The 57,671-nt window shown below is 69.3% G+C and carries 51 protein-coding genes (1 of these 51 running past the window's edge); 34 read left to right on the top strand and 17 right to left on the bottom strand.

The genetic code is table 11. From position 1 onward, the window contains the following. The 3 genes in view from P0084_RS01910 to P0084_RS01900 are tightly spaced (at most 55 nt apart) and all read left to right on the top strand, a layout consistent with a single transcriptional unit that may run on beyond the window. On the top strand, window positions 1–647 hold the 3' portion of the coding sequence (locus P0084_RS01910; RefSeq protein WP_308915108.1) for a metallophosphoesterase. 289 nt of this gene lie to the left of the window's left edge; only the last 647 of its 936 coding nucleotides appear in the window; its start codon lies beyond the left edge, outside the window; its stop codon occupies window positions 645–647. Between the two features lie 55 nt (window positions 648–702). Beyond that, on the top strand, window positions 703–939 hold the full coding sequence (locus P0084_RS01905; protein WP_308915107.1) for a hypothetical protein: 237 nt from the start codon (window positions 703–705) through the stop codon (window positions 937–939). Beyond that, on the top strand, window positions 936–1,406 hold the full coding sequence (locus tag P0084_RS01900; RefSeq protein ID WP_308915106.1) for a host attachment family protein: 471 nt from the start codon (window positions 936–938) through the stop codon (window positions 1,404–1,406). Before P0084_RS01905 ends, P0084_RS01900 begins: the two co-directional genes overlap by 4 nt. Here the strand turns inward: P0084_RS01900 and P0084_RS01895 are convergent. After that, on the bottom strand, window positions 1,403–1,945 hold the full coding sequence (locus P0084_RS01895; protein ID WP_308915105.1) for an LOG family protein: 543 nt from the start codon (window positions 1,943–1,945) through the stop codon (window positions 1,403–1,405). The genes P0084_RS01900 and P0084_RS01895 overlap by 4 nt on opposite strands. Window positions 1,946–2,039: 94 nt before the next feature. On the opposite strand from P0084_RS01895, the gene P0084_RS01890 reads away from it, so the two are divergent. Continuing rightward, window positions 2,040–4,034, top strand: a complete 1,995-nt coding sequence (locus tag P0084_RS01890; protein WP_308915104.1) for a LysM peptidoglycan-binding domain-containing protein — start codon at window positions 2,040–2,042, stop codon at window positions 4,032–4,034. 37 nt (window positions 4,035–4,071) lie between these two features. Further along, entirely contained in the window at window positions 4,072–5,898 is a 1,827-nt protein-coding gene (locus tag P0084_RS01885) for an ABCB family ABC transporter ATP-binding protein/permease (protein WP_308915103.1), read from the top strand. Window positions 5,899–5,914: 16 nt separating this feature from the next. Here P0084_RS01885 and P0084_RS01880 read toward each other — a convergent pair whose 3' ends face one another. From P0084_RS01880 to P0084_RS01840, 9 genes are all read right to left on the bottom strand, one after another. Further along, window positions 5,915–6,280, bottom strand: coding sequence for a hypothetical protein (locus tag P0084_RS01880; RefSeq protein ID WP_308915102.1), 366 nt, complete (start codon window positions 6,278–6,280; stop codon window positions 5,915–5,917). Continuing rightward, window positions 6,277–6,663: a response regulator gene (locus tag P0084_RS01875; protein ID WP_308915101.1), complete on the bottom strand. Its 387-nt coding sequence runs from the start codon at window positions 6,661–6,663 to the stop codon at window positions 6,277–6,279. The genes P0084_RS01880 and P0084_RS01875 overlap by 4 nt, the downstream gene beginning before the upstream one ends. Next, window positions 6,654–7,502 (bottom strand): CheR family methyltransferase, encoded by an 849-nt coding sequence (locus tag P0084_RS01870; protein ID WP_308915100.1) that lies wholly within the window; start codon window positions 7,500–7,502, stop codon window positions 6,654–6,656. Before P0084_RS01870 ends, P0084_RS01875 begins: the two co-directional genes overlap by 10 nt. Further along, a complete protein-coding gene (locus P0084_RS01865) occupies window positions 7,499–8,035 on the bottom strand; it encodes a chemotaxis protein CheW (protein WP_308915099.1) in 537 nt (178 codons plus the stop codon). The genes P0084_RS01870 and P0084_RS01865 overlap by 4 nt, the downstream gene beginning before the upstream one ends. Continuing rightward, window positions 8,032–10,293 (bottom strand): chemotaxis protein CheA, encoded by a 2,262-nt coding sequence (locus P0084_RS01860; RefSeq protein ID WP_308915098.1) that lies wholly within the window; start codon window positions 10,291–10,293, stop codon window positions 8,032–8,034. Before P0084_RS01860 ends, P0084_RS01865 begins: the two co-directional genes overlap by 4 nt. Continuing rightward, window positions 10,290–10,661: a response regulator gene (locus tag P0084_RS01855; RefSeq protein ID WP_308915097.1), complete on the bottom strand. Its 372-nt coding sequence runs from the start codon at window positions 10,659–10,661 to the stop codon at window positions 10,290–10,292. Before P0084_RS01855 ends, P0084_RS01860 begins: the two co-directional genes overlap by 4 nt. After that, the gene (locus tag P0084_RS01850) at window positions 10,658–10,963 is read right to left on the bottom strand and encodes an STAS domain-containing protein (RefSeq protein ID WP_308915096.1); all 306 of its coding nucleotides are present in this window, start codon (window positions 10,961–10,963) and stop codon (window positions 10,658–10,660) included. Before P0084_RS01850 ends, P0084_RS01855 begins: the two co-directional genes overlap by 4 nt. Before the next feature lie 79 nt (window positions 10,964–11,042). Then, complete coding sequence (locus P0084_RS01845) at window positions 11,043–12,014, bottom strand: glucokinase (protein WP_308915095.1); 972 nt, start codon at window positions 12,012–12,014, stop codon at window positions 11,043–11,045. A 54-nt stretch (window positions 12,015–12,068) separates the two neighbouring features. Continuing rightward, window positions 12,069–13,382 (bottom strand): GH1 family beta-glucosidase, encoded by a 1,314-nt coding sequence (locus tag P0084_RS01840; RefSeq protein WP_308915303.1) that lies wholly within the window; start codon window positions 13,380–13,382, stop codon window positions 12,069–12,071. Between the two features lie 252 nt (window positions 13,383–13,634). On the opposite strand from P0084_RS01840, the gene P0084_RS01835 reads away from it, so the two are divergent. From P0084_RS01835 to P0084_RS01805, 7 genes are all read left to right on the top strand, one after another. After that, window positions 13,635–14,996, top strand: a complete 1,362-nt coding sequence (locus P0084_RS01835; protein WP_374213576.1) for an ABC transporter substrate-binding protein — start codon at window positions 13,635–13,637, stop codon at window positions 14,994–14,996. A gap of 104 nt (window positions 14,997–15,100) precedes the next feature. Further along, on the top strand, window positions 15,101–16,078 hold the full coding sequence (locus P0084_RS01830) for a carbohydrate ABC transporter permease (protein WP_308915094.1): 978 nt from the start codon (window positions 15,101–15,103) through the stop codon (window positions 16,076–16,078). Further along, window positions 16,078–17,226, top strand: coding sequence for a carbohydrate ABC transporter permease (locus tag P0084_RS01825; protein WP_308915093.1), 1,149 nt, complete (start codon window positions 16,078–16,080; stop codon window positions 17,224–17,226). The genes P0084_RS01830 and P0084_RS01825 overlap by 1 nt, the downstream gene beginning before the upstream one ends. 16 nt (window positions 17,227–17,242) lie before the next feature. Next, window positions 17,243–18,901 (top strand): alpha-glucosidase, encoded by a 1,659-nt coding sequence (locus tag P0084_RS01820; RefSeq protein WP_308915092.1) that lies wholly within the window; start codon window positions 17,243–17,245, stop codon window positions 18,899–18,901. A gap of 42 nt (window positions 18,902–18,943) precedes the next feature. Beyond that, a complete protein-coding gene (locus tag P0084_RS01815; RefSeq protein ID WP_308915091.1) occupies window positions 18,944–20,062 on the top strand; it encodes an ABC transporter ATP-binding protein in 1,119 nt (372 codons plus the stop codon). A 62-nt stretch (window positions 20,063–20,124) separates the two neighbouring features. Next, window positions 20,125–21,069, top strand: coding sequence for a hypothetical protein (locus tag P0084_RS01810; protein WP_308915090.1), 945 nt, complete (start codon window positions 20,125–20,127; stop codon window positions 21,067–21,069). Between the two features lie 73 nt (window positions 21,070–21,142). After that, window positions 21,143–21,625, top strand: coding sequence for a type II toxin-antitoxin system RatA family toxin (locus tag P0084_RS01805; RefSeq protein WP_308915089.1), 483 nt, complete (start codon window positions 21,143–21,145; stop codon window positions 21,623–21,625). Here P0084_RS01805 and P0084_RS01800 read toward each other — a convergent pair. The 3 genes from P0084_RS01800 to P0084_RS01790 are packed head-to-tail and all read right to left on the bottom strand — an operon-like array spanning window position 21,580 to window position 23,640. Then, window positions 21,580–22,056 carry a CinA family protein gene (locus tag P0084_RS01800; RefSeq protein WP_308915088.1) on the bottom strand — a complete coding sequence of 159 codons (477 nt, stop codon included), beginning with the start codon at window positions 22,054–22,056 and terminating at the stop codon, window positions 21,580–21,582. The genes P0084_RS01805 and P0084_RS01800 overlap by 46 nt on opposite strands. Beyond that, window positions 22,049–22,528, bottom strand: a complete 480-nt coding sequence (locus P0084_RS01795) for a phosphatidylglycerophosphatase A family protein (RefSeq protein ID WP_308915087.1) — start codon at window positions 22,526–22,528, stop codon at window positions 22,049–22,051. The genes P0084_RS01800 and P0084_RS01795 overlap by 8 nt, the downstream gene beginning before the upstream one ends. Then, the gene (locus P0084_RS01790) at window positions 22,522–23,640 is read right to left on the bottom strand and encodes a bifunctional 2-C-methyl-D-erythritol 4-phosphate cytidylyltransferase/2-C-methyl-D-erythritol 2,4-cyclodiphosphate synthase (protein ID WP_308915086.1); all 1,119 of its coding nucleotides are present in this window, start codon (window positions 23,638–23,640) and stop codon (window positions 22,522–22,524) included. The genes P0084_RS01795 and P0084_RS01790 overlap by 7 nt, the downstream gene beginning before the upstream one ends. 193 nt (window positions 23,641–23,833) lie before the next feature. On the opposite strand from P0084_RS01790, the gene dusB reads away from it, so the two are divergent. From dusB to prfB, 14 genes are all read left to right on the top strand, one after another. Beyond that, the gene (gene dusB / locus P0084_RS01785; protein WP_308915085.1) at window positions 23,834–24,829 is read left to right on the top strand and encodes a tRNA dihydrouridine synthase DusB; all 996 of its coding nucleotides are present in this window, start codon (window positions 23,834–23,836) and stop codon (window positions 24,827–24,829) included. Then, window positions 24,826–25,881, top strand: a complete 1,056-nt coding sequence (locus tag P0084_RS01780; RefSeq protein ID WP_308915084.1) for a two-component system sensor histidine kinase NtrB — start codon at window positions 24,826–24,828, stop codon at window positions 25,879–25,881. Before dusB ends, P0084_RS01780 begins: the two co-directional genes overlap by 4 nt. 27 nt (window positions 25,882–25,908) lie before the next feature. Then, window positions 25,909–27,285, top strand: a complete 1,377-nt coding sequence (locus P0084_RS01775) for a response regulator (RefSeq protein WP_308915083.1) — start codon at window positions 25,909–25,911, stop codon at window positions 27,283–27,285. A gap of 126 nt (window positions 27,286–27,411) precedes the next feature. Further along, the gene (locus P0084_RS01770; RefSeq protein WP_374213584.1) at window positions 27,412–29,586 is read left to right on the top strand and encodes a sensor histidine kinase NtrY-like; all 2,175 of its coding nucleotides are present in this window, start codon (window positions 27,412–27,414) and stop codon (window positions 29,584–29,586) included. Then, window positions 29,583–30,986, top strand: coding sequence for a nitrogen assimilation response regulator NtrX (gene ntrX / locus P0084_RS01765; RefSeq protein ID WP_308915082.1), 1,404 nt, complete (start codon window positions 29,583–29,585; stop codon window positions 30,984–30,986). Before P0084_RS01770 ends, ntrX begins: the two co-directional genes overlap by 4 nt. Window positions 30,987–31,058: 72 nt before the next feature. Beyond that, window positions 31,059–31,382 (top strand): hypothetical protein, encoded by a 324-nt coding sequence (locus tag P0084_RS01760; protein ID WP_308915081.1) that lies wholly within the window; start codon window positions 31,059–31,061, stop codon window positions 31,380–31,382. Window positions 31,383–31,480: 98 nt separating this feature from the next. Beyond that, window positions 31,481–31,972 carry a pantetheine-phosphate adenylyltransferase gene (gene coaD, locus P0084_RS01755; RefSeq protein WP_308915080.1) on the top strand — a complete coding sequence of 164 codons (492 nt, stop codon included), beginning with the start codon at window positions 31,481–31,483 and terminating at the stop codon, window positions 31,970–31,972. Between the two features lie 74 nt (window positions 31,973–32,046). After that, the gene (gene guaB, locus P0084_RS01750) at window positions 32,047–33,495 is read left to right on the top strand and encodes an IMP dehydrogenase (protein ID WP_308915079.1); all 1,449 of its coding nucleotides are present in this window, start codon (window positions 32,047–32,049) and stop codon (window positions 33,493–33,495) included. 69 nt (window positions 33,496–33,564) lie between these two features. After that, window positions 33,565–34,107, top strand: coding sequence for a CBS domain-containing protein (locus P0084_RS01745; RefSeq protein ID WP_308915078.1), 543 nt, complete (start codon window positions 33,565–33,567; stop codon window positions 34,105–34,107). A 16-nt stretch (window positions 34,108–34,123) separates the two neighbouring features. Next, complete coding sequence (locus P0084_RS01740; RefSeq protein ID WP_308915077.1) at window positions 34,124–35,296, top strand: RsmB/NOP family class I SAM-dependent RNA methyltransferase; 1,173 nt, start codon at window positions 34,124–34,126, stop codon at window positions 35,294–35,296. A gap of 94 nt (window positions 35,297–35,390) precedes the next feature. Then, window positions 35,391–37,751: an ATP-binding protein gene (locus P0084_RS01735; RefSeq protein ID WP_308915076.1), complete on the top strand. Its 2,361-nt coding sequence runs from the start codon at window positions 35,391–35,393 to the stop codon at window positions 37,749–37,751. Between the two features lie 217 nt (window positions 37,752–37,968). Then, complete coding sequence (gene recA, locus P0084_RS01730; RefSeq protein WP_308915075.1) at window positions 37,969–39,039, top strand: recombinase RecA; 1,071 nt, start codon at window positions 37,969–37,971, stop codon at window positions 39,037–39,039. A gap of 283 nt (window positions 39,040–39,322) precedes the next feature. Further along, entirely contained in the window at window positions 39,323–41,971 is a 2,649-nt protein-coding gene (alaS, locus tag P0084_RS01725; RefSeq protein ID WP_308915074.1) for an alanine--tRNA ligase, read from the top strand. A 58-nt stretch (window positions 41,972–42,029) separates the two neighbouring features. Beyond that, entirely contained in the window at window positions 42,030–43,145 is a 1,116-nt protein-coding gene (prfB, locus tag P0084_RS01720; RefSeq protein ID WP_308915073.1) for a peptide chain release factor 2, read from the top strand. 53 nt (window positions 43,146–43,198) lie between these two features. On the opposite strand, the gene P0084_RS01715 is transcribed toward prfB, so the two are convergent. The 4 genes from P0084_RS01715 to bcp all read right to left on the bottom strand — a co-directional run bounded on the left by P0084_RS01715 (window position 43,199) and on the right by bcp (window position 47,108). Then, on the bottom strand, window positions 43,199–44,464 hold the full coding sequence (locus P0084_RS01715; RefSeq protein WP_308915072.1) for a glycosyltransferase: 1,266 nt from the start codon (window positions 44,462–44,464) through the stop codon (window positions 43,199–43,201). 139 nt (window positions 44,465–44,603) lie between these two features. After that, window positions 44,604–45,119, bottom strand: a complete 516-nt coding sequence (locus P0084_RS01710; protein ID WP_308915071.1) for a bactofilin family protein — start codon at window positions 45,117–45,119, stop codon at window positions 44,604–44,606. Next, window positions 45,109–46,434, bottom strand: coding sequence for a DUF5930 domain-containing protein (locus P0084_RS01705; RefSeq protein WP_308915070.1), 1,326 nt, complete (start codon window positions 46,432–46,434; stop codon window positions 45,109–45,111). Before P0084_RS01705 ends, P0084_RS01710 begins: the two co-directional genes overlap by 11 nt. Window positions 46,435–46,637: 203 nt before the next feature. Then, the gene (gene bcp / locus P0084_RS01700) at window positions 46,638–47,108 is read right to left on the bottom strand and encodes a thioredoxin-dependent thiol peroxidase (RefSeq protein ID WP_308915069.1); all 471 of its coding nucleotides are present in this window, start codon (window positions 47,106–47,108) and stop codon (window positions 46,638–46,640) included. Between the two features lie 69 nt (window positions 47,109–47,177). Between bcp and P0084_RS01695 the strand changes: the two genes are divergently transcribed. From P0084_RS01695 to P0084_RS01660, 8 genes are all read left to right on the top strand, one after another. After that, window positions 47,178–50,438, top strand: coding sequence for a DUF748 domain-containing protein (locus P0084_RS01695; RefSeq protein WP_308915068.1), 3,261 nt, complete (start codon window positions 47,178–47,180; stop codon window positions 50,436–50,438). A gap of 10 nt (window positions 50,439–50,448) precedes the next feature. After that, entirely contained in the window at window positions 50,449–51,498 is a 1,050-nt protein-coding gene (queA, locus tag P0084_RS01690) for a tRNA preQ1(34) S-adenosylmethionine ribosyltransferase-isomerase QueA (protein WP_308915067.1), read from the top strand. A 113-nt stretch (window positions 51,499–51,611) separates the two neighbouring features. After that, window positions 51,612–52,898 carry an MFS transporter gene (locus P0084_RS01685; protein WP_308915066.1) on the top strand — a complete coding sequence of 429 codons (1,287 nt, stop codon included), beginning with the start codon at window positions 51,612–51,614 and terminating at the stop codon, window positions 52,896–52,898. Between the two features lie 68 nt (window positions 52,899–52,966). Further along, a complete protein-coding gene (locus tag P0084_RS01680; protein ID WP_308915300.1) occupies window positions 52,967–53,539 on the top strand; it encodes a DUF924 family protein in 573 nt (190 codons plus the stop codon). Between the two features lie 105 nt (window positions 53,540–53,644). After that, complete coding sequence (gene lpdA / locus P0084_RS01675) at window positions 53,645–55,039, top strand: dihydrolipoyl dehydrogenase (RefSeq protein ID WP_308915065.1); 1,395 nt, start codon at window positions 53,645–53,647, stop codon at window positions 55,037–55,039. Window positions 55,040–55,202: 163 nt separating this feature from the next. Continuing rightward, entirely contained in the window at window positions 55,203–55,901 is a 699-nt protein-coding gene (locus P0084_RS01670; RefSeq protein WP_308915064.1) for an outer membrane protein, read from the top strand. Between the two features lie 94 nt (window positions 55,902–55,995). Beyond that, a complete protein-coding gene (locus P0084_RS01665; protein ID WP_308915299.1) occupies window positions 55,996–56,433 on the top strand; it encodes a 2OG-Fe(II) oxygenase in 438 nt (145 codons plus the stop codon). A 79-nt stretch (window positions 56,434–56,512) separates the two neighbouring features. Next, a complete protein-coding gene (locus P0084_RS01660; RefSeq protein WP_308915063.1) occupies window positions 56,513–57,652 on the top strand; it encodes an MFS transporter in 1,140 nt (379 codons plus the stop codon). The last annotated feature ends 19 nt before the right edge of the window (window positions 57,653–57,671 follow it).

The raw sequence follows: 57,671 nt of genomic DNA, 5'->3' as shown, positions 1-57,671 counted from the left end.
TGGGCGACTATCGGGCGGATCACGTCGGCACGTGGCCCCGCCTTTGGACGGACCGGATCGCCTCGCTCCTGTCCGGCCTGTCGGCACCGGGGGGCGTCGTTGCCGTGCTGGGCGACCACGACTGGACGCAGGACCCGGCGGCGCAAGCCCGGGGGGCTCCACCCGTGCGCATGGGCGCGATGCTGGAACGGCACGGCATCCGCGTTCTGCACAACGACGCCGCCCGCCTTTCCGTGAGGAACAGGGCCTTGTGGGTGGCGGGGCTTGGGGATCAGCGCGCCCTCCACCGTCCGGAGGGACGCATTGGACTGGACGACCTCGACGCCACCCTGGGTGGCGTCCCCGACGACGGAACCCCCGTGATCCTGTGCGCCCACCAACCGGATGTCTTTCCGCGCGTGCCGCTGCGGGTGGACCTGACGGTCAGCGGCCACACCCATGGAGGGCAGATCCGGTTCGGGCCATGGGTGCCGTTCGTGCCGTCCCGCCACGGTGCGCGATACGCGCGAGGTCATGTCAGCGAGGGCGATCGCGACCTCGTCGTGTCGAGCGGGCTGGGCTGTTCCGGACTGCCGGTGCGGTTCGGCGTCGTGCCCGAGGTCGTGACGATCGACATCGCTGGCGGTGCGACCGATGGATCGTCCTAGGAACCGGGACGTATGCCGGGCGTTCGGATCCCGAACCTGCAAACGGAGAGATCCCATGGCCGAGCGCTACCGCTCCCAAGACGGAACCCGCGACACCGACGCCTTCATCGAAGGCATGCCCGAGACGCCCAGCCACCAGGGCCGGGCGGGGGGCGAGGTCGCCCGGGACGTCGGCACGGAGGACGCGCTGATGCGCGCGACCACGCAGGGCGCCCGCGGCGTGACCCGCGTGACCAAGAAGCACGACGAGGAGAACGAGGACGTCAACGACGCCGGGGGGCCGAAGCGATGACCAAGCTGCGCAACGGCACGCTGGTGGTCGTGGCCGACAGCGAGAAGGCCCTGTTCCTGGTGAATCGGACCGACGACGAGGATCCCCATCTGCAGGTCGTCGACAAGGAAACGGAGGACAACCCGCCCGACCGCGAGCAGACCGCGAACCGCCGCGGTCGCCAGTCGGAAAGCACGGGCCCCCGGACCTACGCCTACGACGAGACGGACTTCCACGAGTTGCAGAAGGAGCGGTTCGCGTCCGATCTGGCGGATCGCCTCTACAAGATGGCGCATGCCGGGAAGTACGATCACCTCGTGCTGGTCGCCTCGCCCCAGGTGCTGGGCGTGGTGCGCGACGAGATGCACAAGGAGGTCGCGGAGAAGCTGATCGCCACGATCGACAAGACGCTGACCAACCACCAGCTTCACGAGATCGAGGAGATCGTGAAGAACGATCTCGACGACGGATCTCCGGCGGCCGCCTAACCCTTCAGCAGCGACAGCGCGGCCCCCGCATCGGGGGCCGTCGCATACAGGGACGTCAACGATGGCTCGGCGAAGCGCCGGGCGACGATCCCTTCCAGGACCGCGGTCAAGCCGTCCCAGTAACCGGCGACGTTCAGCAGCACGATGGGCTTGTCGTGCAGTCCCAACTGGCGCCACGTCAGCACTTCGAAGAACTCGTCCAACGTGCCGGCGCCGCCGGGCAGCACGACGACCGCATCGGCGTTCATCAGCATCACCTTCTTGCGTTCGTGCATCGTCTCGGTGACCACGAAGCGCGCGAGATCGCGCTTTCCGACCTCGCGGTTCAGCAGATGCTGGGGGATCACGCCGAACGTATCGCCACCCGCCGCCTGCACACGGCGGGCCACCCGGCCCATCAGCCCTACGTCCCCTGCACCATAGACCAGCCGCCAGCCCCGAGCGGCGATGCCTTCTCCTAGGTCGTTCGCGGCAGAGGCGAAGGCCGGATCGGCCCCGTCGCGGGACCCGCAATAGACGCATACGGATCGGAATGTCATCGGGTCCTCCGGGGACGATAGGAGCGTCTTTTGACGCTAACGGTAGTGACGGTTATTCCTTGCACCAAAGCTCAGGGCCGCGCAGGGAGCGGGAATGACGCAGGGCAACAACATAGCGCTCGGCGCGGCGGCGGCCTTCGCGGTCGCGCTCGTGGTGCTCGCGGTTCTGTCGAACGACGAGGCGGGGTCGGTGGACGCGGTCGCCGTGGTCCCGGCCGATCGCCTGGACCGCGTGTCCGGCGATCGGGAGCCGATCGCCGCGGCCTCCGGGGATGCGACCGCAGCGCACGACGATGAGGACGGACCGGAGACGTCGGACGCGGTGAACCGGCCGGACGGGAGGGTCGACCCGCCCGCGACGCCCGCGATCCCCACCGCCGCGCCGAGCTTCGATCTGGTCCGGGTGGAAGGCGACGGGGCCGGGGTCGTCGCGGGGCGCGCCCCCGGAGGGCAGTCGGTCACGCTGCGCGTCGATGGCCAGGCGGTCGCGCGCGCCACCGCGGACGGACAGGGCAACTTCGTCGCGTTTCTCGACGTACCGGATACCGGCGTGCCCATGCTGCTGACAGTCGAGGCCGAGGATCGGGCCGGCGCGGTGACGCCGTCGCGCGGAGGCATCATCGTCGCTCCGCGACAGTCGCGCGCCGACCGTGACGGCGAGGCGGACGATGACGGCACGACGCGCATGGCCGATGCCGTCGAAGCGTGGGATCGAGCAAAGGGAGGAGAGCTACCGCCGTCCGACCCCGCAACCGGTGCCGTCGAGGGGGCGACGGGTGATGGACAGCCGGTGGGTCCCCCCCGGGTCACGGAACCAGGGGATGCTGTCGACGTCCCGAACCCTGTCCGTGGATCGGTGGACATCGCGAGTGGACGTGACGGCATAGCCACGTCCGACGCTTCACGCTCCGTCCCGGGAACGAAGTCGGACGACGCGACGGGACAACCAACCCTGTCCGGTTCCCGCCTGGCAGCGGCCATCGCATCCGTCGCGGGCGACGGGACGAATGGCGCTTCGGTCGCGAACGGCCCATTGATCGATAACTCGGACGATGACGCGGCTGATCCCGACGTGGGAACGCCGAACGCACGTGATCGGCCCGCTGACGGGTCCACCCTGGCGGGAGACGAGGTCGTGATCGCTGCGCTGGAACGCAACCCGGGGGAAGCGTCGGACGCGGCGCCGACGGTGCGGGATGGTGAAACCGATCCAAGCGGACCGTCCGTCGGGCCGTCGGGGGACGAGGCGAACGAGACCTCGCAGGCTCCGCCCGTCGTGGGCATCGCGTCCCCCCCCGTCGGCGTGCTCCATCAGCGCGTTTCCCCAGGCGAAGTGCCCTCCCGTGATCGTGGTGTCGCGAAGGTACCCGGGGCCGGGCCCGCCGCACCGATCGCTGCCCGGCCGGGCGGCCTGCCGGGCCGGCCGCCGCGCCCGGTCGGTGATGCCGATGCACCCATCGCAGCGGATGCGCCGCCGATCACCACCGCGCCTGCATCTCTGCCCGATGGTGATGCGCAACTGGCCGCCCGTGCCGATCCGCCCGCGCCGCGCCTGTTCCGGACGGGCCCCGATGGGGTCACGCTGCTGACGCGCGCGGACCGCCCCCCGCAGGTGGCCGAAACGTTGGGCCTCGACGCGATCAGCTACGATGCGACGGGCGACGTCCGGTTGACCGGGACCGCATCGCCCGACAGCGAGTTGCGCGTCTATCTTGACAATCGATCCGTGGGAACGATTCGAGTACCGGACGACGGCGTGTGGTCCTCGCCCCTGCCGGGGGTGGCGGAAGGGGTGTACACGCTGCGCATCGATGCGGTCGACGCGAGCGGGGGAGTCGCGTCCCGCCTGGAAACGCCGTTCCAGCGAAGCGCCCCCGACCTCGCGCGCGCCGCCCGGGCGGCGGGGATCAGCGCGATCACAGTGCAGCCGGGCTTCACCCTGTGGGCCATATCGGAAGGCTGGTTCGGAGACGGCCTCCAATACGTTCAGATATTCGAAGCGAACCGCGATCTGATCCGGGATCCGGACCTGATCTATCCGGGCCAGGTCTTCGCGCTTCCACGCAGCCCCGGTTCGCGCATCGAGTGAGGTGGCGGAACCGGCCGCCACCCCCTAGGTGTCGCGGATGAGCCCCCCCATCACCTATGATCGGCCCGACGGCGAAGCATCGGGCGTGTCCATCGTACGGCGTGTCGCCCCCTATGTCTGGCCCGATGGGCAGGGATGGGTGAAGCGCCGGGTCGTCCTCGCTTTCGCGGCGCTGTTCCTGGCGAAGATCATCGCGGTCGCCACGCCGTTCCTGTACAAGGCCGCGGTCGATGGCCTGACGCCGCAGACGGCGACCCCGGCCTGGGCGCTCGGCGCGGGGGCCGTCGCCCTGACGGTCGCCTATGGCCTGGCGCGGGCCATGACCATCGGGTTCCAGCAGTTGCGAGACGTCGTCTTCGCACCCGTCGGCCAGCGGGCGCTGCGCCGTCTCGCGTCCGAGACGTTCACGCACATGCACCGGCTGTCCATGCGGTATCACGTGACGCGCAAGACCGGCGGCCTGTCGCGGATCATCGAGCGCGGCGTGAAGGGGGTCGACTTCCTCCTTCGGTTCCTGTTGTTCAGCATCGGGCCGCTGATGCTGGAACTCGTCATGATCGCGGTCGTGCTGCTGCTCGCCTTCGACTGGCGCTATACTGCCGTCGTGGTCGTCACGATCGTCGTCTACGTGGCGTTCACGTTCCGGGTGACCGAATGGCGGGTGGCGATCCGGCGGGCCATGAACGAGCAGGACACCGATGCGAACCAGAAGGCCATCGACAGCCTGCTGAACTTCGAGACCGTGAAGTACTTCGGTGCGGAAGCGCGGGAGGCAGCGCGCTACGACTCCGCGATGGAGGGATACGAAAGGGCAGCCCTGCGAACGGCCTATTCCCTCGGGTTTCTGAACGTCGGGCAGTCGATCATCATCACGACCGGCTTGGTGACGGTGATGGTCATGGCCGCGATGGGCGTGCAGGCGGGCGACCTGACGGTCGGCGACTTCGTGATGGTCAACGCGTACATGATCCAGATCACCATGCCGCTGAACTTCCTGGGCACGGTGTACCGCGAGATCCGCCAGGCCCTGGTCGATATGGGCGAGATGTTCGGCCTGTTGGAGCAGCCCACGGAGATCGCCGACCGGCCGGGGGCGGCACCTCTGCGCGTCACGGGTGGCCGCATCGAGTTGCGCGACGTCCATTTCGGGTACAACCCGGAGCGTCCGATCCTGCAGGGGGTCGATCTGGTCGTCGAGGCCGGGCAGACGGTCGCCGTGGTGGGACCGTCGGGGTCCGGCAAGTCAACGATCGGGCGCCTTCTATTCCGCTTCTACGACGTGACGGACGGGGCGATCCTGATCGACGGCCAGGACGTGCGCGACGTGACGCAGGACAGCCTGCATGCCAGGATCGGCGTCGTGCCGCAGGACACCGTCCTGTTCAACGACACGCTGCGCTACAACATCGCGTACGGACGACCGAACGCGTCCTTCGCGGAGGTGGAGGCCGCGGCCCGCGCAGCCAAGGTGGACGGGTTCATCCGGTCCCTGCCGCAGGGTTACGAGACGGCCGTAGGCGAGCGCGGACTGAAGCTGTCCGGCGGCGAAAAGCAGCGGGTGGGGATCGCGCGGACCCTTCTGAAGGACCCGCCGATCCTGGTGCTCGACGAGGCCACGAGTGCGCTGGACACCGAGACGGAGCGCGACATCCAGAACGAGCTCCGCCTGATGTCCCGCGGTCGCAGCGTCATCACCATCGCGCACCGCCTGTCCACGGTGGTCGATGCCGATCGCATCGTCGTCTTGGAAGGCGGAGTGATCGTCGAGGAAGGCACGCATGACACCTTGCTGACTCGGGACGGCCGCTATGCGGCGATGTGGCATCGCCAGGCTGCCGAGGCGGAGGAGGGCGAGGCGGCCTAGGGCCGCGTAGCGACGATCAGAACAGTTCCACGGCGCCCGTGTCCAACGCGCCGCTGCGCTCCATCGGCGACAGGAGGCGATGGCGCAGCGTTTCCTGGCTGGCGACGGCGACCGCATCGGCCAGCGGCGGGGCGTGGGCCAGCCGCGCGAAGATCGCGCTCATGTCCTCCAAGGTCTGACACACCCGGTCCAGGGCCTGAGCGGTCTGCACCATGTGGTCGGGGATCATCGTGCCGGGGATCTCCGAAAGGTCGTCCTGGAGGGATCGCAGCTGGGAGGTCAGGTCCAGCGCCTCGTCGGACAGGGCAATGCAGAAGGAGGCGTCCCATTCGGGATCGCCCGGCCCGCCGCCCGCCGTCGCGGTGCCCCCGTTGCGCGTCATAGCCGACCGACGACCGATTCCACGGCGGCGCGCAGGTCGCTGGGCTGGAAGGGCTTGGTCAGGAAGTTGTTCATGCGAAGCTTCTTGCCGGCTTCCAGCAGGGCGTCATCGGCCCGGCCCGAGATCAGCAGGAAGCCCGTCTTCGCGGTCGCGGCGTTGCTGCGCACCGCATGGAGCAGGCGCAGCCCATCCATGTTCGGCATGTTATAGTCCGAGATGATCAGGTGGACCGGGCGCCGGCCGAGGCTCTCGAGCGCCTTCTCGCCGTCCTCCGCGTATTCGACGTGGCGCACGCCGAACCCGTCGAGCGCCTGCAGGATCAGCCCCCTGCTCGTCGAGGTGTCGTCCACCACGAGGACGCGCAGCTTGTCCCTCACTGACATCGCAGGCTTCTCCCCGAATCGTCGCGGCGGTAACAGGTCGTCCCGATCCGCTGCATGTCCCGTTCCCCCGGCTCGCCCTTCAGCAGCCGCTCGCTGTGACCGAGGCAGAGCATGCCGCCGGGCCGGACGGCGCGGATCAGGTCGCGCTGCACGCGGGCCTTCGTCGCATCGTCGAAGTAGATCATCACGTTACGGCACAGGACGACGTCGAACTGGGCCTGCACCGGCCGGTCGCCCACCAGGTTGTGGCGACGCAATTCGATGCACGGGCGCAGGCGCGCGGCGAGGCCGAACGTGCCATCGGTGTGCTGGTCGAGCGCCCCGGCATGGCGGACCGTCCGATCCGGCGGCAGGGCCGTCCCCGGGTACCGGCCCCGCGCGACGGCGGCCATGGCCTCGTCGTCGATGTCGGTGGCCAGGACACGTAGCCGCTTCGGGTCGAGGGTCGGAACCGCTTCCGCGATGGCCAGCACCGCGGATACGGCTTCCGAACCGTCGGACGACCCGGCCGACCAGAGGCCGTAGGGACGTTCGATCTGGTGATGCATCCGCGCGCGGGCATCGGCCGCGATCGCGTCGAAATGGTGGGGCTCGCGAAAAAAGCCGGTCACGTTCGTCGTCAGCGCGTTCACCAACTCCCGGCGTTCCGATGATCCGGCGGTGCCGGCGGCATCGAGCAGGTCACAGTAGTCCGCATAGTCCGTCAGGCCCAGCATCCGCAGGCGCCGCCGCAAGCGGGCGCGGATCATCGCCGCCTTCGACGGTTGAAGGTGGATGCCGGCCTCGTCGTGCAGGACGGTGGCGATGCGGCGGAACGTGGGCTCGTCCAGCGCGATCAATTCGCCTCCTCGACGCGGGTCTTGGCCGCGTCCCCCATCTCGTGCCGGGTCGGCTGAAGCGCGGAGAGTTGCAGGACCTGGATCATGCCCTCGTCCGCTAGGATCAACCCCGCGATGAGGTCCGACACCTCCGCGCTCGATTCGGGCAGGGGTTGGTGGTCGTCGGGTCCGGGAGCGACGATGTCGGCCACCGCTTCCACCAGCAGGCCGACCGGACGGTCGTCGACTTCGACCACGACGAAGACGTTCCGAGGGGCCGGCTCCGTGGGACCCATGCCAAGGCGCATCGCCAGATCGACGACGGGCAGCACGGTGCCCCGCAGGTTGACGACCCCCAGCAGGTGGGACTGGGCATGGGGCAGGGAAGTCGGATTTGACCAGTTCCGAATCTCGCGAACCTCCGTGATGGGCGCGGCGAACCGCTTTCCATGCGTCAGGAAGGTCAGGTACTCGACCCGTCCCTGTATGTCCGCATTGCCCGCGGCCGACGGCGCGGGGACGGAATCGATTGCGGCGGCGGCGCTGGCGTTCATGAGGCGAGCCTTTCGGGTTTTGCGTGCGATCGACGGGCGAGCATCTGCAGGCCCACGCCGTCGAGGATGAGGGCGACCTGACCGTCGCCGAGGATCGTCGCCGCCGACACGCCGGGAATGCGGCCGACGCTCTCGCCCAGGCCCTTCACGACGACTTGGCGCTGCGATTCGATGCCGTCGACCACGAGGGCGAAGGGCGCGCCGTCGCCGGGCTCGATCAGCAGGACGGTACGCTCCTCCTCCACGACACCGACATAGGGGCGGCCCAGCAACAGGCCCAGGTCGAACATCGGGACCATGTGGTCCTGCATCAGCACGACCTGCCCGCCGCCCGCCACGCCTTCGATCTTCGATCCCTCGAGGATCTGCGTCTCGACGATGGATGCCAGCGGCAGCACGTATCGTTCGCCACGGCACGAGACGATCATTCCATCCAGGATCGCGAGGGTCAGCGGCAAGCTGACGGTTAGCTTCGTCCCTCTGCCCGGATCGGACTGGATCGCGATGGTGCCCGACAGATCCTGGATCGCGCGGTTCACGACATCCATGCCAACGCCGCGCCCCGACAGTTCCGATACCTGATCGGAGGTCGAGAAGCCGGGCAGGAACAGGAGGCGGTCGATCTCGGCCGGCTCCGGGTTCGTGTCCGCCTCGATAAGCCCCTTCTCGCGCGCCTTCGCCAGGACCTTCGCGCGGTCGATGCCCGCCCCGTCATCCGCGATCTCGACCAGGACGCGATCGGACCGCTGCGCCGCGGACAGGGTTATGGTGCCGGTGGCGGCCTTGCCCGCCGCCTTGCGCGTCTTCGGTTCCTCCAGGCCATGATCGACCGCGTTTCGGATCATATGCGTCAACGGATCGGCCAGCAGTTCGATCACCGTCTTGTCGATCTGCGTGTCCTCGCCCGACGTGGTCAGGCGGACGTCCTTGCTCGTCATCTGCGCGGCCTCGCGCACGATGCGGGACATGCGCTGGAACAGCGGCTTCACCGGCAGGGCGCGGATGGCCATGACGCTATCCTGCACTTCCAGCGTCAACTGGTTGAGGCTGTCGAGCGTGCCGACGAGTTCCTGGTGCCGTGCCGGCTCGGAGGCGATCTGCGACAACATGGCCTGCGCTATGACGATCTCGCCGACGAGGTTCACCAAGTCATCCACGCGCTGGAGATCGACGCGGACACTGGTGGACTGAGGCTTCGCGCGCATCTCGGAGGGATTGACGCCGGTGCCGGGCTTCTTCGCGACGGGGCGCGCGGATGTGCCCGCCGCGGGCGGCAGGGGCACCACGGCGGCTTGCGGTAGCGGACCGAGCTGCACCGCGCCAGCGGACTCGGGTCGCGGGGCCGCCGTCGGGTCGGGGGACGGAACGGACGGCGGCGGCGGTGCCGACGTCGTCGGGTCGATCGCGGGGTTTGCGATCGGCTCGGGCAGCGTATCGTCGCGCGCAGGGGTTCCCTCCACGATCTTCAGGTGGCAGAGGCCTTCGGCGAAGTCGAAGACGTTCTCGATCTCGGTGCGCGTCAGATCGAATGCCGTGGGGATCAAATGGACCCGCCACCGCAGCATCAGGTCCGACGGGTCGAGCCGGTCGAGGCCAGGCAGACCGGTCGTGTCGCACGACACGCGCAACTCGCCGAGCACGGCCAGCGAGCGAAAGAAGTAGAGCGGCTCGTTGCCGCTGGTCAGCAGGCCGGGCAGGGGTTCGAAGTCGATCGTCCAATCCCGCACAGCACCGGTCGGCAAGGCGGGTGTCGGCCCATCGTCATCGGGCGCCCCCTCCGGATCCGGAAGGTCCGGCAGATCATCGAGCCCGTCGAGCGCGAGCGGCGCGAAGACCGGCTCCGCCGCGGGTGGTGCGGATGCGGCGCCGCCGTTCGGGTCGAGTGAGGACAGTTCGGCCTTCGCGGCCGCGATCGCGCCGGCATCCGGTACTTCGTCCCGAGCGGTAGCCCGGGCCACGTCCGCCAGCACGTCCGCGGCCCGCAGGAGCACCATCACGACGTCCTGATCCAGTGCCAGCGTCCCCGACCGAACCTGATCCAGAACGTTCTCGAACGCGTGCGCATAGTCGGTCAGCACGTCCAGCGCGAACGCCCCGGCGCCGCCCTTGATCGAATGTACGGCGCGGAAGACCGCGCCGATCGTATCGCCGTCTCCTGCGCCGTCCTGCAACGCGAGCAGCCCTTCCTCGAGCTGGTCCAGCAGTTCGTCGCATTCCTCGAAGAACGCCTGCCGGATGGCCTCCATCGGATCGCTCATTGGAGACCGGTAACCGTGCGCAGCGCACCCACGAGGCGTGCGGGATCGAAGGGCTTCACGATCCAGCCGGTCGCCCCGGCTTCCCTGGCGCGGGTCCGCATCTCCTTCGCGCTTTCGGTGGTCAGGACCAAGATCGGGATCCCGTCATAAGCGTTCTGCTTGCGCACCTCGCGGATGAATCCGAAGCCGTCCATCCGCGGCATGTTGATGTCGGTCAGGATGGCATCGGGCGGCTCTGCCATGTCGGCGAGCGTCTCGATGCCGTGCTGCCCATCGTCGGCGAGGACCGCGTCGAAACCCTCGCGCGTCAGCGTCAGGTTGACCAGATCGCGAATGGTGCGGCTGTCGTCTATCGCGAGGACCTTCATGCGTGTCTTCCCGTCGGTTCGAAGCGTTCCATGGTGACCCCAAGAAGGGATGCGCTGTCCAGAAAGGCCTTCGATGGCTTCGCGATGCGCAGGCGTCGTCCGTCCTGCAACGCCGACAGAAGGACCTGGAGGCCTGCCGAGGTCAGTACGCCCACGCCGTTCGCATCGATCGTCACCTCGTCGCCCGCGTCCCTGATCTCGGCGGCAACGCCGGATGCGGTACGCAGATCGACGCGCTCCGGCAGGATCACCGTTGCGGTCGCGTCGGGGCCGGGATCGGCGGTGTCGGCCTTCGCGGTCATGCTCGTCCTTCCGGTGGTGTCGGAAGGGGCCTAGCAGCCGAAATGTTAATGCGAGGTTAGGGACGCGCGGAACCCGGCGTCATTCGCTTCCGTCGGTCTGCGCGGCGATGTCGGTCAGGTGGGCCGCGCAGCCCGTCAAGGCGGCGAAATCGTCCTCGACCACATCTATCGCGAAGTTCGTCATGAAGCCTGCGAAACGCCCCTTGTCCCGGAACGAATCGATGAAGCCCATCTCGCGCAGATGTCCGGACACGGCGCGGGCCACGCCACCCACGAGGACGATGCCGCCGAAGGGAAGATGGATCAGCGCGAGGTTTCCCGCCACCCGTCCCAGCATGCTCACGAACAGGCGAAGGGCGGCACGGGCGCGCGGATCGGTGTCCAGGTCCGCCATGATGTCGGCGGCACGACGCTCGTCGCTTGCGCCCGCTTCCAGCGCCAGCCAATGGTACACCCGCTCGAGGCCGCGTCCCGACAGCACGTCCTCGACCGCGGCGAAGCCGTGGGCCGTCGACAGATGCGTGCAGAGCCGCAGTTCCGCTTCCGTGCGGATCGGCAGGTTCGCATGACCTGCCTCGCTCGCGGGGACGATGCGTCCGGACGGGGCGTCGTAGACGGAGACCGCGTTGAACCCCGTGCCGACCCCGATCACCAGCCGGGGGGCCGCCTCCCGCCTGGGACCGTCGCAGACCGTGCGGACCGAACCGGATGCCAGATGACCCAGGGCATGCCCCTGGGCCTGCAGGTCGTTCAGGATCGCGCCGGAGCCCGCATCCGTCGCTTCGATCAGCGCGGTGATGTCGATGGACCAGTCCAGGTTGGTCAGGTGAGCCACTCCGTCCGCGACGGGCCCCGCCATCGCGATGCAGGCGCCCTTCGGCGACGGGCCACCCGTCTCGTCGCGATAGCGGCGCAGAACCGGGCCGAGGTTCGCGAACTCGCGGTTCGCGTAGCGACGGACGCTTCGGGGATCGACGTCGCGTCCGCGCGCCAACCCGACGCGGGTGTTCGTGCCACCCACGTCGGCAACGAGGAAGGGTCGGTCGTCCATGATCGGTTCCCTAGGCGGCGGTGGGCCGGGGGGCAAGCGGCCCGGCACGCCCAGTCAGCCGTCGGTCAACGCCCGCGCCATGGCGTGATAGCTGGCCTTCGGCGTCCGCGCCTGAGTGTCGTAGTCGACATGGATCAACCCGAACCGCTTCTCGTAGCCCAACGCCCATTCGAAGTTGTCGAGGAGCGACCAGGCCGTATAGCCCGTCAGCGGCACCCCCGTCTCGATCGCCTTCAGGCAGGCCTGGAGATGCTGATCGAGGAAGTCGATGCGGGCCGCGTCCTCCGCGCCGGGGACGTCGGCGTGGGCCATCCCGTTCTCCGTCACGAAGAGGGGCGTTTCCTGGGTGTAATCCCGCGCGATCCAGCCCAGCAGGTCGGTCAGACCCTGGGGATAGATCTCCCACCCCATGTCCGTCTTGGGCAGGGGGCCCACGACCGACCCCAACGCGGGCCATTCGCCCCCGGTGTCGATGACGCGGTTGCATGTGTAATAGTTGATCCCGAACCAGTCGAGCGGCTGGTGGATCGTCGCCATGTCGTCCTGCCAGCGATCGGGCATGTGGTCGCCGAAACCCTCCAGCACGTCGTCGGGATACGCGCCCCGGAACATCGCGCCGAGGAACCAGCGATTGTAGATACCGTCGAACCGTTCGGCCGCCGCGATGTCGATCTCGCGGTCGGTCGCAGGCAACGCGGCCTCGAAGTTGGTGGCCGCGCCGACGTTGGGCACCCGTTCGTCGCGCAGGACGGCCGCCGCCATGCCGTGGGCCAGCGCGACGTGGTGCATCGCGCGCACCCCGTCGCGCAGGGTCGACAGTCCGGGCGCGTGATGGCCGTGGTAGTGCGACAGCCATGCCACGCACCACGGTTCGTTCACCGGGGCGACGGAGTGGAGGCGGTCGCCCAGCTTGCGTGCCACCACCTCAGTGAAGTCGGCGAAGCGCAGGACCGTATCGCGCGCGGTCCAGCCGCCCTTGTCCGACAAGGCTTGGGGTAGCTCCCAATGGTACAGGGTCGCCATGGGCTTGATCCCACGGTCCAGCATCCCGTCCACCAGGCGGTCGTAGAACGCCAACCCTTCGGGGTTCAGCGACCGGCCGTCGGGCATGATCCGCGCCCAGGACGTGCTGAACCGATAGGCGTCGAATCCGCCGTCCCGCACGAGGTCCAGATCCTCCGGCCAACGGTGGTAATGGTCGCAGGCCACGGCGCCGTCGTCGCCGTTCAGGACCGCGCCCGGCCTGCGCGCGAACGTGTCCCAGTGCGTCCGGCCGGCCCCGCCGAAGCCGTGCCCCTCGATCTGGTAGGCCGACGTGGCCGTCGAGAACAGGAAGCCCGCCGGGAAGTCCGCCCGGGTGACCGACAACGCGGGCGTCGGTTGGTCTCGCATGGTCGGGCTCCTGACGGTGGGTCTGATCCGGTCGGGCGGCCTGATACGCCAGCGAATCGGACCACGTAAGGGGGGAGGACGGTAGGGCCGTTGACTTTGATGCACCGGTGCCCTTCAAACGATTCATAACGTGACGGTTTCATCGTCGTCGCGCCGGATCGTCGCGCATCGGACGTGGCGGCCATCGAACGCGAAGACGGCCCGCAGACCGGGCCGCAGGGAGGATACATGATCTTGAATAGACTTGCCGCCGGCACCGCGATGACGCTCCTGCTGGCAGGACCCGCGCTGGCCGACGGCCACACCGCCGTGTTCACGCCGGGCGAGGGACCGTTGGACTGGGCCGGCTACGACGCCTTCGCGGAAGCGAACGACCTGTCGGGGCAGTCGGTGACCGTGACGGGTCCCTGGACGGGGGACGAGAAGGCGAAGTTCGACGTCATCATGGCCTTCTTCGCCGACGCGACGGGCGCGGACGTGAACTATTCGGGGTCCGACAGCTTCGAGCAGGACATCGTCATCTCCGCGCGCGCGGGTTCGGCCCCCAACCTCGCGGTCTTCCCGCAGCCGGGCCTGGCGGCCGACATGGCGTCGCAGGGGCTGCTGACGCCGCTTCCCGATGGCACCGCCGAATGGGTGTCCGAGAACTTCTCCGCTGGACAGTCCTGGGTCGACCTCGCCACGTTCGAGGGGCAAGACGGCGAGGAGGACCTGTACGGGATGTTCTATCGCGTCGATCTCAAATCGCTCGTGTGGTACAATCCGGCCTCCTTCGACGAGAACGGCTACGACATCCCCGAAACGATGGAGGAGCTGAAGGAGCTGACCGACCAGATCGTCGCGGATGGCGGCACGCCCTGGTGCATCGGCCTGGGATCGGGCGCCGCGACCGGCTGGCCTGCGACCGACTGGGTCGAGGATATGATGCTGCGCACGCAGCCGCCCGAGGTCTACGATGCCTGGGTCAGCAACGAGATGTCGTTCGACGCGTCCGAGGTCGTCGCCGCGATCGAAGAGTTCGGCTACTTCGCGAAGAACGAGGATTACGTGTCCGGCGGCTCGCAGGCGGTGGCCTCCACCGACTTCCGCGACAGCCCGGCCGGCCTGTTCGCGATCCCGCCCGACTGCTACATGCATCGTCAGGCTTCGTTCATCCCCGCCTTCTTCCCGGAAGGCACGGTCGTGGGCGAGGACGTCGACTTCTTCTACTTCCCGGCCTACGAGGCGAACGACCTGGGCTCGCCCGTCCTGGGCGCGGGCACGCTGTTCGCGATCACCGATCCGTCCGAGGGGGCGAACGCGTTGATCGAGTTCATGAAGCTTCCGATCGCGCACGAGATGTGGATGGCGCAGGGCGGCTTCCTGACCGCCCACGGCGGCGTGAACCTGGATGCATACCAGGAGGACAGCCAGCGCGCGCAGGGCCAGATCCTGCAGGACGCCACGACGTTCCGCTTCGACGCCTCCGACCTGATGCCGGGCGAGATCGGCGCGGGCGCGTTCTGGACGGGCATGGTCGACTACGTCACGGGCGCCTCCGCGGAGGACGTGGCCGCCGGCATCCAGGACCGCTGGGACGCGCTGAACTGATCGCCCGTGCGATCCCGGCCCCCGCCTGACGGCGGGGGCCACACGCCCGCGCGGAGGAGGCGCGGGCGTCCCATCCGACGACCGACACGGGGGAGGAACGGTCCATGTCGCCACTTTTGCAGGGTATCCTGACGGTCATCATCGGCGTCGGTGGGTGCATCGGCTACTTCTGGTCCGCCAACTTCGTGCTGGACCGGTTCATCTTCCCGGCGAAGGGGCCGGAGGCGGGGCGCAACATCAACCGCGCGAACGCCGTGCGGCCATGGCTGTTCCTGCTACCCGCGATGCTCGCGCTGGGTCTCTACCTCGTCTATCCGGTCTTCGGCAGCTTCTGGCGCTCGCTGTTCAACCGCGCCGGAACGGACTTCGTGGGCTTCGGCAACTACGCCCAGCTGTTCGGCGACTCGGAGTTCCGGACGGCGCTGTTCAACAACATGCTGTGGGTGCTGGTGGTCCCCGCGTCGGCGACGTTCCTGGGCCTGCTGGTCGCGCAGCTGACGGACCGCTTGTCCTGGGGCAACATCGCCAAGTCGCTGATCTTCATGCCGATGGCCATCAGCTTCGTGGGCGCGTCCTTGATCTGGAAGTTCGTTTATGCCGTCGACCCGGAGATCGGGATCATCAACGCGATGCGCGACATCATCGGTCTGTCGCCGCTCGACCCGATGCAGGTCGGGTTCTGGAACAACTTCTTCCTCATGGTCATCCTGATCTGGATCCAGACCGGTTTCGCCATGGTCATCCTGTCCGCCGCCCTGCGCGGCATCCCGGAGGAGACGGTGGAGGCCGCGATCATCGACGGCGCGACGCCGGTCCAGATCTTCTTCCGCATCAAGATCCCGCAGATCATGGGCACGATCGTGGTGGTTTGGACCACCATCACCATCCTGGTGCTGAAGGTGTTCGACATCGTCTACACGATGACGGGGGGCAACTTCGGTACGCAGATCCTGCCGAGCTACATGATGGAATACATGTTCCGCGACGACGGGCGCGCGACCGCGGTGGCCTTCGTCATCATGATCATCGTCCTTCCCGTCATGATCTGGAACATCGTCCAAGCCCGCAAGGAGGTCCGCTGATGGCCGCTGCATCCGACGACGACGGCATCGCGGGCGGGCGTTCGGGCCTGTCCATCGTCACCAACCTGTCCGTCGTCTTCCTGGTCGTCCTGTGGCTCGTGCCGACGATCGGCCTGCTGGTGTCGTCCTTCCGCGACCGGGACGCCATCACCGCATCCGGCTGGTGGAACGCTCCCTTCCCGGTGGAGCAGAACTTCGCGGTGGGCGCGGATGGGGAGTTCGAGCAGACCCCGGAAGGCTGGGTGATCGAGGGGAACCTGTTCGGCGAAGGCGGATCGGGCGAGGTCACCGCCTTCGGCGGACGCCGTGCCGAACCCAACGCCTTCGAGCCCGGTACCACGGGCGAGCTAGTCCGCGGCCGCACCCTGACGGTCGAGACGAACGGCGACTTCCGATACGTCGACCCGGCGGAGGAGGAACCGCGCCGAGCGCCCACGATCTATTTCGGAAGCGAGGTGCCACCGAACTTCACGACGACCAACTACGAGACGATCCTGACCTCGGCGGGAATGGACGTTGCCTTCATTAACACGCTCACGGTGACGATCCCGGCGACCATCATCCCGATCCTGATCGCCGCCTTCGCGGCCTATGCGCTCGCGTGGATGGACTTCCCGTTCAGGGGCGCGCTGATCGCCATCGTCGTGGGGCTGCTGGTGGTGCCTCTCCAGTTGGCCCTGGTGCCGATGCTCCAGTTCCACAACGAGATCGGTATCGGCCAGTCGTTCTACGGGATCTGGTTCGCGCATACGGGCTTCGGGTTGCCACTCGCGATCTACCTGCTACGCAATTACATGGTGGGGCTCCCACGCGACATCATCGAATCCGCAAAGGTCGACGGCGCGACGGACTTCCAGGTCTTCACCAAGATCGTCCTCCCGCTGTCCTTCCCGGCGCTGGCATCCTTCGCGATCTTCCAGTTCCTTTGGACGTGGAACGACCTTCTGGTGGCCAAGGTGTTCCTGCCGTCGAACAGCGAATCCTGGGTGATGACGGTGAAGATCGCCGACGACCTGCTGGGATCGCGGGGCGGCGATTGGGGCATTCTTGCCGCAGCGGCCTTCGTCTCGATCGCGGTGCCCCTTGTCGTCTTCTTCACGATGCAGCGTTACCTCGTGCGCGGCCTTCTGGCCGGATCGGTCAAGTAGCGGCAGGGCCAGACGCATGAGCGCGATACCAGACACGGGCATCTCGGCCGACCCGTCGGCCGAGTGGTGGCGCGGCGGGGTGATCTATCAGGTCTATCCCCGCAGCTATCAGGACACGACCGGCGACGGGATCGGTGACCTGAACGGCATCACGCAGCGCCTGCCCTACATCGCGGCGCTCGGGGTGGACGCGATCTGGATCAGCCCCTTCTTCACGTCTCCGATGAAGGACTTCGGCTACGACGTCAGCGACTACCGCGACGTGGATCCGATGTTCGGGACGCTGTCGGACTTCGATCGCCTGATCGAGACGGCGCACGGTCTGGGCGTCCGCGTGATGATCGACCTCGTCCTGTCCCATTCCTCCGACGCCCATCCCTGGTTCGAGGAATCGCGTCGCAACCGGACCAATCCGCGCGCGGACTGGTACGTCTGGGCCGACCCGAAGCCCGATGGAACGCCGCCGAACAACTGGCTGTCGATCTTCGGCGGAACGGCCTGGCAGTGGGACGTGCGCCGCACGCAGTACTACCTCCACAACTTCCTCGTGTCGCAGCCCGACCTGAACTTCCACAATCCGGCGGTGCAGGAGGCGCTTCTCGACGTGACGCGGTTCTGGCTGGACCGCGGCGTGGACGGGTTCCGGCTGGACACGATCAACTTCTACTTCGCGGACGACCAGTTGCGCGACAACCCCGCGCTTCCCCCCGAACGCCGGAACGCGCAGATCGCGCCCAGCGTCAATCCGTACAATCATCAGGAACACGTCTACTCGAAGAACCGGCCGGAGAACCTGGTCTTCCTCGCCCGGTTCCGTGCGCTTCTGGACGAGTACGGCGCCGCCGCCGTGGGCGAGGTGGGCGACGCCCAGCGGGGGATGGAACTTCTGGGTGAGTACACCGCCGAAGGGCGCGGCGTTCAGATGTGCTATGCGTTCGACTTCCTATCTTGGGACCCGTTGACGTCCCAGCGGGTGGTGGAGGTCTTCGCGCACCTGAACGACGTCGCACCCCATGGCTGGCCATGCTGGGCGTTCAGCAACCACGACGTCACGCGCCACCGCACCCGATGGAACCTGGACGAGTCCGGCGCCCGCTGCTTCGCGACATTGATCCACGCCATGCGCGGATCCGTATGCCTGTATCAGGGCGAGGAACTAGGCCTGGCGGAAGCGAAGGTCGCCTACGAGGATCTACAGGATCCCTATGGGATAGAATTCTGGCCGGAATTCGCGGGCCGCGACGGCTGCCGCACCCCCATGGTCTGGGAAGCGTCGAACACCAACGGCGGGTTCAGCGAAGCGAAGCCCTGGCTACCCGTGTCGCCCGACCACCTGAACGACGCCGTGGCCTTGCAGGAACGTCGTGACGACGCGCTGCTGCACCATTACCGCGCCGTCGTGGGCATGCGCCGGGACATGCCCGTGCTTCAGACGGGTCCGCAGATCGCGACGGAAGCGACCGGCGACCTCCTGACCTTCATGCGAGTCGATCCCAAAGGCGGGGGCGAACGCATCTTCTGCGCCTTCAACCTGGGCGGGGGGGACACCCGGGTGAACCTACCGGCGGGCGGGGGGTGGGCGCCCGTGACGGGCATCGGCGGCGCGGAACCCGCGTCGGAGGATACGGACGTCGCCCTTGGGCCCTGGGGCTACACGATACTGCGTGCGGCGTGACCAGCGACCGGCAGGCCGGACGCGCATAACGGGAGGAATGGAATGGCCGATCTGAGGATGACCGACGTGGGCAAGGTCTACGGCGGCGGGGTGGAGGTCCTGAAGGACGTCAACCTGGACATCAAGCAAGGCGAGCTGATCGTCTTCGTGGGCCCTTCCGGCTGCGGCAAGTCGACCCTGCTCCGCATGATCGCGGGGCTGGAGAAGATTTCCTCCGGCACGCTCGAGATCGACGGCATGGTGGTGAACGACGTTCCCCCCTCCGAGCGGGGCATCGCGATGGTGTTCCAGTCCTACGCGCTCTATCCGCACATGACTGTGCGCGACAACATGAGCTTCGCGCTGCAGATCGCCAAGAAGTCGAAGGCCGAGATCGACGCCGCCGTCGAGGCCGCGGCCACCAAGCTGCAGCTGACCGAATACCTGGACCGGCTGCCCAAGGCCCTGTCCGGCGGCCAGCGGCAGCGCGTGGCGATCGGTCGCTCGATCGTGCGCGACCCGAAGGTGTATCTGTTCGACGAACCTCTCTCGAACCTGGACGCCGCCCTGCGGGTCGCGACCCGGATCGAGATCGCCCAGTTGAAGGAGCAGATGCCCGAATCGACGATGGTGTACGTCACGCACGACCAGGTGGAAGCGATGACGCTGGCCACGCGGATCGTCGTCCTGGACGCCCTGAAGGACAACGGGCACAAGTATTCGATCGCGCAGGTGGGCTCGCCCCTCGATCTGTACGAACGGCCGAACAGCGTGTTCGTCGCCCGCTTCATCGGCTCGCCCGCCATGAACCTGATGTCCGGCCGCATCGTCGGGACGGGGGAACACACCACGATACAGACGGACCAGGGCGGCGGGACCGTCACATCCGCGGTTCCGTCCCAGCCGGAGGACGAAGGCGCGCAGGTTCTGATCGGCATCCGTCCGGAGGATGCGCAGGCCGCAACGGGCGAAACCTTCGCCTACGAGGGTCGCGTGGAGATTCAGGAAAGCTTGGGCGAGGTGACGCTGATCTACTTCGAGCGGGCCAACGCGGACGCCGACCCCGTGATCGCCAAGCTGCCGGGCATCAATCCCGACCAGCGCGGCAACACGATGCGCATCACGGCGGATCCCGCCAAGGTCCATATCTTCAAGGACGGGCGGTCGCTGCTCTACCGCTGATATCGCCATTCCATCGTCTGGTTGATGGTTCGTAAGGGGTTCCCGGTGCAGGGACCCCTTACATGATTCTCGCACGTGCACATGCGACCAGCCTCGGCGTGTTGGGGCTATGGCACCTTTCGGTGCCGCTGGCCGTTCTGCACATGGCGGACCGGCTGTCGCCCGAACATCCGCGTCTGCTGCTGGGCGTCGCGCCGATCGTCGCGGCGGGCGTGCCGATGCTGGCCCTGGCCCTGGTGCGCAGCCACATGCCGTTCGACCGACTGTCCTATCTCGTCCGCGCGATCGCGCTGGCCCTGATCGGCGGCGCGACGGTCGCCGCGGGATCGGCGGTCTGGTCGGCACTCGCGTCCGTGCTGGGCATCCTCGCGGCGGCCATCTTCGTGCCGGGCGGCGCGACGTTGGCGATCGCGGCCGGCCTGCTGCTGGCTCAACCCGACGATCGCAGGGGCGGGGGGCGTCCCCTGATCCCCGACCTCGGCGTGGCGCTGCGTATCTACGTCGTAGCGGACTGGGTGCTCCTGCGCCTGTTCGGCTTGGCGCTGATCGGCACCGGTTGGATGCTGTACCTGTCGGGGGGCCGGAACGTCGAAGGCCTGCGGGACCTCACCTGGGGCCACGACTGGCCGGAGGCGGCCGTCGCCTATGCCTTCGCAGGGATGGTCCTCTTGCTGCCCGTGATGCTGCCCCAGGCCCTCATGCATCCGCGAAACGTCGTATTGGGTGCGTTGAAGGCCGCGATCCTGGCGGGCTTGACCTTCGTGTTCCTGCCCGCGCTGCACTTCGCGGCGGCGCACCTGATGGAGGAGCCGTGGCGGACCCTCGCGCTCGGTCATGGACCCGTCGCGCTGAAGACGTTGGCGGGATATGCCGTCGTCTCGACCGTGGTGGTCGCCTTCTTTCGACAACTGGCTGGGTCTCCCGCATTGGACGGGCAGGGACGTCCGATCGTGCGCCTGGATCCGGAGGAGTTGCGCGCGTTGCGCTCCGCCCGCATGGACGGATAGGCGCAGGCCCGGACCCCGGACCGCCGCCGCCGCGTTCCGCCACGAACACCGCACAACCGACCCGGAGCCCCCCATGCCCCGCCATTCCGAATCCCGCGAGCTGCCCTATACCGACCGCCAGATGTACGATCTCGTGGCGGACGTCTCGTCCTATCCGCAGTTCCTTCCCTGGACCGCCGCCGCCCGGATCCAATCGCGCGAGGACAGGGGCGACCACGAGGTCATGCTCGCGGAGCTAGTCATAAGCTTCAAGGTCTTCCGCGAACGATTCGCCAGCCGGGTGATCCTGTGGCCCGACCAGACCCGGATCGAGACCGAATATCTCGACGGACCGTTTCGCCACCTGCAATCCGAATGGAACTTCGAGGCTCTGGAGGGCGGACGCTGCCGTGTCGACTTCTGGGTCGACTTCGAGTTCCGCAACGCCATCCTCGGTCGGGTCATCGGCGTCGTCTTCAACGAGGCGATGCAGCGGGTCGTGGCCGCATTCGAGCGGCGGGCCCGGGTCCTCTATGGCCCCGGGGGCACGGCGTCGGCAAGCAGTCGCAGCGCGTGATCCCGGGCGGCCCGGCGTACGGCATCGCGGCCCCGCGCGCCGAACTGCACCGTTTCAGTCCGCACGCCGGACGCCCTCGCAACGCCGAAGCAGACCATGCCCTCCGGCTTGACCGCGGACCCGCCGGGACCGGCGATGCCGGTGATCGCCACGGCGAGGTCCGCGCCCGACCGATCCCGTGCGCCACGGGCCATCTGCGCCGCGACCGGTTCCGACACGGCGCCATGCGCGTCGAGCGCGTCCTGCGTGACATCCAGCAGGGACCGCTTGGCCGCGTTCGAGTACGTCACGACGCCCCAAACGAAGGCAGTCGACGCGCCGGGGGGATCGGTCAGCGCGGCCGCGACCATCCCGCCCGTGCAGCTTTCGGCCGTGGCGATGGTGAAGCCGGCCCGGGTCGCCGCGGCGATCAGCGCGGCGGCGTCAGACATGCGCCAGGGCTGCCAACAGGATCACTCCCAGGGCGGCGATGGCCCCCGCGATGACGTCGTCCAGCATCACGCCCAGCGGATCGGCCCGCCGATCCGCCCAGCCGACCGGGCCGGGCTTCCAGACGTCAAACAACCGGAACAGCACGAAGGCCGCCAGCCAACCGGGCCACAGGGCGGACACGGGCACGCCGGCGATGGCCGCACCCCAAGCCACGGGCAGCAACGCGATCCATTGGCCTGCCAACTCGTCGACGACGATCTCGGACGGGTCGTGGTCCGCGCGCCCGCGCGTGGCGGTCGCGATGGCCCACCACCCGATGGCCGCGACGGCGACGCAGGCGGCGGTGAAGGCGACCGGACCGGCCAGCAGGACGATCCACGCCAGCGGCAGCGCTGCGGCCGAGCCCCACGTCCCGGGCGCCGGGCGCAGGTATCCCACGCCGCCCAGGGTCGCGACCGCGCGCGCTAGCATCGCACCAGCGTCGCGGTGGCCTGCGCCGCGATCCCCTCGCCCCGGCCTGGAAAGCCCAGCCGTTCCGTCGTGGTCGCCTTCACGCTGACGCGGGCCGCCTCCAGGCCGGCGATCGCGGCGACCCGGTCGCGCATGGCTGCCGCATGGGGCCCGATCTTCGGTCGCTCGCAGATCAGCGTGACGTCCAGCGCCGTGATGGCGTATCCCCGGTCCCGGGCCAGCCGCGCGGCATGGTCGAGGAAGACCGCGCTGTCCTTGTCCTTCCATTCGTCGTCCGACGGGGGGAAATGCGTCCCTATGTCCCCTTCCGCCAACGCGCCATAGATCGCGTCGCAGAGCACGTGCAGGCCGACATCCGCATCGGAATGTCCGATCAGGCCGCCATCGTGGGGGACGCGCACGCCGCACAGGGCGACGTGGTCGCCCGGGCCCAGCGCGTGCACGTCGAAGCCGTTGCCGACCCGCACGTCGGGGCCGAGCCTGGCCTCCGCCCGCGCATGGTCGTCCGGGCCGGTGATCTTCATGTTGTCTTCCGAACCGGTCACGATCCGCACCTCCATCCCCGCGGCACGCGCGACCGCCACGTCGTCGGCAGCATCCACTGCTGTCGCGTGCGCGTCGCGGATGGCTGCCGTTCGGAATCCCTGCGGCGTCTGTGCCCGCCACAGCCCGTCGCGTGGAACGATCCCGGACACGGTATCGTCGCCGCGCCACAGCGCATCCGTGACGGGCAACGCGGGCGCCGCGCCCACCGCGCCATCCCGCAGAGCACCCAGGACGTCGGCAATCGTCGCGCCGCTTACGAAGGGCCGCGCCGCATCGTGGATCAGCACGAGGTCGGTCTTCACCGCTGCCAACCCCGCCGCCACAGACTGCGCGCGCGTCACACCGCCGTCGACGAGCGTCACGCCCGGCAGGGCGGCCCGGGCCGTCTCGCGGTCGTCCGGGTGGATCACGACGATCACCGCATCCACGAGGTCGTCGAACGCGTCGACCGCGCGTGCGGCGACCGTCCGACCCCGCAGTGGGCGCCATTGCTTCGGCAGACCGCCGCCCGCCCGCGTGCCGCGGCCCGCGGCCACGATCAGCGCCGTGCTCGTCGGTCTGTTCAACTGTCGCCACCCCCGAACCACGTCCTCGACGCACTATCCCGCAGCCTACGGGCTGACAACCGACCGGGCAAATAGGGACTAGTCCGCCTAATTGTTGTGCAGCTGCCGTGCATTCATGCCATGGACGGTCACGCAACTGCACGTTTGCCACGACACCCCCTATGCGAAGGCGAACCGCTCAGATGGTCAGCATATGCCCGATTCCGCGTCGTTCGATCCCCGCCTAGCCGCCCTCGGACTGACCGGGCCGGTCGTCATGGCGCCGATGGCGGGCATCACGGACCGGCCGTTCCGCGATCTCGTCGGTCGGTTCGGGGCAGGTCTCATGGTATCGGAGATGGTCGCCTCCCGCGAGATGGTGGAGGCCAAGCCCTCCGTCCGCACGCGCGCCGAATTGGGTCTTGGGCAGGGAACCGCGGTGCAGATCGCCGGGCGCGACCCCGTCTGGATGGCGCGCGCCGCATCGATGCTGGCGGACCGGGGCGCGCGGCTTATCGACATCAACATGGGCTGTCCCGCGAAGAAGGTGACGGGGGGCCTGTCCGGTTCGGCCCTGTTGCGCGACCACGACCATGCCCTTCGCCTGATCGAGGCCGTGGTGAAGGCCGTAGACGTTCCCGTGACGCTGAAGACCCGGCTGGGCTGGGACGACGACACTCGCGACACCGCCGCCCTCGCCGCTCGGGCCGAGGGGGCGGGCATCCGCATGCTCACGATCCACGGGCGGACGCGGTGCCAGTTCTACAAGGGCCGGGCCGACTGGGCCGCGATCCGCCCGATCGTGGAGGCGGTGACGATTCCGGTCCTGGCGAACGGCGACGTCGTGGACGCTGCGACCGCGCGGGCCGCCCTATCGGCATCCGGCGCGGCGGGCGTGATGGTCGGTCGTGGTATCCGCGGGCGACCATGGGCTTGCGCGGCGATCGGAGCGGACCTGACGGGCGGGACACCCGTCAGGGCACCCGACGGCGCGGCGCTTCTCGACCTCGTGCGGGGGCACCACGACGCGATGCTGTCGTTCTATGGGGCCGAACTGGGCGGCCGCGTCGCCCGCAAGCATCTGGGCTGGTACATGGACCACGCGGGCACGCCGCCCGGCATGCGCCGCCGCGTCCTCACCGCGTCTGCGGGCGGGGTCGCGCCGCTGCTCGCCGATGCCCTGGCAGCCCGGCTGCGGGTCGCCGCGTGACCGCGGAACCCGCCATCTGGTCGGCCTTGCCGCTGCCCGCGCTGATCGTGGGGGCCCCCGACACGATCGATGCCGTGAACGGCCCGGCGGAAGGGTTCCTGAACCGGTCCGCCCGCGCGCTGCGGGGGGCCGATGTCTGCCGCATCGTTCGCCCGGACGGCGGGATGGACGCGGCCCTCGGGCGGGTCCGGCGCAACGCGGCGCCCCTGACGCTGCACGACACCGACGTCGCGGTCGGCCCCGGGCCGTCGATCCGTTGCGACCTGCACTTGGCCCCCCTGGGGGACGATCGCATCCTGGTCCTGGTCGCCCCGCAGGAGATCGCGGGTCGCCTGAACCGCGCCAGGTCGTCGCGCCGCGCGGCACGATCCGTGATCGGCCTCGCCGAGATGCTGGCCCACGAGATCAAGAACCCGCTCGCCGGCATCACGGGCGCCGCACAGCTCCTGTCCATGAACCTGTCGGGGGACGACGCGGAGCTGACCGATCTGATCGTCGCGGAATCGCGCCGCATCGTGAAGCTGTTGGAGGAGGTGGAGCAGTTCGGGAACCTCCGCCCCCCGCAGCGCCGCGCGATCAACGTCCACGACGTCCTGGACCGTGCGCGCAAGTCCGCGATGGTGGGCTATGCCGCGCACATGGAGCTGGTCGAGCGCTACGACCCGTCGCTGCCGCACGCCTGGGCCGACCCGGATCAGTTGCAGCAGGTCGTCCTGAACCTCCTGCGCAACGCGGCGCAGGTCGGCAAGCAAGGCGGCACGATCACGCTGCGCACGTTCTACGAGACGGGTCTTCGCGTCAGCCGCCCGGACGGCAGCGGCGACGCCGCGCCGCTTCAGATCGAGATCACCGACGACGGTCCCGGCATCCCGCCCGAGATGGCGAACAACCTGTTCGAGCCCTTCGTGTCGGGCCGGGAGAACGGGACCGGCCTGGGTCTGTCGCTGGTGGCCAAGATCGTGGCCGAGCACGACGGATGGATCACCACCGAATCCGTGCCCGGGCGGACGACCTTCCGCATCTCGCTTCCGATGCCGCCACGCGGCACGTGACCATCAACCTTTGGGGGACATAAGGACATGGACGGAACGATACTCGTCGCCGACGACGACCGCACCATCCGCACGGTGCTGACGCAGGCCCTGACGCGGGCGGGCTGCAAGGTCCACGCGACATCCAGCCTGATGACCCTCATGCGGTGGGTGGGGGAAGGGAAGGGCGACCTGGTGATATCAGACGTCGTCATGCCCGACGGGAACGGGCTGGAAACGCTCCCGCAGATATCCTCCGCCAGGCCAGGCTTGCCGGTCATCGTCATATCGGCGCAGAACACGATCATGACGGCGATCCAGGCCGCCGAGAAGGACGCCTACGACTACCTGCCCAAGCCGTTCGACCTTCCCGACCTGATGAAGCGCGCCGCCCGGGCGCTCGGCGAACGCCGTCGCGTCCAGTCCTCCACGACCGACGAGGCGGAGGCGCGGTCCGACGACGTCGACGACCTGCCCCTGGTCGGGCGCACGCCCCGCATGCAGACGCTCTACAGGCTGGTGGCGCGGGTGATGAACACCGACCTGCCCGTCATCGTCACGGGCGAGAGCGGGACGGGGAAGTCCCTCGTCACCCGCGCGATCCACGACTTCAGCGACCGCCGCACGATGCCCTTCGTCATCGCCACCGCCGCGGATCTGTCCGGCTACGACGGGGCGGCGGACCTGATCGCGCGGGCCAAGGGCGGGTCGATCCTGTTCGACGAGGTCGGCGACATGGACCCGGACGCGCAGGCGCGCGTCGTGCGCGTCCTGGATCAGGCGGGCACCGACGGACCGCGCATCATGGCGACCTCGCAGCGCGACCTGTCGCGCGAGGTCGGGCCCGATGGCACGTTCCGCACCGACCTCTATTATCGCCTCGCGGGCACCACGCTCGACGTCGCCGCCCTGCGCGAACGGGTCGACGACATTCCGCTCCTGGCCGCGCACTTCCTGGCACGGGCCGAACGCGACGGGGGCGCGCTGCGGCGCTTCGCCGACGATGCGATGGTCGCCATGCGCGCCTATCCCTGGCCCGGCAACGTCCGGCAGCTGGAGCACGCGACGCGCCGCCTGGTCGCGACGTCCTCCGCCGACGAGATCACGCGCGCGGAGGTCGAGGGCGTGCTGGGCGAGATGCCCAGCGTCGGGGCCGGCACGCAGGACGTGTCCGGCGACCTGTCCGCGGCGGTCGCGCGGCACCTGCAGCGCTACTTCGACCTGCAGAACGGGCTCCTGCCGCCCCCCGGCCTGTACCAGCGCGTCCTGCGCGAGATGGAGCTTCCGCTGATAGAGATCGCGCTCGACGCGACCGGTGGGAACCAGGCGAGATGCGCCGACATGCTGGGCATCAATCGGAACACGCTGCGAAAGAAGATCACCGACCTCGATATTCCCGTGACAAGGCGGCGCAAGTTGATGTAGGCACGCAACAGCGTTGCGGATCGGGCACAACCCCGGCGGGTTCGACGCACAGGCATTGGCTACAGACATGGGGTCCGCGTGCAGGCGCCCGACACTCCGTCGCGATTCGGCCCGCTCCGGGCCACCCTGCCGTTTCGTCGCGGCCTGACGCCGCCGTGGCTGGCCTGGGTCCTGGTCGCGGCCGGGCCGGCGCTCGTGGTCCTTACCGTGGCGGTGCTGGGCCTGCGGGGGCCGAACGCGGATCAGAACGTCCTGCGTGCCGTCCTGCTGCTCGACCTCGTCTACATCCTCGTGATCGCGGCGTTCATCGTCCGCCGCCTCGCGGGCCTTCTCGCCGCGCGCCGGGCCCGGTCCGCGGGGTCCGAACTGCACCTTCGTCTGACCGGTATCTTCGCCGGCATCGCGCTGGTCCCCACCATCCTCGTGGCCGTCTTCGCCACCGTCACCATCAACATCGGGTTGGAGGGGTGGTTCAGCGACCGCGTCCGAAGCGCGCTGGGCAACTCCGTGTCCGCCGCGCAGGCCTATGCGCAGGAGCATCGCGACGATCTGCAGGAGGATGCGCGCGCCCTGGCCGGATACCTCGACACCGCGCGGCGCGCGAACGTCGCCATGACGGACGGCGAACTGCGCCAGGTCCTGTCGCAGGGCCAGGAGCTGGTGCAGCGGGGCCTGTCGGAAGCGTTCGTGATCGACGGACGGGCCGACATCCGCGCGCGGGGCGACAAGTCCTATCTGTTCGACTTCGAGCGACCCACGGCGGATCAGTTGGACCGGGCTCGCGCCTTCGACGTCGTCCTGGTCGAGGATCAGGCCCTCAACGAGTTCCGCGCCCTCATCCGGCTCGTGGCCTATCCCGATCGGTATCTCTACGTGACGCGGCCGGTGGACGGGGGGCTGCTAGACCTTCTGGACGAGACCACGGCCACCGCCCAGCTCTACCAGCAACTCGAATCCGACCGCGGCCGCCTCCTGTTCGAGTTCGGGCTCCTGTACCTCGCCTTCGCGCTCATCCTGATCCTCGCGGCCACCTGGGTCGGCCTGATCGTGTCGGAACGCCTGTCGCGTCCCATGGGGGCGCTGGCGGGCGCGGCGCAACGGGTGGGGCAGGGCGACCTCGACGTGCGGGTGTCCGACGACGGCGGCCAGGACGAGATCGCGATGCTGGGGCGGATCTTCAACCAGATGACCCGCCAGCTGAAGGGTCAGCGCGACGCCCTGGTTGAGACGAACCTTCAGACCGAACGTCGCCGACGCCTGTTCGACAGCGTCCTGTCCTCGGTCACGGCGGGCGTCATCGGCCTGGACGCGGACGGAAAGGTGGACTTCGTCAACCGCTCCGCCCAGCGACTCCTGCGGATAGAGGGGGCGCCCTATGGCCGGGACTTGGCCGACGTGGTGCCCGAATGGTCCGACCTGTTCGACCGCCTGCGTGGGGGCGGCGGCCCTTCCGTGCAGGAGGAGACGCGCCTCCTGCGCGGCGGCACCCAGGAAACGCTTCTCGTGCGGATCGCCACGCGCCTGGGCCAGGACGGCGCGCCCGAAGGCTACGTCGTCGCGTTCGACGACGTGTCCGAACTGGTCAGCGCGCAACGCATGGCCGCCTGGGCCGACGTGGCCCGACGCATCGCGCACGAGATCAAGAACCCCCTGACCCCGATCCAGTTGTCCGCCGAACGCGTCAAGCGCCGCTTCGGTCGCGAACTGGGGGAGGACTCGGCCGCCAAGCTGGCCGAGCTGACCGACGTGATCGTCCGCCAGACGGGCGACCTGCGCCGCATCGTGGACGAGTTCAGCCGCTTCGCTCGGATGCCCGCACCCGAACGCCACAAGGGCGACTTGGCCAAGTTGCTGCGCGAGACGTGCACGTTGCAGGCCGCGGCGCTCGACCCGGTCGAGCTGCGGGTCGACATCCCCGACGATCCCGTCCGGGCGGAGTTCGACCACACCCAGATCGGACAGGCCTTCACCAACCTCATCAAGAACGCGGGCGAGGCGATCGAGGGCCGTGGCGACGGCGACCATCCCAAGGTCGTCGATGTGTCGCTGCGGGTGGAGGACGGCTTCGCGGTGGTGCGCATCGCCGACACGGGGACCGGTCTGCCGGAGGACCGCGCCCGCCTGTTCGAGCCCTATGTCACGACGCGCGACAAGGGGACGGGCCTGGGCCTGCCCATCGTGAAGAAGATCGTGGAGGAGCACGGGGGCACCCTTTCCCTCGACGACGCGGAACCGGACGAAACGGGAAACAAGGGCGCAAGGGCGACGATAAGCCTGCCCATACAGGAGGACAGAGCATGACGGACATCCTGATCACGGACGACGAGTACGACATCCGCAGCCTGGTGGCGGACATATTGGAGGACGAGGGCTTCCGCACCCGCACCGCCGGAACGGCGCAGGACTGCATGGCTGCCGTGGCCGCCGGCCTGCCGGGATTGATGATCCTGGACATCTGGCTGAAGGATTCCGACATGGACGGAATCGACATCCTCAAGAAGATGCGACGCGAGCATCCGGAGGTGCCGGTCATCATCATATCCGGCCACGGCAACATCGAGATCGCCGTCGCCGCCATCAAGCAGGGCGCCTACGACTACATCGAGAAGCCGTTCAACATCGACCAGTTGATGGTCGTCGTCCGCCGCGCGATGGAGACGTCGAAGCTGCGGCGCGAGAACGTGGCCCTGCGCCAGAAGGACGTTGCCCCCACGGAGATGGTCGGCGCGTCGCCCGCCCATCGCGCGCTGCTGTCCCAGCTGTCGAAGGTCACCACCTCCAACGGACGCGTCATGCTGACGGGTCCGGCCGGGTCGGGCAAGGAGCTCGCGGCCCGCTACGTCCACGCGAACTCAGACCGCGCGTCGGGACCGTTCGTCACCGTGTCCTCCGCTTCCGTCGAGCCGGAGCGGATGGAGGAGGTCCTGTTCGGCCGCGACGGTCCGGAGCGGGGGGTCGAGCCCGGCCTCCTGGAACAGGCGAACGGGGGCGTGATCTATTTCGACGAGGTGGCGGACATGCCGCTGGCCACGCAGGGCAAGATCCTGCGCGTCCTGGTCGAGCAGGCGTTCCAGCGGGTCGGCGGCACGGACAAGGTCAGCGTCGACCTCCGCGTCGTGTCGTCCACGAACCGCGACCTGCAGACCGAGATCCGCGAGGGTCGCTTCCGCGAGGAGCTGTACCACCGCCTCAACGTCGTGCCGATCCGCGTCCCCAGCCTGGAGGATCGGCGCGAGGACATCCCGACCTTGGCGGAGCATTTCGTCGGCATCCTGAACCAGACCCAGGGCCTGCCCCTGCGCGAACTGACGGAGGACACGAAGGCCCTGCTGCAGACGATGCACTGGCCCGGCAACGTCCGGCAGCTGCGCAACGTGATCGAGCGGGTGCTGATCCTGGGCGACGGGGCCGGCCCGGTGGAGCCGTCCGAGCTGCCCGGCCCGACGGAGGGCGGCGGCGAGGAGGCCGACGTGTCGCTGTCCGGCAGCCTGGCCAGCCTGCCCCTGCGCGAAGCGCGCGAGCTGTTCGAGCGGCAGTACCTGATGACCCAGATCAACCGCTTCGGCGGCAACATCAGCCGCACCGCCAGCTTCGTGGGCATGGAACGCAGCGCGCTGCACCGCAAGCTCAAGTCCCTGGGCGTCGTGACCGCGGCGCGGGGCGGCGGCGCCCGCGTGGCCCGCGTGGACGAGACGGTCTAGGTCGGAACGCGGAACCGTCCATCGGCGTCCCCGGGGCTTGACCCCGGGACCGCCCGCCGCAGGCTTGCATCCATGACGCCGACCGCCCGCGCCGCCCTCGAAGCCGAATGGCTCGCCCTGACCCGGCATACGCTGCCCGGCCTTGCCGCCGGGCGGCGATGGCCCGTGCGGTTCGACCACTGCTTCCAGCGCATCCTGCTGGACAACGCCGTCGGCGGCCGGTGGTACGACGCGATACCGAAGCGCCCGGCCTATCGGCACGCGCCCGACGACGTGCTGGAGCGGGCCGTCGCACTCGGCCGTCGGGTCGCGGCGGGTGATGCGGACCTGTCAGCCCTGAACGGCCGATCGCTGGACTGGCGCGGCAAGCGCGGCCCCGTCCGGGCCGCGGGCTAGGCGATCGCACCTCGCCGGCGCGAAATCCGCCGCGCTTGATCCCGCACCCACCCCATGCCACCCAAACCGGGACGACCGACACACGGGAACGCGGACCCATGCGCACCGGCCTTTATCCCGGCACCTTCGATCCGATCACGAAGGGCCATTCCGACATCATCAAGCGGGCCTGCACCCTCGTCGATCGCCTGGTGATCGGGGTGGCGATCAACCGCGACAAGGGTCCGCTCTTCGACCTGTCCGAACGGCTGGCCATGGTCGAGGAGGAGGCGACCCTCTGGTCCGAACGGACGGGGTGCGAGATCGTGGCCCACCCGTTCGAGAACCTCCTGATCGACTGCGCCCGGGAAGTCGGGGCCCAGGTCATCGTGCGCGGCCTGCGCGCCGTCGCGGACTTCGAGTACGAGTACCAGATGGTCGGCATGAACCGCGTCCTCGACGACAGCATCGAAACGGTGTTCCTCATGGCCGAGGCTGAGCACCAAGCCATCGCGTCCAAGCTGGTAAAGGAGATCGCGCGCCTGGGCGGCGACGTCTCCGCCTTCGTCAGCCCATCGGTCAACGCGGCGCTTCGGGCCCGGCTCGGCTGACGCCGCCCCTTCCCCCCGACGCCCCGCCATGGGATAGCGCGGCGCCAACCGGTCCCCAGCGCAGGAGTCGCCCCATGGAGATTCGCGAGGCACTGACCTTCGACGACGTGCTGCTGGTTCCTGCTGAAAGCGCCGTCCTGCCTGGCACGGCGGACACGCGCACGCGGGTGACCCGGTCCATCGCCCTCAACATCCCGCTCCTGTCCTCGGCCATGGACACCGTCACCGAATCCCGCATGGCCATCGCCATGGCGCAGGCCGGGGGCATGGGCGTGGTGCACCGCAACCTCGACGTCGATGGCCAGGCGCGGGAGGTGCGCCGCGTCAAGCGCTTCGAAAGCGGGGTCGTCTACAACCCCGTGACCCTGACCGCCGATCAGACGCTGGCCGACGCGAAGGCCCTCCAGGACCGCTACCGCGTGACCGGCTTTCCGGTGATCGATCCGGACCGGCGCGTCGTGGGCATCGTGACCAACCGGGACATGCGCTTCGCCACCGACGACGCCACCCCGGTGCATGCGATGATGACCACCGACGATCTGGCGATCCTGCGCGAGCCCGTGGACACGGCGGAGGCCCGGTCGCTCATGCATGCGCGCCGCATCGAGAAGCTCCTGATCGTCAACGCCGGTGGCAAGCTGACTGGCCTCCTGACGATCAAGGACCTGGAACAGGCGGTCCTGAACCCCCATGCCTGCAAGGACGGCCTCGGTCGCCTGCGCGTCGCCGCCGCCACCACGGTCGGCGATGCGGGGTTCGAGCGGTCCGAGGCCCTGATCGACGCGGGCTGCGACCTCATCGTGATCGACACGGCGCATGGCCATTCCGACGGCGTGGGCCGCGCGGTGGAACGGGTGAAGCGCCTGTCCAACGACGTGCAGGTCGTGGCCGGCAACGTGGCCACCGCCGAAGGCACCCGCGCGCTGATCGGGGCGGGCGCGGACGCGGTCAAGGTCGGCATCGGCCCGGGCTCCATCTGCACGACGCGCATCGTCGCGGGCGTGGGCGTGCCGCAGCTGACGGCGATCATGGACAGCGCGGGCGCCGCGGGCGACGTGCCGGTGATCGCCGACGGCGGGATCAAGTTCTCCGGCGACTTCGCCAAGGCCATCGCCGCGGGCGCGTCCTGCGCGATGGTAGGCTCCATGATCGCGGGCACGGACGAGAGCCCGGGCGAGGTGATCCTCTACCAGGGCCGGTCGTTCAAGTCCTATCGCGGCATGGGTTCGATGGGCGCCATGGCGCGGGGATCGGCCGACCGCTACTTCCAGAAGGACGCGGCCACGGACAAGCTCGTGCCCGAGGGCATAGAGGGGCAGGTCCCCTACAAGGGGTCCGCGGGCGCGGTCGTCCACCAGCTCGTCGGCGGGCTGCGGGCGGCGATGGGCTATACCGGCTGCGCCACCGTGGACGAGATGCGCACCCGTTGCCGGTTCGTGCGCATCAGCGGGGCGGGGCTGAAGGAATCCCACGTCCACGACGTGCAGATCACGCGGGAATCGCCCAACTACCGCGGCGCGTGACCCATTGCCTTTGCCGAGCCGTAAGGGAATCCTACCCTCATCGGCGGTGACGCATGGGGGAACACGGGTATGGCGGCAGCATCGGGGGAACGGCAGGGCACGCGCCTGTCGGACAGGCCGGAATACAAGGACAAGCAGAAACCGCTGACCCGCCCGCCGGAGGCGACGGTCTTCGACGCGGTCTCGGCGATGACGGACAAGAACTACGGCTGCGTGATCGTCACGGACAGCGACGACAAGGTGATCGGCGTCGTGACCGAGCGCGACATCATGAACAAGCTGGTCGGCCGCGGCATGGACGCGAAGACCACGAAGCTGTCGGACATCATGACCGCCGACCCCCGCGTCGCGCGGGAGGACGACGACATGCTCGACTGGCTGCGGATGATGTCGAACGAGCGCTTCCGCCGCTTGCCTGTCGTGGACGGGCAGGGCCGGATCAAGGCGGTGTTCACCCAGGGCGACTTCGTCAGCTACACCTGGCCCGACCTGATCGGCCAGATGCGCAGCCTCGTGCGCGCGCAGGTCGGCTCGAACTTCCACTACCTGCTGATCGGGGGCGCGATCCTGGTCTACGTCCTGGCGATGGTGGTGGTCCTGTCGGTCGTCTGACCGGGGGGAGGGGGTCGTGACCCCCGCCGCCCGCGTCCAGGCCGCCATCGAGATCTTGGGCCCCGTCCTGCGCGGCGAGGCGGCGGAACGTGCGCTGACCCGGTGGGCGCGGGCCTCGCGCTTCGCGGGCTCGGGCGACCGCGCCGCCGTGCGCGACCACGTCTTCGACGCCCTGCGCCGGCTGCGCTCCGCCGCCTGGGCGGGGGGCCTGGGCGACGCGGACCCGGTCGCGATGGAGGCGCGCGCGGTGATGCGCGGCCTGCTCGTGGGGCAGGGGGCCGACGCGGACGCCCTGTTCGACGGGTCGCGTCACGGCCCCGCGCGCTGGGACGGACCGGACACTCCGGCCGCGGCGCCGCCCCGCGCGGTCCGACTGGACGTCCCCGACTGGACCCTACGGCTGTTCGACGCGGCCCTGGGCCCCCGAGCGGACGCCGTCTGCCTCGCGCTGCGGGACCGCGCGCCCGTCCACCTGCGCGCAAACGCCGCGCGCACGGACCGGGACGGGGTCGTCGCCGCCCTGCGGGACGATGGCTACGACGCGCATCCCCACCCCGCGGCATCGACGGCGGTGGAGGTGCGCGGCGCCCCCCGTGGCCTGCAGGCCCACGCCCTGTTCCGGGACGGCCTGTTCGAATTCCAGGACGCGGGCTCGCAGGCCCTGGTCGAAGCCCTCCCCCTGGTCGACGGGATGCGGGTGCTGGACCTTTGCGCCGGGGGAGGGGGCAAGGCCTTGGCCATGGCGGCGCGCTCGGACCTGCACGTGACCGCCCACGACGCGGACCCCGCGCGGATGCGCGACCTGCCCGAACGCGCCCGCCGCGCCCGTGCCCCGATCGCCGTGGAACTGGATCCGCGCGGGCCCTTCGACCTGGTCGTCTGCGACGTGCCATGCTCCGGCTCCGGGTCGTGGCGCCGCGCGCCGGAGGCCAAGTGGCGCCTGACGCCCGATGCGTTGGACGCCCTGATGGCGACGCAGGCGGCGATCCTGGACCGCGCCGACGCCCTCGCCGGTCCGCGGGGCGCGATCGCCTATATGACATGCTCGCTCTTCACCGCCGAGAACGGGGTCGCCGCCGGGGCCGTGGGGCGGCTCGGACGCCGGGCGACCGGCGCCGTCACCCTGACGCCGCTGGATGGCACCGACGGCTTCCACATGACGCAGCTGGGGCCGCGCACGGACGCTTGACCCCGGCGCGGCGACGCCATCATCGTTAATCATCGGTTAAGACCACGCCGCCTATCACCGCGCGAGGCGATCGGATCCGGGGGAGAGAGAGGACATGGCGGACACGGGTTGGAGTGGTGCGGCCGCGGACATGCCCGCGGGGACCGGGCGCTGGCTGCCCCGCGCGGTGACCTTGGCGGCGGCCGCGCTTCTCGCCGGCGCCGCGGCGGTGGCGTTCGCCCAGCCCGCGCTTCGCCTGACGCTGGCGGCCGTGGCGGCCTGCCTCGCCGTCGTGGCGCTTCTCACCCTCATGGCCGTGCGGCTCGCCTCCTGGCGCGAAAGGCGGAACCGCGCGCGCGCCATGCGTCTGCTCGAGGACGACGCCGCGCCCGCGTTCTGCCTGGATCGGACCGGCGCGATCACGGCCCGCAACCGTGCCGCCCGCGACCGCTTCGGCCCCCGCGGCGGCGACGACCTGACCCGCGTGCTGGAACCGATCCTCGCCAATCCCCGCCAGTTGGCCGTCCGATTGCGCCGCAAGCTGGAGGCGGGGGGTACGGCGGTGGAGGACGTGCGCACGCGGCGCGGCCATGTCCGCCTGTCGGCCCATCGCATTCCGGGCGGACAGATCTGGCGGCTGGAGGATCTGCTCGACGGCACCAGCCTGGGGAACCCGGCGACCCCGATGCTGTCCGTCGCCCCCGACGGCGCGATCCTCCACGTCAACGACAGCCTGCGCACGCTGCTGGGGCGTCCGGTCAACGAGTTGTCCGACCTGTTCGACGTGGACCGGCCGGACCACGACGGCGTGTACCGGCTGAACGCGGCGAAGGGTCCGCGTTCCGTGCGCCTGGGCATCGTCCCCACAGCGGACGGTCGGCGCGAGGTGTCGGTCCTGCCCCTGTCGGCTGACGGCGGGGCGGGCGACGCGCCCCCATCCGTGGCGACCCTGCCCATCGCCGTCCTGAAGATCGACGCGGACGGGCTGGTCTCGCCCCTCAACGCCCCGGCCGCGCGCCTGCTGCCGGAGGCCCGCAACGGCGACAAGCCCCTCGCCGCCTTGGTCGAAAGCCTCGGGCGGTCCGTGGGCGCCTGGGTCCAGGAAGCGCGGGAGGGCCGCGGTCTCGGCCGGCCGGAGGTGGTGCGCGTCACCGGCGCGGGCGAGACGTACCTGCAGGTCACGCTGGGCCGCCCGTCCGAAGGTAACGACGGCACGCTGGTCGCCGTGATGAACGACGCCACGGAATACAAGTCGATCGAGGCGCAGTTCGTGCAGTCCCAGAAGATGCAGGCCATCGGCCAGCTGGCGGGCGGCGTGGCGCACGACTTCAACAACCTCCTGCAAGCCATATCGGGGCATTGCGAACTGGTCATGCAACGCCAGCCCCAGGACGATCCGGACTACGCGGACCTCAAGCAGATCCAGCAGAACGCCGCCCGCGGCGCCGACCTCGTCGAACGCCTGCTGGCCTTCTCGCGCAAGCAGAACCTGAACATGCAGCAGCTCGACCTGCGCGAAACCCTGGGCGACATGACCCACCTGCTGAACCGCCTGGTGGGCGAGCGCGTTCGCCTCGTGGTCGATCACGACCCCGCGCTGATCCCCATCCGCGGCGACCGGCGGCAGTTGGAGCAGGTGCTGATGAACCTGGTCGTCAACGCCCGCGACGCGATGCCCGGCGGCGGCGAGGTGCGCATCGAGACGCGCTGCACCTACCTCGCGGAGGAGATGGTCCGAGACCGCGCCACCGTGCCCCCGGGCCAGTACGTCCGGATCCGCGTCAGCGACCAGGGCACCGGCATCCCCCGCGACAAGATCGCCCGCATCTTCGAGCCGTTCTTCACCACCAAGCGGCCGGGGGAGGGGACGGGCCTGGGGCTGTCCATGGCCTACGGGATCGTCAAGCAGTCGGGCGGGTTCATCTTCGCCGACAGCTCCGACGAAGGCGCGGTCTTCACCCTCTACTTCCCCGCTGGCACCGACATGATGCCGCTGGTCTCGGCGCACCCGCCGGCGGCCGGGTCGCGTTCCGAAGCGCCCCCGGCGGACGTCTCGGCGGAGCCCGCGCAGATCGCCCTGCCACATCCGCCGGCGGCCGGCTCCGGCGGGAACAAGGGGACCATCCTGCTGGTGGAGGACGAGGATCCGGTCCGCGCCTTCGCCTCCCGCGCGCTGACGCTGAAGGGCTACGACGTGATCGAGGCCCCGTCGGCCGAGGACGCGTTGGAGATCCTGTCCGATCCCGACCTGCACGTGGACCTGTTCGTCACCGACGTGATGATGCCCGGGATGGACGGACCCACCTGGGTGCGGCAGGCGCTGGTGGACCGTCCGCACATCACCACGATCTTCGTGTCGGGCTATACGCAGGACACGATGTCCGAAACGAACGTGCCCATCCCCAACTCCGTGTTCCTGCCCAAGCCCTTCTCGCTGCGCGACCTCACCGCCCGGGTCCAGGACGCTCTGGACTAGGCGGGACGGGATCGCAGGACTCGACCCGGTGGTCTCCCTTCGCCGCGCCCGGGACGGTGCGCGGGATCGCACCGATCGGCGCTGGAAAACCCCCACTGTTTCCCCGGCGTCGCCTTGCCAATGTTCCGCTTTTGTACCATATGGAACGGACAAGGAACGAAGCTGGGAAAACCCCGATTGCCGCGCCCGCGGCATGATGCGAAGAGGGACGGGAAACATGGCAACGGCGAACCTACTCGACATGAGCGAACGACGCAGCGCGGACAAGCAGAAGGCCCTGGACTCGGCCCTGGCGCAGATCGAACGCCAGTTCGGCAAGGGCTCCATCATGAAGCTGGGCAAGGACAACCCTGTCCAGGACATCGAGGCGACGTCGACCGGTTCGCTGGGCCTCGACATCGCGCTGGGCATCGGCGGCCTCCCCAAGGGGCGCATCATCGAGATCTACGGCCCCGAATCCTCGGGCAAGACCACCTTGACGCTCCACGCCATCGCGGAGGAGCAGAAGAAGGGCGGCGTCTGCGCCTTCGTGGATGCCGAGCATGCGCTCGACCCGCAATACGCCCGCAAGCTGGGTGTCGATCTCGACGAGCTGCTGATCTCGCAGCCCGACACGGGCGAGCAGGCGCTCGAGATCGTCGACACGCTGGTCCGGTCGGGTGCCGTCAGCATGGTCGTGGTCGACAGCGTCGCGGCGCTGACGCCCAAGTCCGAGCTTGAAGGCGACATGGGCGACAGCTCCGTGGGCGTCCATGCCCGCCTGATGAGCCAGGCGATGCGCAAGCTGACGGGTTCGATCAACCGCTCGAAGTGCATGGTCGTGTTTATCAACCAGATCCGCATGAAGATCGGCGTCATGTTCGGCTCGCCCGAAACGACGACGGGCGGCAACGCGCTGAAGTTCTACGCCTCCGTCCGCCTGGACATCCGCCGCATCGGCGCGATCAAGGACCGCGACGAGGTGGTGGGCAACGCGACGCGCGTGAAGGTCGTCAAGAACAAGGTCGCCCCGCCGTTCAAGCAGGTCGAGTTCGACATCATGTACGGCGAAGGCATCTCCAAGATGGGCGAGTTGCTGGACCTGGGCGTGAAGGCCGGCGTGGTCGAGAAGTCGGGCGCCTGGTTCTCCTATGGCGACGAGCGGATCGGCCAGGGGCGCGAGAACTCCAAGCAGTTCCTTCGCGACAACCCCACCATCGCCGAGGAGGTGGAGGACAAGATCCGCGCCGCCCACGGCCTGGACTTTCAGATGACCAGGACGGACAAGGACGAGATCCTGGACGAGTGATCGCTCCGACATCCCGGTGACGAAGGGCCGCCCGACGGGGCGGCCCTTTCGCGTCGTGCCCGGGGGGGTCGTGCCCGGGTAACGGGATTCGCGGTGGCTACACCGAACGCGTCGCATGGCAATCCCGTGTTTCCGCACGATCCGAGGACCGCCCCGGTATGCCGCCGCGTATGCACGGGGGGTGTACGGGGGGTGTACGGGGGGTGCACGCCCGTTTTGGCCATGTGGACACCCCGTGCGCGCATCGCTAGGTGACCCACCGGACAGCCTTCGGAGACGCGCAATGGCCAGCCTGAACGACATCCGCAGCACCTTCACGGGCTACTTCGCGCGCCAGGGCCATGCCGTCGTCGACAGCTCCCCCCTGGTCCCGCGCAACGACCCTACGATGATGTTCACGAACTCCGGAATGGTGCAGTTCAAGAACGTCTTCACGGGCGTCGAGACGCGCCCCTACGACCGCGCGACCACGTCCCAGAAATGCGTCCGCGCGGGTGGCAAGCACAACGACCTCGACAACGTCGGCTACACCGCGCGCCACCATACCTTCTTCGAAATGTTGGGGAATTTCTCGTTCGGCGACTATTTCAAGGACGACGCCATCGCCTTCGCGTGGGAACTGATCACACGCGATTTCGGCATCGACCCGTCCCGGTTGCTGGCCACCGTCTATCACACCGACGACGAGGCGGCGGCGATCTGGAAGAAGGTCGCTGGCTTCCCGGACGACCGCATCATCCGCATCCCCACCGACGACAACTTCTGGCGCATGGGCCCCACCGGCCCCTGCGGTCCGTGCACCGAAATCTTCTACGACCACGGCGACCACATCCCCGGCGGCCCCCCCGGCAGCCCCGACGAGGACGGCGATCGGTTCATCGAGATCTGGAACCTCGTCTTCATGCAGTACGAACAGCATGCCGACGGCACCCGCCAAGACCTTGAAAAGCAAAGCATCGACACCGGGATGGGTCTGGAACGAATCGGCGCGCTCCTGCAGGGCAAGCACGACAACTACGACACCGACCTGATGCGCGCGCTGATCCTGGCCTCCGCCGAAGCGACCGGCACGGACCCGGACGGCCCAGCGAAGATGCACCACCGCGTCATCGCCGACCACTTGCGGTCCACGTCCTTCTTGATCGCCGACGGCGTTCTGCCCTCTAACGAAGGGCGCGGCTACGTCCTGCGCCGCATCATCCGCCGCGCCGTCCGCCACGCGCACCAGGCCGGCGCCCGCGACGCGCTGCTCGCGAAGCTGGTTCCCGCACTCGTGCGGCAGATGGGCAACGCTTACCCGGAATTGTCCCGCGCCCAGCCGATGGTTACCGAAACCCTAAGGGGCGAGGAAGACCGGTTCCGCAAGACCTTGGAACGCGGCCTGCGATTGCTCGACGACGAACTTGGCAACCTGCCCGACGGTGCCCCGCTGCCGGGCGATGCCGCCTTCAAGCTTTACGATACGCACGGCTTCCCCCTGGACCTGACCCAGGACGCCCTGCGCGAACGGGGCCGCGCGGTAGACGTCGAGGGGTTCGACGCCGCGATGGAGGAACAGCGCACCCGCGCCCGGGCCGCCTGGGCCGGATCGGGCGAGACGGCGGATGCCGCCATCTGGTTCGATCTTGCGCAGGAGAACGGACCGACGGAGTTCCTGGGCTACGACACCGAAACGCTCGAAGGGCAAGTGCTCGCGCTCGTCCGCGACGGCGCACGCATCGACCGCGCCGCGGCGGGCGACACGGTCGCCATCGTGGTCAACCAGACCCCGTTCTACGCCGAAGCGGGCGGCCAGGTCGGCGACACCGGCACCATTCGCACGTCCACGGGAACGGCCCGCGTGACGGACACGCGGCGGTCCGCCGGCGTGGTCATGCATCTGGCGGAGGTCGTCGATGGCGCGTTGCAGCCCGGGCAATCCGCCGACCTGGAGGTCGATCACGACCGTCGGTCCCGGATCCGCGCGAACCACAGCGCCACCCACCTGCTGAACGAAGCCCTCCGCAACGCCCTGGGGGATCACGTGGCCCAGCGCGGATCGCTCAACGCCCCCGACCGCCTGCGCTTCGACTTCAGCCACGAGGGCGCGCTCAGCGCCGATCAGCTCGCTACGGTGGAGGCGGAGGTCAACGCCCTGATCCGCCAGAACGACTCCGTCACCACCCGCATCATGTCCCCCGACGAGGCGCGCGCCCTCGGCGCCCAGGCGCTGTTCGGCGAGAAGTACGGCGACGAGGTCCGCGTCGTGTCCATGGGCAAGCGCGACGGGTCCGGCAAGGGGACGGATGCACGGACCTACAGCCTGGAATTGTGCGGCGGCACCCATGTCGGACAGCTGGGCCAGATCGGCACCTTCGTCACGTTGGGCGACAGCGCCATCAGCGCGGGCGTGCGCCGGGTCGAAGGATTGACCGGGCAGGCCGCTCACGACTACCTCCGCGCGCAGGACCACCGGATGGCAGCGTTGTCCAACCTGTTCAAGACCGGCCCGGACGAGGTCGCGGACCGGGTGCGGGGCCTCTTGGACGAACGCAGGAGATTGCAGGCCGAGATCGCGCAACTCAAGCGTGACGCCGCCATGGCCTCGGGTGGGGACGCGCAGGATATCAATGGAATGCAGGCCGTACTTCAGACAGTCGCGGGGGTGTCCGGCAAGGAGCTGGGGCCCATGATCGATGCGATGAAGGACCGGTTGGGCTCCGGCGTCGTGGCCTTGATCGCCGATACGGGGGCCAAGCCCGCGGTCGCGGTGGGCGTCACGTCCGATCTGACCGACCGCCTGTCTGCGGTGGACCTGGTGAAGGCCGCGGTGGACGCCCTGGGGGGACGCGGCGGCGGCGGCCGACCCGAGATGGCGCAGGGCGGCGGTGCCGACGCATCGAAGGCCGGGGAGGCGCTGGATGCCGTCCGCGCGCTGATCGCCGCCGCCTGAACGGGTTGCCCGCGTCCCCGCGCGGGCTTACCTCACGCCCGATCGCCCGGAGGACCCCATGCGCGCCGAAGCCCAATCCAACGTCGAGAAGATCGCGAAGTCGGTCGATCTGCTCAAGCAGCGCCTGGACTGGGAAACGGCGCCCCACCGCATGGAAGAGTTCGACGCCATGATCGAGGATCCCACGCTGTGGGACGATCCCGCCCGGGCGCAGAAGCTGATGCGCGACCGGCAGGCGTTGCTGGACAGCGTGGAGGCGGTGCGCAAGCTGGAGGGCGAGACGTCGGAAAGCGTCGAGCTGATCGCCATGGGCGAGGTCGAGGGCGACGACGACATCGTCACGGAGGCCGAGGCCACCCTGTCCCGTCTCGTGAGCGTCGCCGCCGAGCGCGAGCTGGAAGCCCTCCTCGACGGGGAGGCGGACGGCAACGACACCTTCCTCGAGATCAACGCGGGCGCCGGCGGCACGGAGGCCTGCGATTGGGCGCAGATGCTGCAGCGCATGTACGTCCGCTGGGCCGGCAAGCGCGGCTTCGATGTCGAACTCCAGTCGGAGGAGTCGGGGACGGAGGCCGGGATTAAGTCCGTCAGCTACAAGATCAGCGGCCTAAACGCCTATGGGTGGCTCAAGTCCGAATCCGGCGTTCACCGGCTGGTGCGCATCTCACCCTTCGGGAAGGGCACGCGCGAGACGTCCTTCGCCTCCGTCTGGGTCTATCCGGTCGTGGACGACGACATCGACATCGACGTGAACCCGTCCGACATCCGCATCGACACGTACCGGTCGTCGGGCGCCGGCGGCCAGCACGTAAACACGACCGACTCCGCCGTGCGGATCACGCATGTCCCCACCGGCATCGTCGTGACCTCGTCCGAGAAATCGCAGCACCAGAACCGCGACATTGCCATGAAGGCGCTGAAGTCCCGACTGTACCAGATGGAGCTCGACCGCAGGAACGCCGCGATCACCGAGGCCCACGAGAACAAGGGCGATGCTGGATGGGGCAACCAGATCCGCAGCTACGTGCTGCAACCCTATCAGATGGTGAAGGACCTCCGCACGGGGCACGAGACGTCGGACACCTCCGGCGTGCTAGACGGGGCGCTCGACGGGTTCATGGCGTCCGTGCTGGCCCAACAGGTCGCGGGCAAGAGCAGGGCGGACGCCGGCTGAGCGGGCGGGCGGGGGCGGGACACGGGTCCTGTCCCAGCCCGTGGCTGGCTCCGCTAGGTCGCGACCAATTCCCGAAAGGCCGCCGCCGCCGCTGCCGCGCCGTCGTTCGCCATCGCCTGATCCGATAATTCGGAGGCCGCCGCGGGATCGAACCCCTGCATGATCTCGCGAATCGCTTTCGCACCGCGTCCGGGGGTGAAGCGCCGGATGGGCAGCGCCCGTGCGACGCCGAGCCGTTCGAGTCGCGCGGCGTTGTCGGGTTGGTCCCCTCCGACGGGCAGGACGACCTGGGGTTTGCCCGCCCGCAATGCCTCAGCCGTGGTGCCGATGCCGCCGTGATGGACGATCGCGGCGGCGCGGGGAAACAGCGGCGCGTGGGGCAGGCGCGGCATCGTCAGCAGGTCCGGGCCCCTCGGCGCGTCGGCCGTTCCGTGAAGCAGGATGGCGCGCATCCCGCAGTCGCGCGCGGCCTGCGCGGTCGCGAACCAGAAGTCCGGCGGACCCAGCGCCTGCGCCACGCTGCCGAGCGTGAAGACCACCGGCGCGGGGCCGTCGTCCAACCAACGGACGACATCGTCCGACAGGGGGTCGTGCCGAGGCGAGGGTGGGAAACCGACGACCTTCAGGTCCGGCCACTCCCGGGGCGCCGGCGCGAAGGCCGCATCCCACAGGCCCAAACGGAACGGCACGACGCCGCCGTGGTCGATCGTAGGGGTGCCCGGCTGGGGCGGAAGACCCATGCCGCGCCGGATCCTGGTCAGATCACGACCGTGCCGCAACCGCAGGACGACGCGAACGGCCGCCATCGGGATGCGGTTCCAAGCCCGACCCAGGGGGCCGGGGTCCGTGACCGTCACCGGCAGGCGCGGGATCACGGGCGCGTCCGACGGGGCGAAGGTCACCATCGGCTGCAGCAGGACCGGGACATAGGGCAGCGAGGCCCGTTCCGCCGCAAGGGACGCACCCATTGCGAAGGTGGTCGCCGATACGGCGGAGGCCCCGTCGCACATCGCGATTAAAGCGTCCGTCATCGACGGCAACAGCGGCATCAACGCGCGCTGCATCAAACGGCCCGGGTCGCGCAGGACGCTCGCGGCGATCTCGTCGCGGGACATGCCCAGCCGGGCCGTCATCTCGGTCTCGGACGGACCGACGGGGATGGCATCGAAGCCCCAATCCCGCGCCACCGCGCAGTCGTCGGGGACCAGACCCAACCGCGGCTCGATCCCCGCCGCGTCCAGCGCGCGGGCCAGCGACAGGACGGGGAACAGGTCGCCGTGCGAGCCGATGGTGGACAGGACGATGGCGGGGCGGGTCATGGAGCGCGATCTAGGGCAATCCGACGAGGATCGAACCGGATGCCCCCGACGTCATTTTCGCATGCCCGATTCCGTGGCCAAACGGGGTGGGCAGCGCGTCCGGCGCTGCGCCGTCGGACGACGCCTTCGAGCGACCGCGTCAGTCCGCCTTCGACTCCGCTGCAGGAATGGCCTTCGACTTCGGACCGGACCCGATGGGATCGTCCTGCCGCTGGACCGCGCCTTCGAAATGCGCGCCTGACTCGATGGCGATGGTCTTGTGAATGATGTCGCCTTCGACCCTGGCGGTCGAGGTCAGGCGCACCTTCAGGCCCCGCACCCGCCCGATCACGCGGCCGTTCACCACGACGTCGTCTGCGACGACCTCGCCGCGCACGACGGATCCTTCCCCGACGGTCAGGAGATGGGCGTGGATGTTGCCTTCCACCTCCCCCTCGATCTGGAGATCGCCGGAGGTGCGCAGGTCGCCCTTGATCATCAGGTCCGCCGACAGCGTGGACGGACCGACCTTGGGCTTCATCGCTTGCGCGCCCGCCCCGAGGTCCAGACCGCCGGGTCGCTGCGGGGCGCCGCCCGCGGCGGGCTTGGCGGGATCGGCGGGCTGCGGCTTGTTGGCGTCGCCGCCCTGCTGGTTCAGCTTGGATTTAGAAAACATCGCGACCTGCGGTGATGAAGGTTCTCGGGTTCATTGCGGTCCCGTGACGCCGCACCTCGTAGTGGAGATGCACCCCCGTGGACCGTCCGGTGGTGCCCATACCACCGATGCGATCCCCGCGCGAGACCTTCTGCCCCACCTTCACGCGTATCGAGTTCAGATGCGCATAGCGGGTCTCGAAGCCGAACGGATGGCGGATCTTGACCAGCTTGCCGTAGCCGGACTGCCAGCCCGCGAACGCGATGGTGCCGTCCGCGGTCGCCAGGATCGGCGTGCCCGTGGACGCCGCGAAGTCCAATCCGTTGTGCATGCGTCCCCACCGCGGCCCGAAGCCGGACGTTTCCCGGTGGGGGGCGGTGACGGGATGGCCGAGCGGCAGGCTTTCGGCGACGATGCGGTGGAGGTCGACCTCCTCGAGCTTGTCCAGAAGCGAATTGGCGCGTTCGGTGTCCGGGTCTACCACGTTGGGATTGCCCCGGGTCGAGATGACGGGCTCCAACGGACCGCCCTGACCCTGATAGGACCGCCGGACCTGTTCCAAGATGGCGTCGGGATCGACGCCCGACCGTTCGAACACCTTCTCCAGGGGGGCGAGCGACGTCTCCACCGCTTCCTCCAGGCGGCGGAAGATGCGGTCGTTCCGTTCGGCGGCCAGTTCGGCCATGCGCTGCATGCGCGCGATCTCGGCGTCCGCGGCCTCGGCCACGCGCGCGGCGGCGTCGCGTTCGGCGGCGGTCTCGTCCAGCGCGCCCACGATGGCCGAAAGGGTCGTCTCGGCGTCCGCGCGGCGGGCCTCGGCCTGGGCTGCGGCCTCGGGCGCGTTCTCCAGCCGCGTCAGGGCGGTTCGCGTTTCCGCCCGGGCGGTGTCGCGTTCGGCGACGGTGCGTTGCAGGCTGCGCTGGATGACCTCGATCCCGGTTTCCAACTCGCGGCGGTTCTGCTCGGACTCGAGCAGGGCCTCCTGCATCTTCGAGACTTCGTCCAGCGCGACGTAGAACCGTTCCAGCGCCTGCTGCGTCTCGGCGGCTCGGGTGTCGCGTTCGACGGACAATGCGTTCAGGCGGTTCTCGTACGCCTCCTGCGCGCGGGCGACCTGGACGCGGGACGACCCGCTGCTGATCGCGTCGGTCAGGAAGAAGGCGGTCACAACCAGCGTCCACCCCACCGTGACCGCGCCCCCCACAAGGGCGGCGGCCTGCGTGACGGGACGCAACCGCACGAAGCGCGTCCCATCGTCCGATTTCAGATAGAGGCGTTGTTCCGGGAACGCCCGTTCGATCCACCCGGAGGGACCACCGGTCCGGCGTCGTGTCACGTCACCATCTCCCTTCACGTCTGCCCGATGCGGCGCTCGTTGGCGCCGCAATCCTACTGTCGGGCCCCGCGGGCGGGGCCGCGTAGGTTTGGGGAAGCCTTAAGGAAAGGGGAGCCGATGATCAATCCTGTGGCGGACAGGGTGTCGCAGGCTGCCCGTCGATCGGCGCCATCGCGCCGGTGGCGGTCCCGTCCGCGCGGGGGTCAGGCGCGCACCGCTTCGAGAACCTCCTCGACGTGGCCGGGAACCTTCACCTTGCGCCACACCTGACGAATCATCCCGTCCGGGCCGATCAGGAAGGTGGTGCGCTCGATCCCCATATAGGTCCTGCCGTACATCTGCTTCTCGACCCAGACGCCGTAATCCTCGCAAATGGTGCCGTCGGCGTCGGACAGCAGGACGACGCCTAGATCGTGCTTGTCGCGGAACCTGTCGTGCTTGGCGACCGTGTCCTTGCTGACGCCCAGGACGACGGCATCCGCCTGGGTGAACGCATCCGCTTGTTCGGTGAAGGCGATCGCCTGCTTGGTGCAGCCCGATGTGTCGTCCTTCGGATAGAAGTACAGCACGACATTCCTGCCCGCATGGTCCGACAGAGACACCGTGCCCCCTCCGTCGCGGGGCAGCGTGAAGGCGGAGGCGGGGCGGCCAGGGGACAGATCGGTGGTGGACATGGCGGAACCTCCTCGGGTGGGACGCATGCGGGACTTGCGCACCGTGGCGGGGCCGTCAAGATCGCCACCGTGACGCACGCATCCGCCGCCCCATCCAGGCCCGGTCGCCGTTGGTTGCGACGGCTGGGGCTGGTCATCCTCGTCGTCCTCGCCTTCGTGGCCGGTTCGCTGTGGCGCCTGACCGCGCGGCCCGTCGCCGTGCCCGACTGGATCGTCGCGCGGGTGGAGGCGGCGCTGGACCGGCGTCTGCCGGATGCCAGTGTGGACCTGCGGACGGCCGCCCTCCGCCTCGATCGGTCCGACGGGACCCTCCGCCTGGTGCTGAGCGACCTCGTCGTGATGCGTGACGGGCGGGAGGTCCTGGCCCTCCCGCGCACGGCCCTGTCCCTGCGCGGCACGTCCATCCTGCGCGGCCAGGTGGTGCCGCGTTCGCTTCGGGTCGACGGCCTCCGCCTGGGGCTGGCGCGCGACGTCGCGGGGCGGTGGTCGCTGGCCTTCGGCGGGGGGGGTGGTACTGTGCCGGATGGTTGGCCGGCGGCGTTGGCCGCTCTGGACCGGAATCTGGCTTCCCCGATGCTGCGCGATTTGTCCTCCGTCCGCGTGGAGGACGTGCGCATCGACGTGGCGGATGCTGTCAGCGGTCTGGCGGCCACGATCGCGCCGGCCAGGCTCGCGCTGGACCGCTCCGACAATGCGGCACGGCTGACGATCACGGCCGCCCCCGACGCTCAACCCGATGCAACGATCGGGGCGACCGTGACTCGCGACGCGACGGGCCTGTCCGCATCCGGCAGTCTTCGCAGCCTGCGGATCGGCACGCTGGCGGCGCTCCTGCCCGACGTGGCCGTACTGACCTTGGGCCAGGGTACGGTGGATGCCCGGGCCGGCTTCGCGGTGACGCCCGACGGGATGCCCGGCGATCTGTCGGGCACGGTGGCATTGCGCGACCTGCGCCTCACCGACGACCCCCGCCTCGCCGCCGACCGCGTTGCGCTGGGCTTCGTGTGGCCCTTCGACAAGGACACGGTGTCGATCACGAACGTCACCGCGTCCGGGCGCTCGCTCCAGGCGGCGGGGCGGGGGACGCTGTCCTTTCCGGATGGTCCGACCGGGCCGGTCGCGGCGCAGCTTCGGCTGTCCGACGTCCTGCTCGATCCCCCCGGCACGTTCGAGGCACCGGTCGCGTTCGATGCGGGAAGCGTCACCGCGCGGTTGATGCAGCAGCCACTCGGCCTCCGCATAGGGCAGGCATCGTTGTCGGGACCCGCCGGCCGGGCCGGGCTGTCCGGGCGTGTCGACTTCGCCGCCGGAGGCATCCACGCGGCGTTCGACCTGACCGTTCCGCGAATGGCCGTCGACCAGTTGAAGGCCCTCTGGCCGCCCGATCTGTTCCCCGGCAGCCGACGCTGGTTCGCCGACAACCTGATCGGCGGCGACGGGGTCGGCGGTCGTGCCGCCCTGCGGGTGGTCCCGGGCCGCAAACCGGTCGCCTCGGCCTCCATCGCGTTCGAGGGGGGCGCGTTCCGGTACATGCGCCATATGCCGCCCGCTCAAGCCGCGGCCGGCGCGCTGCAATTCGACGATGGACGGCTGGTCATACGCGCCGACCGTGGTGTCGTGCCCGTGGGCGAGGGGCCCGGCGTCGACATAGCGGGCACCACGATCGTCCTGCCCGACGCCCTGAGCCGACCGCCGGAAGGGCGGGTCCGATTGAAGGCGCGGGGTGCCATCGGCGACGTGCTCGAGGTCCTGGACAATCGGCCCTTCCGCCTGCTCGAACGCATCCGACGCACGCGGGATCTGGCGACGGGCACCATGGAGGCGGACGTCGCGGTCGTCCTGCCCTTGCGCCCCGGCAACGCCCCGGCGGACATCGACTGGTCCGTATCGGCCGTTCTGCGCGACATGACGTCGGATCGCATCGTTCCCGGGCGGCGCATCGCGGCCGACCGGCTGGAACTGACGGCCGACGCATCCGCGGTGGCCGTGGACGGCGGGGTGCGGTTCGACGGCGTCCCGTTCACGGGCGGATGGCGGCAGGCCCTGCCTCCCCCGTCCACCGTTCCGGCCGATCCCGACGCCCCGGCGCCGGAAGCGCCGCCGCGGGTCGCGCTCGAACCCGGGCGCGTCAGCGGGACCGCGACGGTCACGCCGGCCGATCTGGATCGGCTCGGGGTCGCTTTCGACGGGTTGCGGACGGAGGGCCGGACCCGCGTGACCGTGGAGGCGACCCTGCCGCAAGGCGCCCCGCCGCGCCTGTCGATACGATCCGACCTGCGCGGGATGGCGGCAGCGCTGCCATCGCTCGGCTGGTCGAAGGGGCGGGGATCGGCGGGCGACCTGTCGATCGACGTGACGCTCGGACCCGTGCCCGACATCACGGCCCTATCCGTCGACGCGCCCGGGTTGACGCTGCGCGGCGCGGTCGCGTTCCGCGACGGCGGGGGGCTGCGCCGCGCCACGTTGCGCCGGGTGGACGCGGGCTGGTTCGACGGGGCCATCGTCCTGGACGGCCGCGGCCCGGGCGCGCCGCCGGGCGTGCGCATCACCGGGGGACGGGCGGACCTCCGACGTCTGCCATCGTCCGGCGGGGGATCGGGGGGCGGTGGCCCGGTGGAGGTCGCGCTGGATCGCCTGCAGGTGACGGAGGGGATCGCCCTGACCGACATGCGCGCGACCATGGACGGACGCGGCGGCCGGTTCCAGGGCCGCGTGAATGCGGGGACCCCCGTGGCGGGCGTACTGGCGCGGCAGCCGAACGGAATGGCGGTGCGGATCGACGCCTCCGACGCGGGCGCCGTCCTGCGGTCGGCGGGCCTGTTCAACGACGCCCGCGGCGGCCGCATGTCGCTGTCGCTGCGGCCGCGCGGCGGGGGCACCTATGACGGTCAGCTGACGGGGGCCGATGTCTCGATCCGCGACGCACCCGCGTTGGCCACCCTGCTGCAGGCGCTGTCGGTGGTGGGTCTGCTGGAACAGTTGGGCGGGCAGGGCCTGCGGTTCGACACGGTGGAAAGCCTGTTCACGCTGCGCCCGACCGACATACGCGTCCGGCGTGCCAGCGCCGTGGGCGCCGCCCTGTCGATCACGGCCGACGGGGTGGTGGACGTCGCGCGCAAGCGGGTGGATCTGCAAGGCGTCGTGTCGCCGATCTATTTCGTGAACGGACTGTTCGGATCGCTGTTCGGAACCCGCGACGAGGGATTGTTCGGCTTCACCTATCGCCTCCGGGGTGCGGTCGCGTCGCCCTCCGTCTCGGTCGACCCGCTTTCGATCCTGACGCCCGGGGTGTTCCGCGACATCTTCCGGTCGGACCCGCCTTCGCAGTAAGGGCAGGCGCATGAGCCGAAAGCTGTCCGACTACGACTTCGCCCTGCCCGACGAACGGATCGCCACACGGCCCGCGGTGCCGCGATCCGCGGCCCGGATGCTGGTTGTGGACGGGCAGGGCTTCCATGACCGGGGCGTCACGGACCTGCCCGACTGGCTGCGCCCCGGCGACCGACTGATCCTGAACGACACGCGCGTCATCCCCGCGCGCCTCGTCGGGGAGCGTATCCGGCCGACGGCCGACGGATCGGGCCGCGCGCGGGTGGAGGTGAACCTGACCGAGCCGCTGGCGGACGGCACCTGGGCGGGGTTGGCCCGCCCCATGCGCAAGATGCGGCCCGGCGACGCGCTGCGGTTCGGCGACCTGCATGCCACGGTCGCGTCGAAGGACGCGGAACGCATCGTCCTGCGCTTCGATACCTCGGGCGAGGCGCTGGACCGGGCGCTGGAGGCCGCGGGGACGATGCCGTTGCCGCCCTACATCGCCGCCAAGCGCGCGCCCGACGAACGCGACCGGGACGACTACCAGACCGTCTGGGCCGAACGGAAGGGCGCGGTGGCGGCGCCGACCGCCAGCCTTCATTTCGATCCGCCCCTCCTGGACGCCATCGCGAGGCGGGGCGTGGACGTCACGAAGGTCACCCTGCATGTCGGCGCCGGCACGTTCCTCCCGGTCAAGGTGGACGACGTGACCGACCACCGCATGCATGCCGAATGGGGCGAGGTCACGGAACGCGCGGCCGCCGAGATCGCGGCGACGAAGGCCGCCGGGGGACGCGTGATCCCCGTCGGCACGACCGCGTTGCGGGTGATCGAGACCGCGGCGCGAACGGGGGCTGTGGCGCCGTTCCGCGGCGAAACGGACATCTTCATCACCCCGGGCTTCGAGTTCCGTGCGACCGACGGGCTGATGACGAACTTCCACCTGCCGCGATCGACCCTCCTGATGCTCGTCTCCGCATTGATGGGACGGGACCGGATGCTGGCGGCCTACGATCATGCGATCCGCGGGGGATACCGGTTCTTCAGCTATGGGGACGCGTCGCTGCTGCTGCCCTGAAGGTCGGGTTCGGGCGTCGTCCGCGAATTCGCGAGAACCTCGTGCGATCCGCGATTGCGCGGGCCGCAGCCGCCGTCTAGGCGCCCCTCGATCCAGCCGCCGAGGGTGCCGCCATGTGGAACGTCCTGTCCATGAACTGGGCCCTCCTGCTGGGGGTCATGTTCCTGATGATCGGCAACGGTATGCAGGGGACGCTGCTGGGCGTGCGCGGCGGCTTGGAAGGGTTCAGCACGGGCGCCATGTCGATCGTTATGGCGGCGTACTTCGCGGGCTTCCTGCTTGGCTCGCAGACGGTCCCGGATCTGATCCGGCGCGTCGGCCACGTCCGCGTGTTCGCCGCGCTCGGATCGCTGGCTTCCGCTTGCCTGGTGCTGTTCCCCGTCATCACGACCGAATGGGCCTGGGCCGTGCTGCGCCTGCTGCTGGGGTTCTGCTTCTGCGGGGTCTATATCGTCGCGGAAAGCTGGCTGAACGACACGACGACGAACGAGACGCGGGGCCGGGCCCTTTCGCTGTACCTGATCGCGCAGAGCGTCGGCATCGTGGCCGCCCAGGGCATCTTCGCGCTCGGCGACCCGGCGGACTTCCAACTGTTCGTGATCGTGTCCGTGCTGGTGTCGCTGGCCTTCGCGCCGATCCTGCTGTCCGCCACCCCCATGCCGCCGTTCGAATCGACAAAGCCGATGTCGTTCCTGGCGCTCTACCGCGTGTCGCCGCTGGGGTTCGTGGGCGTGTTCATCCTGGGTGGGGTCTTCGCGGGGCTGTTCGGCATGACGGGCGTGTTCGGCGCCGCCCGCGGCCTGACCTCCGCCGAGATCGCCCTCTTCGTCGCCACCATCTACGTCGGTGGGATGGTGCTCCAGTATCCCATCGGCTGGGCCTCGGACCGCTACGACCGCCGCAAGCTGATGGTGGCCGCGTCGCTGCTGGGGGCGGGGGCGTCGATCCTGGGCTATTCCGGTGCGTTCGGCCTGCCGGGGCTGCTGCTCGCGGGCTTCGTCGTCGGCGGGGTCGCCATGCCCCTCTACGGGTTGCTGCTGGCCTACACGAACGACTACCTCGACCGGTCCGACATGGCCTCCGCCTCCGCCCGCCTGCTCTTCGTGAACGGGCTCGGTGCGATCGGGGGCCCCCTCGTGACCGGATGGCTGATGGACCGCGTGGGAGCGGGGGGCTTCTTCCTCTTCATCGCGATGCTCCTGGCCGCGATGGCGCTCTACGCGATGTGGCGGATGACGCGACGCCCCGCCTATGCGGGTGACGAGAGCGCGCCCTACGTCGCCGTGGCGACCGCCGCGACCCCGGTCACGATCGGGACCCTGGTGGAGGAATGGGAGGAACAGATCGGCGCCGACCCCGCTCCGGGCGGGTCTGCCGACGCACCGGAAAGGGCGGCCTGACCGCTGCGGTTGAACCAAACCCCGCGGCAGTCGTTGTCGGATCGAAGCCGATGGGGGGAGGCACCGCGATGGTCGAGACGGAGGACGTCCTGTCGTTCTGGCTGGAGGAATGCGGCCCGGACGACTGGTATCGATCGGACGACGACCTGGACGCGAAGATCCGTTCGCGTTTCGAGGACACTTGGAGCGCGGCCCGCGCCGGTGGCCTGCAGCATTGGCGCTGCGGCGCGCGGGGCACGCTCGCCTATCTGATCCTGACCGACCAGTTTCCCCGCAACATGTTCCGCGGACGGGCCCAGGCCTTCGCGACCGATCGGTTGGCGCTTCACGCGGCCAAGTACGGGATCCATCGCGGGCTCGACAGGCAGATCGACGGCCCGCCGCGGCAGTTCTTCTACCTGCCCCTCGAGCATGCGGAGACGGGGCCCGACCAGCATCGCGCCGTGCGCCTGATCGCCGGGCGACTGGACAGCCCGCAGACGCTGTTGCACGCCCGGGCGCATCGCGAGGTCATTCGGCGGTACGGACGCTTCCCCTATCGCAACGAGGCGCTGGGACGGACGTCCACGCCGGAGGAACGCGCGATGGTGGAGGCGGGCGGCTATGGCGCCGTCGTGCGCGAGCTTCAGGACGCTGCCTGACCGTTTACGCCCGCGCATGTCCGACCTGCACGGAAGGGGGGTGCCGCCACCCGGCGCCTCCGCTAACGTGCCCCGAAGGATCGCACGACCCCCCGGAGGATGAGAATGGCCAAGACCTACGACATGATCGTGATCGGCGCGGGGCCCGGCGGCTACGTGGCCGCCATCCGCGCGGCGCAGCTGGGCTTGAACGTCGCGTGCATCGAGCGCGAGCATCTGGGCGGGATCTGCCTCAACTGGGGCTGCATCCCCACGAAGGCCATGCTGCGCTCGTCGGAGGTGTTCCACCTGATGCACCGCGCGAAGGAGTTCGGCCTGAAGGCGGACGGCATCGACTACGACCTCGACGCGGTGGTGGAGCGCTCCCGTGGGGTCGCCAAGCAACTGTCCGGCGGCATCGGGCACCTGTTCAAGAAGAACAAGGTCACGACGATCATGGGCGAGGCCAAGCTGGCCGGAAAGGGCAAGGTCGCCGTCACGACGGACGGGGGCACGGAGGAACTGTCCGCGCCCCACATCGTCGTCGCGACCGGCGCGCGGGCCCGCAACCTGCCCGGTCTGGAGGCCGATGGGAAGCGGGTTTGGCACTACAAGCACGCGCTGCAGCCCCCGCACATGCCCCGGAAGCTCTTGGTGATCGGGTCCGGCGCCATCGGGATCGAATTCGCGTCCTTCTACAACACCCTGGGCGCCGACACGACCGTGGTGGAGGTCATGGACCGCGTCCTTCCGGTGGAGGACGAGGAGATCAGCAAGTTCGCCAAGAAGCAGTTCGAGAAGCAGGGCATGACGATCCTGCAGAAGGCGATCGTGAAGGGGCTCGACCGCAAGGACGACGTGGTGGTCGCCACCATCGAGTCGAACGGCAAGGCCGAGACGCACGAATTCGACACCGTCATCAGCGCGGTCGGGATCGTCGGCAACGTCGAAGGGCTCGGCATGGAGGAGGCGGGCGTGAAGATCGAGAAGTCGCACGTCGTCGTCGACGAGTACTGCCGCACCGGGGTCGAGGGACTCTGGGCCATCGGCGACATCGCGGGCGCGCCTTGGCTCGCGCACAAGGCCAGCCACGAAGGCGTCGTGGTGGCCGAACTGATCGCGGGCAGGAACGACGTCCACCCCGTCAGGGCGGACCAGATCGCGGGCTGCACGTATTGCCACCCCCAGGTCGCCAGCGTCGGCCTGACGGAGGCCAAGGCCAGGGAGGCGGGCCACGACATCAAGGTGGGCCACTTCCCCTTCATCGGCAACGGCAAGGCCATCGCCCTGGGCGAGCCCGAAGGCATGGTGAAGACCATCTTCGACAAGAAGACCGGCGAGCTTCTGGGCGCGCACATGGTCGGCGCGGAGGTGACGGAGCTGATCCAGGGCTACGTCGTGGGTCGGCAGTTGGAGACGACGGAAGAGGATCTCGCCCACACCGTCTTCCCCCATCCGACCCTGTCCGAGATGATGCACGAGAGCGTGCTCGACGCGGACGGACGGGCGATCCACTTCTGATGGGGCGGGGGTGGCAGGTCGCGGTCGATGCGTCACGATCTGGCAACATGCCCCCCTCCGTTCGATCGGGAGGCCCCGGCGTTCTTGCTCCCCGCACGGTCGTCCCCTAGCGCGGGGATAGCCCTAGCGCGGGGATAGATCGTCATTCAGCCGGAGCGGATCCATGAATCTCCACCACCTTTCCACGGCGGCGGTCGTCGTCGTCGCGTCGACGTCCCCCGTCCTCGCGCAGAAGTTCGGCCCCGTGGCCCCCGAGCCGGTGATCGTCACACCCGCCGTGCCCGCCCCGTCATTCGCCGGGGCCTATCTGGGCGGAAGCTTCGGCTTCGCAGGCGTCGATGGCGACAACATCGACGGCGATGTCGATGGTGACGGCGACGACGACGACGACGACGACACGAACTCGGCCCTGTTCGATCTTTCCGACGAGGCGGTCGGATATGGCGTTCACGCGGGCTATAATTTCCAGACGGGCAACGTCGTATGGGGCCCGGAACTGGCCATCTTTGGCGGCGACGTCGAGGTCGGGACATCCACGGGACTTTCGAGCGTGGACCTGGACCGCGGCGTCCGCGTGGCGTTGCGCGGCGGCATCGTCCGAGGTGCCAACCACTTCTACGGCCTGCTCGGCGCGGTTCGCATGGACTTCGACTCGACCTCGCCCCTGGGAACCTCCTCCGGGGACGGCACCGGCTTCGCCGCCGGATTCGGCATCGAACGGCTGGTGACGCCGAGCGTGGTGGTGGGCGTGCAATACACCCTCCATTCCGTCGACGACGTCACGTTCGACGACTTCGGCGACGGATCGGAGGTCGATGTCGACTATCGCGTGCTGGAGCTTCGAGCCTCCTATAAGTTCTAAGCGCGACGGCACCGGCTATGGCGAGGGGCCGCGGACACGCGGCCCCTCGATCGTCGCGTGGGCATGAACTGCCCATCCGAGCTATCCATTCGACATCCATGCGGACTTCAATCTGCACGGGCAGATGAAGGTGGAACGGCGTCTGAACGTGCTGATCTATCTGAACGACGATTGGCGGGAGGAATGGGGCGGCTCGTTCGAGATCTGGGACAAGCAGATGAAGAACAAGGTCGCGAGCTTCGTGCCGATCTTCAATCGGATGGTCTGCTTCTCGACGGGGTCGGACACGTTCCATGGCAACCCGGAGACGGTGAACCATCCCCAGGGCGAACCGCGCATGTCGATCGCCATGTACTACTACACCGCCACCTGGTCCGACACTCGCAAGAGCCATACCACGCTGTTCAAGCCCCGGCCCGGTACGGCGGACAAGACCGACTGGGCGGTGACGCGTCAGGCCCTCGCCCGTGACGTCCTGCCCCCGATCCTGCATCGCAAGCTCGCGGGTCCGCTCAGCCGGATCGGCTTCTAAACCGCGATACGATCGGTCGCGATTGCGGCTATGCGTAAAGGGGGTCGCCAACCGGCGGCCCCTTCTTCATTGCGGCGGCATGGAACGCACGTCCTGGCCCCTGATCCTCCTGCTCTATCTCGCGGGCCTGCTCTCGGCGATGCAGTTCGCGAAGGTGTCGCTCACCCTGGGCGAGGCGGAACTGGTGTGGCGCGACGCGCCGGTGGCGTTCCTCGTGTCGGCCGTGGCCGTCGTCGGCGTCGCCGCAGGGGCGCTGGCGGGGGCGTTCGTCGCACGGTTCGGCGCGCGGCCCGCTATCCTCTGGGCGCTCGGGCTGAGCGGCGCCCTCTCGCTCCTGCAGGCCCTGCTGCCACCGTTCCCGGTGATGCTGGCCCTGCGGGTGGGGGAGGGGTTGGGGCATCTGGCCTTGGTCGTGGCGTTGCCGACGCTCATGGCCGCCCGCAGCGCGCCGTCCGACCGGCCGGTCGTGATGGGGCTGTGGGGGACCTTCTTCGGGGTCGGGTTCGCGATCCTGGGTGCGGTGCTGCCCTGGGCGGGCGGTTTCGGACCGGGAACCGTCTATGCATGGCACGGCGTGGCTTGCCTGATCCTCCTGCCGGTCATGTGGCGGACCGTGCCGCGGATCATGACCCGGGGGGCGTCGTTTCCAGGGGTGATCGCGATCCATCGCGCGATCTACGGCAACGTTCGCCTGGTCGTGCCCGGGCTGGCCCACGGGATCTACACCTCGCTCTTCATCGCGCTCGTCGCCCTGGTCCCGGGCGCGCTGAACGCGCTCTGGCTGACCCCGCTCCTGCCTCTGTCCAACCTCGCCGGCACGTTCGCGTCGGGGTTCGTCGCCCGAACGGTCCGGCCGGGGCACATCGCCACCGGGGCGTTCCTGGCGTCCTGCATTGGCTTCGCCGGGACCGCCGCACTCGCCGACGGACCCGCCGCCCCATGGCTCCTGCTCGTCACGTTCGCGGCGACGGGCCTCCTCGCCGGCGCGAACTTCGCCGCCGTTCCCGCCCTGAACGCGGATCCGGCCGACCAGGCACGCGCCAATGGCGGGATGGCGCAGATGGGCAACGTGGGAACCTTCGCCGGCACGCCCCTTCTGGCGGCGGCGCTCGCGTCGGGCGGGGCGGGGGCCGTGCTGCTGACGGCCGCCGCGATCTGCGCCGTCGGCGCCATCGCGGCGGGGAGCCTCTACGCGCGCGCGGCGCGGACCGCCGCCTGATCCGTCCGACGCGGAGCAG

This window comes from Jannaschia maritima, assembly GCF_030973515.1.
GTDB lineage: Bacteria > Pseudomonadota > Alphaproteobacteria > Rhodobacterales > Rhodobacteraceae > Jannaschia > Jannaschia maritima.
This window is presented reverse-complemented; position numbering and strand designations above follow the sequence as displayed.

Coding starts and splice junctions, on each gene's coding strand:
- P0084_RS01895 (WP_308915105.1), bottom strand. CDS start 1,945: ATGACATTCCGATCCGTATGCGTCTATTGCGGGTCCCGCGACGGGGCC.
- P0084_RS01905 (WP_308915107.1), top strand. CDS start 703: ATGGCCGAGCGCTACCGCTCCCAAGACGGAACCCGCGACACCGACGCC.
- P0084_RS01835 (WP_374213576.1), top strand. CDS start 13,635: ATGATCTTGAATAGACTTGCCGCCGGCACCGCGATGACGCTCCTGCTG.
- P0084_RS01825 (WP_308915093.1), top strand. CDS start 16,078: ATGGCCGCTGCATCCGACGACGACGGCATCGCGGGCGGGCGTTCGGGC.
- P0084_RS01855 (WP_308915097.1), bottom strand. CDS start 10,661: ATGAAGGTCCTCGCGATAGACGACAGCCGCACCATTCGCGATCTGGTC.
- P0084_RS01860 (WP_308915098.1), bottom strand. CDS start 10,293: ATGAGCGATCCGATGGAGGCCATCCGGCAGGCGTTCTTCGAGGAATGC.
- prfB (WP_308915073.1), top strand. CDS start 42,030: ATGCGCGCCGAAGCCCAATCCAACGTCGAGAAGATCGCGAAGTCGGTC.
- P0084_RS01890 (WP_308915104.1), top strand. CDS start 2,040: ATGACGCAGGGCAACAACATAGCGCTCGGCGCGGCGGCGGCCTTCGCG.
- queA (WP_308915067.1), top strand. CDS start 50,449: ATGAGCCGAAAGCTGTCCGACTACGACTTCGCCCTGCCCGACGAACGG.
- recA (WP_308915075.1), top strand. CDS start 37,969: ATGGCAACGGCGAACCTACTCGACATGAGCGAACGACGCAGCGCGGAC.
- P0084_RS01810 (WP_308915090.1), top strand. CDS start 20,125: ATGATTCTCGCACGTGCACATGCGACCAGCCTCGGCGTGTTGGGGCTA.
- P0084_RS01820 (WP_308915092.1), top strand. CDS start 17,243: ATGAGCGCGATACCAGACACGGGCATCTCGGCCGACCCGTCGGCCGAG.
- P0084_RS01680 (WP_308915300.1), top strand. CDS start 52,967: ATGGTCGAGACGGAGGACGTCCTGTCGTTCTGGCTGGAGGAATGCGGC.
- P0084_RS01775 (WP_308915083.1), top strand. CDS start 25,909: ATGGACGGAACGATACTCGTCGCCGACGACGACCGCACCATCCGCACG.
- ntrX (WP_308915082.1), top strand. CDS start 29,583: ATGACGGACATCCTGATCACGGACGACGAGTACGACATCCGCAGCCTG.
- P0084_RS01715 (WP_308915072.1), bottom strand. CDS start 44,464: ATGACCCGCCCCGCCATCGTCCTGTCCACCATCGGCTCGCACGGCGAC.
- guaB (WP_308915079.1), top strand. CDS start 32,047: ATGGAGATTCGCGAGGCACTGACCTTCGACGACGTGCTGCTGGTTCCT.
- P0084_RS01685 (WP_308915066.1), top strand. CDS start 51,612: ATGTGGAACGTCCTGTCCATGAACTGGGCCCTCCTGCTGGGGGTCATG.
- P0084_RS01795 (WP_308915087.1), bottom strand. CDS start 22,528: ATGCTAGCGCGCGCGGTCGCGACCCTGGGCGGCGTGGGATACCTGCGC.
- P0084_RS01805 (WP_308915089.1), top strand. CDS start 21,143: ATGCCCCGCCATTCCGAATCCCGCGAGCTGCCCTATACCGACCGCCAG.
- dusB (WP_308915085.1), top strand. CDS start 23,834: ATGCCCGATTCCGCGTCGTTCGATCCCCGCCTAGCCGCCCTCGGACTG.
- P0084_RS01845 (WP_308915095.1), bottom strand. CDS start 12,014: ATGGACGACCGACCCTTCCTCGTTGCCGACGTGGGTGGCACGAACACC.
- P0084_RS01850 (WP_308915096.1), bottom strand. CDS start 10,963: ATGACCGCGAAGGCCGACACCGCCGATCCCGGCCCCGACGCGACCGCA.
- P0084_RS01875 (WP_308915101.1), bottom strand. CDS start 6,663: ATGTCAGTGAGGGACAAGCTGCGCGTCCTCGTGGTGGACGACACCTCG.
- P0084_RS01880 (WP_308915102.1), bottom strand. CDS start 6,280: ATGACGCGCAACGGGGGCACCGCGACGGCGGGCGGCGGGCCGGGCGAT.
- P0084_RS01710 (WP_308915071.1), bottom strand. CDS start 45,119: ATGTTTTCTAAATCCAAGCTGAACCAGCAGGGCGGCGACGCCAACAAG.
- P0084_RS01900 (WP_308915106.1), top strand. CDS start 936: ATGACCAAGCTGCGCAACGGCACGCTGGTGGTCGTGGCCGACAGCGAG.
- P0084_RS01800 (WP_308915088.1), bottom strand. CDS start 22,056: ATGTCTGACGCCGCCGCGCTGATCGCCGCGGCGACCCGGGCCGGCTTC.
- P0084_RS01670 (WP_308915064.1), top strand. CDS start 55,203: ATGAATCTCCACCACCTTTCCACGGCGGCGGTCGTCGTCGTCGCGTCG.
- lpdA (WP_308915065.1), top strand. CDS start 53,645: ATGGCCAAGACCTACGACATGATCGTGATCGGCGCGGGGCCCGGCGGC.
- P0084_RS01865 (WP_308915099.1), bottom strand. CDS start 8,035: ATGAACGCCAGCGCCGCCGCCGCAATCGATTCCGTCCCCGCGCCGTCG.
- P0084_RS01885 (WP_308915103.1), top strand. CDS start 4,072: ATGAGCCCCCCCATCACCTATGATCGGCCCGACGGCGAAGCATCGGGC.
- coaD (WP_308915080.1), top strand. CDS start 31,481: ATGCGCACCGGCCTTTATCCCGGCACCTTCGATCCGATCACGAAGGGC.
- P0084_RS01830 (WP_308915094.1), top strand. CDS start 15,101: ATGTCGCCACTTTTGCAGGGTATCCTGACGGTCATCATCGGCGTCGGT.
- P0084_RS01815 (WP_308915091.1), top strand. CDS start 18,944: ATGGCCGATCTGAGGATGACCGACGTGGGCAAGGTCTACGGCGGCGGG.
- P0084_RS01745 (WP_308915078.1), top strand. CDS start 33,565: ATGGCGGCAGCATCGGGGGAACGGCAGGGCACGCGCCTGTCGGACAGG.
- P0084_RS01735 (WP_308915076.1), top strand. CDS start 35,391: ATGGCGGACACGGGTTGGAGTGGTGCGGCCGCGGACATGCCCGCGGGG.
- bcp (WP_308915069.1), bottom strand. CDS start 47,108: ATGTCCACCACCGATCTGTCCCCTGGCCGCCCCGCCTCCGCCTTCACG.
- P0084_RS01760 (WP_308915081.1), top strand. CDS start 31,059: ATGACGCCGACCGCCCGCGCCGCCCTCGAAGCCGAATGGCTCGCCCTG.
- P0084_RS01660 (WP_308915063.1), top strand. CDS start 56,513: ATGGAACGCACGTCCTGGCCCCTGATCCTCCTGCTCTATCTCGCGGGC.
- alaS (WP_308915074.1), top strand. CDS start 39,323: ATGGCCAGCCTGAACGACATCCGCAGCACCTTCACGGGCTACTTCGCG.